Below are 56678 nucleotides of genomic sequence, written 5' to 3'. Positions count from 1 at the left end.
TGGACCACATATGATCTTATTCTGGACGACGCACCCCTAGAGGCCGTGGTGCAGGAGACCGAGATTGACAATCTTTACGTGGTCCCGGCGACCGTCGACCTTAGCTCAGCGGATATTGAGCTGATTTCGAACGAAAAACGCAGCTACCTGCTGCATGATGCGCTGCGCCAGACTGCGATTGATGCTTTTGATCTGGATTTCGTGCTGATCGACTGCCCGCCATCGCTGAACTTGCTGACCGTTAACGCTATGGTTGCGGCGCATTCGGTGCTTGTGCCGTTGCAAAGCGAATTCTTTGCCCTTGAAGGTCTGTCGCAGCTCATGCTGACCATTCGAGAGGTTCGTCAGACCGCGAATCCGGACCTCAGAATCGAAGGTGTTGTGTTGACCATGTATGACAACCGCAACAACTTGTCCCGTCAGGTTGAAAAGGATGCACGTGACAATTTGGGCGAGATGGTATTTAAAACCAAGATACCCCGGAATGTAAGGGTGAGCGAAGCGCCATCATATGCGCTGCCTGTGCTGCAATATGATTCCGGGTCTCTCGGTGCCATGGCTTATCGGCATCTGGCCCGAGAGATCATGCACAAGAACAACAAGGTCGCTGCCTAAACGACCGCGAGGAGGGCAACTATGAGCGTCAAGAAAAGCAAATCCCGAGGGCTGGGCCGTGGTTTGTCGGCCTTGATGGCCGATGTGACCCCCGAAGCGGATGGCCGGATCACAGCCGAGCCGCGCCGCCCGGACCTGAAGGTTCCGATTGAAAAGCTGCAGGCAAACCCGGATCAGCCGCGCCGACGATTTGCGCAAGAGCAGTTGGATGAGCTTGCGGCGTCGGTCAAGGAAAAGGGAATCATTCAGCCTTTGATCGTCCGCAGTATCGCGGGTGGGCAGTATGAAATCGTCGCGGGCGAACGTCGCTGGCGTGCGGCCCAAATGGCGCAACTACATGAAATTCCAGTGATTGTTCGTGAATTCGATGATACCGAAGTGCTTGAGGTTGCGATCATCGAGAATATTCAGCGCGCAGATCTGAATGCGGTGGAAGAGGCGGCCGGGTTCAAACAACTGATGGATCGTTTTGGCCATACGCAGGAAAAACTGGCCGAGGCTTTGGGTAAAAGCCGCAGCCACATTGCCAACCTGCTGCGTCTGCTGTCGTTGCCGATGGATGTACAGACGCTGGTGATCGAAGGCAAACTGTCAGCGGGTCATGCCCGCGCGTTGATCACCGCTGAAAACCCCTCGGACCTGGCAAAACAGGTGGTGCGATCCGGGCTGTCGGTGCGTGCGACCGAGGCGTTGGTCAAGAAACAGCAGGCAGGCCCGGACGCGCCCGCCCCGCGGTCCAGAAACCTGAATGCTGGGAAGGACGCCGACACCCGTGCACTTGAAAAGGACCTTTCGGCCATTCTGGCGATGAAGGTGACAATCAACCACAAGGCCGGTTCTGAGACGGGGCAGGTTGTGTTGACTTATGAGAATCTGGATCAGCTTGACGATCTTTGCGCCAAGCTCAGCCGTTAGGGCGGGTCCAGATAAAGGTCAATACGCCGCCCAGGGTTATGGCCTGGATGATCAGCACGTAGACGGGCACCGATATCACAACAGACAGGCCAAACACGGCGGCGATCGATAGGGTGGCCGCCCTTTTTGCAGCGGGACGAATTGCGCCCGAGCTTTGCCAATCCATGATCAGGGGCCCGAAGGTTCGGTGCCCAAGCAACCAATCATGCAGCCGCGAAGATGAGCGGGCAAAGAAGAACGCGGCGAGCAGTAGAAACGGGACAGTCGGCAGCAGCGGCAGGGCGATGCCGATCATCGCAAGTGCAACGCAGAGCAAACCCAGACCGGCCCAGAGATACTGCATCATCTACTCCAACAGATCCCGGATCACGGCGTTCAGCACCGCACGTCCGTCAGGGGTTGCGCGGAGCCGGTTTTCATCAACCGCAACCATCCCCAGATCGGCCAGCGCAGCAAGGCGATCTTCAGGCAGTACACAGCCTGCCAGTTTCTGATACCTGTCAATATCTAGTCCTTCCGATAGCCGGAGACACATCATAAGGTATTCAAAAGCCTGATCTTGCGGGCTGAGTTCGGTCCGCATGCTCTCACCCCGTCCGGCCTCGGCTGCTGACAGCCATTTGGCCGGTGACAGAAAGGTCTCGGTTGCGAATTTGCGTTCGTTCAGGGTGATCCGCCCATGCGCGCCGGGGCCAATACCGACATAGTCGCCGTAGCGCCAATAGATCAGATTATGCTGCGATTCCGTGCCGGGGCGGGCGTGGTTCGAGACCTCATAGGCGGGCAGGCCGTGTGCTTCGCAGATCTCTTGCGTGGCCAGATACATATCGGCGGCGTGATCGTCTTCGGGCAGGCCGCGCAGTTTGCCCACCGCATAGCGGTCGCCAAAGGCGGTGCCCTCTTCGATGGTCAGTTGGTAGAGCGACAGGTGATCGACGGCCATCGACAGCGCTTCGGTCAGCTCAGCCCGCCAATCCTCCAGCGTCTGGTGCTGGCGGGCATAGATCAGATCAAAGCTGACGCGATCGAAGCAGGTCCGCGCGATGTCAAAGGCGGCGCGGGCCTCGGCGACGGTGTGGATACGGCCCAATCGGCGCAGGTCATCATCGTTCAGTGCCTGAACGCCCATCGAAATACGGTTCACACCCGCATCACGATAGGCGGCGAAGCGCCCGGCCTCGACCGAACCAGGGTTTGCTTCGAGCGTAATTTCCATATCGTTGGCGGGACGCCAGAGTGCGCGCGCTTCGTCAATCGCGGCAGCAATGGTTTCCGGGTCCATCAACGAGGGGGTGCCACCGCCGAAAAAGATCGTGTTCAGCACCCGGTCAGGTGTTTCGGTCGCAGAGCGGCGCAGCTCACTCAGATACGCTTCAAGCCATTGTTTTTGATTAATATTACGGGAAACATGGCTGTTGAAATCGCAATAGGGGCACTTGGCCTCGCAAAAGGGCCAATGCACATACAGGCCAAAGCCTCCGTTGCGCCAATCATCCGCCAAAGCAGCCTTTCACGAACATCTCCACCGCGCGGCCGCGATGGCTGATCTTGTTCTTTTCCCAGCGGTCCATCTCGGCAAAGGTAATGTCGTGGCCATCGGGGACAAACATTGGGTCATAGCCGAAACCATCTTTGCCACGGATCGGCCATGTCAGATGACCTGGGGCCACACCCTCGAACACTTCGTCATGGCCGTCGGGCCAGGCCAGAACCAGCGTGCAACGGAATTGCGCGGTGCGGGGATGGGGGGCGTTCTTCGCCTCTAGCGCATCATGCGCGCGGGTCATCGCCATCAGGAAATCACGGCCATTGCCGGTTTCGGCCCAGTCGGCGGTATAGACGCCGGGTGCGCCGTCCAGCGCGTCGATGGTGATCCCGGAATCGTCCGACAGGGCAGGCAGGCCGGTCGCCTTGGCTGCAGCATGGGCCTTGATCCGGGCATTGCCGACAAAGGTATCCTCGGTTTCCTCAGGCTCGGGCAGGTTCATCTCATCTGCGCCAACGACGGTCACGCCGAAGGGTTCCAGCAGGTGCGCGACCTCTTCCAGTTTGCCCTTGTTGTGGGTGGCGACCAGCAGCCGGTCGCCCTCAAACTTGCGGGTCATGCGGTGGCCGCTTTCTGTGCGGCGGCCAGTTCGCTAACGCCTTTCTCAGCCAGGTCCATCAGTTGATCCATCTGCGCACGGCTGAAGACCGAGCCTTCGGCGCTCATCTGTACTTCGATCAGCTTGCCCGAGCCGGTCATGATGAAGTTGCCATCAACACCGGCCTCGCTGTCTTCTGGGTAGTCGAGGTCCAGCACGGGCTGACCCGCGTAGATGCCGCAAGACACAGCCGCCACCGGATCAACCAGCGGATCGCTGATTACATCACCGGCTTTCATAAGTTTGTTCACCGCCAGACGCAGCGCGACCCAACCACCGGTGATCGACGCGCAGCGGGTGCCGCCGTCGGCCTGAATGACATCGCAATCGACGGTGATCTGACGCTCGCCCAAGGCAACCCGATCCACGCCCGCGCGCAGGGCACGACCGATCAGGCGTTGGATCTCCACGGTACGACCACCTTGTTTGCCGCTGGCAGCCTCGCGCCGCATCCGCGTGTTGGTTGCGCGGGGCAGCATGCCGTATTCGGCAGTGACCCAACCCAAGCCCGAACCCTTGATGAAGGGCGGCACGCGGTCTTCGATCGTGGCGGTACACAGCACATGGGTGTCGCCCATCTTGATCAGGCAGGACCCTTCGGCATGTTTGGTGAAGCCTGTCTCGATGGAAACAGCGCGCATTTCGTCTAGATTACGTCCTGAGGGTCGCATGGGCATTCCTTTATCTGTTGGGTTTGGGATACCGCCCTGCAGCGTTACGATGCAACCCCGATTGACCTTTCATTTGCCTGCGATTTAATGACAATCCAGCAGGGGGCCGCTGATGAGCGAAGCGAGCAAAATTCTGAATGAGATGAACGACCGGTCGCGCGAGGTGTTCCGGCTGATCGTTGAAAGCTATCTTGAAAGCGGTGAGCCCGTCGGCAGCCGCACATTGACACGCACGCTGTCGGAAAAAGTCAGTGCAGCCACGGTGCGCAATGTGATGCAGGATCTGGAATTTCTGGGTCTTCTGGACAGTCCGCATGTCAGCGCCGGACGGATTCCGACCCAGCAGGGGTTGCGGATGTTCGTGGATGGATTGCTGGAGGTTGGCGATCTGGGCGCAGCTGATCGGCAGAAGCTTGATGAGACATTAGGCTCTAACGCAGGCGATGTTGGTGGAATGCTAGACCGTGTGGGGTCGGCCTTGTCGCATGTGACGCAAGGGGCGTCGCTGGTTTTGACGCCCAAACATGAGGCCGAGATCAAGCATATCGAGTTTGTCTCGTTGGGCCATGACCGGGCTTTGGTGGTTTTGGTGTTTTCGGACGGGCACGTGGAAAACCGGCTGTTCACACCCCCGCCCGGACAGACCCCCAGTTCGATGCGGGAGGCTGCGAATTTTCTGAACGCACTGATCGAGGGGCAGACGCTGAGCGAGGTACGGCGTCAGATGTTGTCGCAGATTGATGCGCGAAAACAGGAAATCGACAATCTGGCCCGCGAGATGGTGGAAAGCGGAATCGCAGCCTGGGAGGGCAGTGGTAGCGACTCGGAGCGCTTGATCGTGCGCGGGCGGGCGAATCTGCTGGGCGATCCGGGTCAGGCCGAAGAGCTGGACCGAATCCGGACGCTGTTTGATGATCTGGAACGTAAACGTGATATCGCGGAATTCCTGGAATTGACCGAAGATGGCGAGGGTGTGCGCATTTTTATCGGCTCTGAGAACAAACTTTTCTCACTTTCGGGTTCCTCTTTGGTGGTGTCTCCATATATGAACGCTGATCGAAAGATAATCGGTGCGGTCGGGGTCATTGGACCCACGCGTTTGAACTATGGACGGATCGTGCCGATCGTGGATTATACGGCGCAACTGGTCGGCAAGTTGATATCCGACCGGAGCTAGAGGGTAAGAGATGGCAGAGCCCAAGAACGAAGATTTTCTGGACGACATCATGTCCGCCGAGGCGGAAGAATTTGCCGAAGATTTTGCTGAGATCAGCGAAGAGGCGCTTGAAGTCGATCAACTGCGCGCTGAGCGTGATGATTACAAAGACAAATTCATGCGCGCGCTGGCGGATGCCGAGAACGCACGTAAGCGCGGCGACAAGGCGCGTCGGGATGCGGAACAATATGGCGGGTCGAAGCTGGCGCGCGATATGCTGCCGGTTTACGACAACATGAAACGCGCGCTTGAGGCCGCAACCGATGAGCAGAAAGAGGTTGCTGCTGGTCTGCTGGAAGGTGTCGAGTTGACCATGCGGGCGCTGAAAGACGTGTTCCAGAAGCATGGGATTGAGGTGATTACGCCCGAAGTTGGCGATCGGTTCGATCCGAATGTGCATGAGGCGATGTTTGAGGCACCGGTGCCGGGGACACGCGCAGGGGATATTATTCAGGTCTCTGCGGAAGGGTTCATGCTGCACGACCGGTTGCTGCGTCCGGCGCAGGTTGGGGTGTCGTCCACGCCTGCGAGTTGATTGGCCTCTGCGAGGTCAAGCCTTCGGCGAGAGTATTTTTGAAAAGATGAAGAGGCGGTCAGGGTTTGGCCGCCTCTTTCAGTTTGTAGATCAGGTCGAGCGCTTCGCGGGGGCTGAGTTCGTCGGGGAGGATGTCGTTCAACATATCCGTGACGGGCGAGGCCTTGGGCGTGGGTGGAGGTGGTGGCGCGGCTGAGAACAGGGGCAAGTCGTCGATCAGAGCTTTTTGCTTGCCGCCTTCACGTTCGGTTTTTTCCAGTTGTTCAAGGACGGTGCGGGCGCGGTCGACCACCGCTGTGGGTAGGCCGGCAAGTTGCGCGACCTGAACGCCGTAGGATCGGTCGGCGGCACCTTTGTGGACTTCGTGCAGGAAAATGACCTCACCTTCCCATTCTTTGACGGCGACGGTGGCGTTGTCGACGCCTTCGAGTTTTCCGGCCAAGGCGGTGAGTTCGTGGTAGTGCGTGGCGAACAGAGCACGGCATTGGTTGGCTGCGTGCAGGTGCTCCAGCGTGGCCCAGGCGATGGAGAGACCGTCATAGGTGGCGGTGCCGCGGCCGATTTCATCCAGGATCACCAGCGCGCGGTCGTCCGCTTGGTTGAGGATAGCGGCGGTTTCGACCATTTCAACCATGAAGGTTGAGCGGCCTCTGGCAAGGTCGTCAGAGGCTCCGACCCGACTGAAAAGCTGGCTGATGACGCCGATATGGGCCTGTTCTGCCGGAACGTAGCTGCCCATTTGGGCCAGCAGAGCAATCAGCGCATTTTGGCGCAGGAAAGTGGATTTACCAGCCATGTTGGGACCGGTCAGCAGCCAGATGGCGGCTCCGTCTTCGGCGCTCAGCTCACAATCATTGGCGATGAACGCGTCGCCGCTTTGTTGGCGCAGGGCGTGTTCGACCACGGGATGACGACCCGCTTGGATGTCGAAGGCGCGGGAGGTGTTGACTTGAGGGCGGCACCAGTTTTCGCCGCGTGCCAGATCGGCCAATGCAGTGGTCAGATCCAGTTCGGCCAGCCCTCGGGCGGCCTGGTTCAAACGGGCGGCTTGGGTCAGTATTTCGCCAGAAAGTCTTTGATAGAGTCTTTTTTCAATGTCCAGAGCCAGATTTCCCGCGTTTAGAATGCGGGTTTCGATCTCGGACAATTCGACGGTGGTGAACCGCACTTGGTTGGCGGTGGTCTGGCGGTGTATATAGGTTTCCGAGAATGGCGGGTTCAGCATCTTCTCCGCATGCGTCGCCGTGGTTTCGATGAAATACCCCAGCACGTTGTTGTGCTTGATTTTCAACGAGGTGATGCCGGTGTGCTCTGCGTATTTCTGCTGGAACCCGGCGATGACAGATCGGCCTTCGTCACGCAGGGTGCGGGCTTCGTCCAGTTCGGCGTCGAAGCCGGGCGCGATGAATCCTCCGTCGCGTGCTAGCAGAGGTGGTTCCGCCACAAGCGCTTCGTCTAGCAGGGTCAGTAGGTCATCAAAGCCGACAAGGTTCTTAACTGCGGTTGCCAGCAATCCCGGCAAGTCATGAGTGTCGCACAACTCGGCAATGATTGCAGCTTGCGCCAGCCCGTTGCGGATGGCGGCCAGATCGCGGGGGCCGCCGCGTTCCAGAGACAGGCGCGACAGGGCGCGGTCCAGATCAGGGGTTTTGCGCAAGGCTTCGCGTAGATCCGATGCGATCAGGCCGTCCTCAACCGCGAAACTGACCGCGTCCAGCCGAGCGTGGATCACGTCCAGATTGCGCGATGGGCTGGACAGGCGTTGTTCCAGCAGCCGCGCACCGCCCGGCGTCACGGTCCGATCCACCACGGACAGAAGTGAGCCTGCACGTCCACCCGACAAGGATCGCGTCAGTTCCAGGTTGCGGCGCGTGGCGGCGTCGATCTGCACCACGCGGTCTTCGGATTCCTTCAAAGGCGTTTGCAGCAGGGGCAGTTTGCCCTTTTGTGTGATCTCCAGATAGTCGATCAGTGCGCCCATCGCCGAAACCTCGGCGCGGGTGAACGCGCCGAAGGCGTCCAGTGCGCCCACGTTGAATAGCGCGCAGATACGTTTTTCCGCCGCGGTGCTGTCGAAACTGGCGCGGGCTATTGGGGTCAGTGAGATACCCAGATCGCGCGCCGCTTCCTGCAGGTCCTGCTCAGATCCATCGGCCACGATCAGTTCGGACGGGGCCAGCCGCGCGAGTTCCGGGCTGAGCCGCGCGCCGGTCAGTGGCATGACGTGAAACGCACCCGTCGAGATATCGGCCCAGGCCAGTGCGGCCTCGTCCCGAACTGGCGAGTAGGTGGCCAGAAAGTTGTGACGGCGGGCTTCCAGCAGGGCGTCTTCGGTGAGTGTGCCGGGCGTCACCAGACGGACGACATCTCGCCGAACCACTGATTTAGAGCCTCTTTTCTTCGCCTCAGCCGGGCTTTCCATCTGTTCACACACGGCGACGCGAAACCCTTTTCGGATCAGGGTCAGCAAATAGCCTTCGGCGGCGTGAACAGGAACGCCGCACATGGGAATGTCCGAGCCATTGTGCTTGCCACGCTTGGTCAGGGCGATGTCCAGCGCCTCGGCGGCATTCACCGCATCCTCAAAAAACATCTCGTAGAAATCGCCCATGCGGTAGAACAGCAGGGCGTCGGCATGGGCCTCTTTGATTTCGAGATATTGCGCCATCATTGGCGTGACTGTGGACAAGGCTGTTCCCTTCTGGCGTGCTCCGGGCGACCTTACAAACCCGGCTCGTGCGACGAAAGGCGAAATCTATTGCCGTTGAGGCCCGCGCGCGCCTGCGTTATGACGCATCAGCCCTGAAGTCATGGAAACGACCCTTAAAATGCCCAAAACGAAGATTACAAAAGAAGAGGCGCTGGCCTTTCACCTGGACCCGACCCCCGGCAAGTGGGAGGTGCAGGCCACCGTTCCCATGACCACCCAGCGCGATCTGTCGCTGGCCTATAGCCCCGGCGTCGCTGTTCCATGTGAAGCCATCGCCGAAGCGCCCGAGACAGCCTATGACTATACCAACAAGGGCAATTTGGTCGCCGTGATTTCGAACGGAACTGCTGTTCTGGGCCTCGGCAACCTGGGCGCGCTGGGCGGGAAGCCGGTGATGGAGGGTAAGGCGGTTCTGTTCAAGCGCTTCGCCGATGTGAACTCGATCGATATCGAGTTGGACACGGAAGACCCGGATGAGTTTTGCCGCGCTGTTCGTCTGATGGGGCCGACCTTTGGTGGCATCAACCTTGAGGATATCAAAGCGCCTGAGTGTTTCATCATCGAACAGCGCCTGAAGGAAGAGATGGATATCCCGGTCTTTCACGATGACCAGCACGGGACTGCGGTGATCTGTGCGGCGGGGCTGCTGAACGCGCTGCATATCTCGGGCAAGAAGATCGAGGATGTGAAGATCGTTTTAAACGGCGCGGGCGCGGCGGGGATTGCCTGTATCGAACTGCTCAAGTCGATGGGTGCGCGGCATGAAAATTGCATCGTCTGTGACACCAAAGGTGTGATCTATCAGGGCCGGACCGAGGGGATGAACCAGTGGAAATCAGCCCATGCGATTTCGACGGAATTGCGCACGCTTGAGGAGGCGATGAAAGGCGCGGACGTGTTCCTTGGCGTGTCGGTGAAAGGCGCGGTGACGCAAGATATGGTCGCCAGCATGGCCGATAATCCGGTGATCTTTGCGATGGCAAATCCTGATCCCGAGATCACTCCGGAAGAGGCGCATGAGGTCCGCGTGGACGCAATTGTTGCCACCGGGCGTAGCGATTATCCCAATCAGGTCAATAACGTGCTGGGTTTCCCATACCTGTTCCGCGGTGCTTTGGACATCCATGCGCGGGCCATCAATGACGAGATGAAGATCGCCTGCGCCCATGCGTTGGCCAATCTCGCGCGCGAGGATGTGCCTGATGAGGTCGCCATGGCCTATGGCAAATCGCTGACCTTTGGCCGTGATTACATCATCCCCACCCCGTTTGATCCGCGCCTGATCCACCGCATCCCGCCCGCCGTTGCCAAGGCCGGGATGGATACCGGCGCGGCGCGGCGTCCGATCATCGATATGGACGCTTATGAGCTAAGCCTGAAATCCCGTATGGACCCGACGGCGAGCATCCTGCGTGGCCTGAACGCCCGAGCGCGTCAGGCTCAAAGCCGGATGATCTTTGCCGAGGGCGACGACCCGCGCGTGTTGCGTGCGGCGGTGACCTATCAGCGCTCGGGCTTTGGCAAGGCGCTGGTGGTTGGCCGTGCCGATGAGGTCAAGCAAAAGCTGGAAGAGGCCGGCCTGGGCGATGCTGTGCGCGAGTTGGAGGTGGTGAACGCCGCCAATACCACCCATCTGGATGCCTATAAGGACTTTCTGTACCAGCGCCTGCAGCGCAAAGGCTTTGACCGTAAGGACATCCACCGTCTGGCCGCGCGCGACCGGCATGTGTTCTCATCCCTGATGCTGGCACATGGCCATGGCGATGGTCTGGTAACCGGGGCCACGCGCAAATCGGCGCACGTGCTGGACCGGATCAACCATGTGTTTGACGCCGATGCCGCAAATGGAGCGGCAGGCGTGACCGCGCTGCTGCATAAAGGTCGGATTGTTCTGATCGGTGATACGCTGGTGCATGAATGGCCGGATGAAAACGATCTGGCCAATATCGCCGAACGCTCGGCCGCCGTGGCCCGCCATATGGGTCTGGAGCCCCGCGTGGCCTTTGTCAGCTTTTCGACCTTCGGGTATCCGGTCTCAGAACGGGCCGAGAAAATGCACCGTGCCCCTGCGGTTCTGGATCAGCGTGGCGTGAATTTCGAATATGAAGGCGAGATGACAGTGGACGTTGCCCTGAACGTCGATCAGCAGGCCGGTTACCCGTTTCAGCGGCTCACCGGACCGGCCAATATCCTGATCGTTCCGGCGCGGCATTCGGCTTCTATTTCCACCAAACTGATGCAGGAGATGGGCGGAGCCACCGTGATCGGGCCGATCCTGTCCGGGATCGACAAGCCGATTCAGATCTGCTCGACCGTTTCGACGGCGAATGACATCCTGAACATGGCCATTCTGGCCTCTTGCGATATTGGATAGGCCATGACGATCTGGAACCTGGGCTCGATCAATGCGGATATGGTCTATGCCCTGCCGCATCTACCGAAGGCTGGCGAAACCCTTGCGGCAGGTAGGCTTGACCGGTTTCTGGGCGGCAAGGGGGCCAATATGTCTGTCGCCGCGGCCCGTGCGGGGGCGCGGGTGGCGCATATCGGGGCCGTCGGGCCGGATGGGCGCTGGGCGCGTGACCGTCTGACCGAATATGGGATCGATACCCGCTGTATTGCTGAGGTCGACACGCCCACTGGTCACGCGATCATTGCGGTGGATGCCGAAGGCGAAAACCTGATCATCCTCTACCCCGGGGCCAACCACGCGCTGGAGGTTCAGCAGCTGCAACAGGCCTTGGGCGAGGCCATCACCGGGGACGTTCTGGTGATGCAGAACGAAACCAACGCGCAGGTCGAGGCCGCACGTCTGGGCCGCGACCTTGGCCTGACCGTTTGCTACGCCGCGGCCCCGTTTCAGGCGGATGCAGTTCAGGCTGTCCTGCCGTTTCTCGATTTCCTGATCCTCAACGAGATCGAGGCCGAGCAGCTGCAGGCCGCATCAAGCCTCGCGCCCTCGGACCTGCCGGTCGAGCATGTGATTGTGACGTTGGGGGCGAAGGGCGCACGGTACTACCAGCGCGGTCATGATCCGCTGGATTTCGCCGCCCACAAAGTTGACGCCGTCGACACCACGGGCGCAGGGGATACGTTCACCGGATATGTGCTGGCAGGGATGGACCGGGGGATGCCGATGGGGCAGGCGATCGCTCAAGCGATGCGTGCCGCGGCCCTTATGGTCACGCGGCACGGTACAGCAGATGTTATTCCGGATTTGAAAGAGGTGCGCGCGGCGCAGCTCGATTAAGATCCGACGAATGGTGCGTCGCTGCCCCACAGTTGCTTGACGCGGGCGTCGCGGCCGCAAGCGTTGCGGTAGGCCTTATAGGCGTTCTTCTGACGCTTGGGTCCAAAGCGGGTAAGAACCAGCTTGTCCCCCTTGTAGTAGTCCTGATGGTATTCCTCTGCCGGATAGAACGCGCCTTCCTGCAATATCGGCGTCACAACAGTTTGTCCCAAAGCCCGCTGAGCATCGGCTTTGGCCTGTTGGGCAAGCGCCTTTTCGCCAGCGTTAGAGACGAATATTGCCGTGCGATAGCTGTTCCCGCGGTCGCAAAACTGGCCGCCCGCGTCGGTGGGGTCGACAGAACGGAAGAACATATTCAACAGCGTTTCACGTGACACGCGGGCTGGGTCGAAGGTGATTTGAACCGCCTCGTAATGACCGGTGCCACCTTTGGACACCTGATCATAGGTCGGGTTCGCCGCTTTACCGCCGGTAAAGCCCGAAATGGCCTCGATCACGCCGGGAACGGATTCAAAATCTGATTCGACGCACCAGAAACACCCTCCTGCAACCGTCAGCGTCTCGGTTCCCGCCGCAGGCGCAGGCAGAGCGCGGAGCATGGCCGTCAGCAGGATCAGTGCAAACAACAATGAGGGTTTGAAGTATTCAAGGTAAACGGTCCGGGTCATGGCAGGTCTCCTTCCGAGACCAAGCTGCCCTCAGTTTCGCGCGCTTGCAATGCACTGACATGGTTTGTCACGGGCTGGTGAGACGAGTTTATCCGTGATCACCCGTTACCCCAGCAACTGCCCCAGCTTCATCGCCACACCCATATTGCCCGAGATTTTCAGCTTACCGAGCGCCACGCCGGTCATCGGATTCAGCTTTCTGGTCAGAAGTTTGGTCAGATTCTCGCGCGAGATGCGGATGGTGCAATCGGTATCGCGATCCTGCGTCGAGGCGGTGTTATCGGCCAGAACGATCACGCCATCCTCACCGCAGTCGAATTTCAACGACCCGTCAAAGCCCTTCCCATTCAGACCTTTCTGAATTCCGTCGGCGATATCCTGCAGCATAGCCCGTCCTTTCCTGAGTTGACGTATGCGTAGAGAAAAATCGCCACGTCGGGCAAGCCTGACCCAACGGGAAGCGCGCAAAGAAAAACCCCGGTGCCCATTGGGGCACCGGGGCTGGTCTTCGGATTGAAAGCTCTTACTTGCCCAGCCGCTTGTCGCGCGCTGCCAGCAGTTTCAGGCGCAGCGCATTCAGTTGGATGAAGCCTGCCGCGTCTTTCTGGTCATAGGCACCGGCGTCTTCCTCGAAGGTCACATGCGCCTCGGAATACAGCGAGTGATCCGACCAACGACCAACGGTCGAAGCCAGACCTTTGTACAGTTTCACGCGGACGGTGCCGGTGACGTGTTCCTGCGAGCGGTCGATGGCGGCCTGCAACATCTCGCGTTCGGGCGAGTACCAGAAGCCGTTATAAATCAGCTCGGCATATTGCGGCATCAGCTGATCTTTCAGGTGCATCGCGCCACGGTCCATGGTGATGGACTCGATACCGCGGTGTGCTTCCAGCAGGATTGTGCCGCCCGGGGTTTCGTAGATGCCGCGCGATTTCATACCGACAAAGCGACCTTCGACCAGATCGAGACGGCCAATGCCGTGCTTGCCGCCATATTCGTTCAGCTTGGTCAGGATGGTGGCCGGGCTCATCGCCTCGCCATTGATGCTGACCGCGTCGCCTTTTTCAAAGCCGATCTCGATGAACTCGGGCTCATTCGGCGCGTCCTCGGGGTGGACGGTGCGCTGGTAGACATAGTCGGGCGCCATATCGGCGGGGTCTTCCAGAACCTTACCCTCGGACGAGGTGTGCAGCAGGTTGGCATCGACCGAGAACGGCGCCTCACCACGTTTGTCCTTGGCAATCGGGATCTGGTTCTGTTCGGCGAACTCCAGCAGCTTGGTGCGGCTGGTCAGGTCCCATTCGCGCCACGGAGCAATGACCTTGATATCGGGGTTCAGCGCGTAAGCCGCCAGTTCGAACCGCACCTGATCGTTGCCCTTGCCGGTCGCGCCGTGGGCCACGGCATCCGCACCGGTGGCTTCGGCAATCTCAACCAGGCGTTTCGAGATCAGCGGGCGCGCGATCGAAGTCCCCAGCAGGTACAGCCCCTCATACTGCGCATTTGCACGGAACATGGGGAAGACGAAATCGCGGACGAATTCCTCGCGGATGTCCTCGATATAGATGTTCTCGGGCTTGATCCCCAGCAGCTCGGCCTTTTGGCGGGCGGGCTCCAGTTCCTCACCCTGACCCAGATCGGCGGTGAAGGTCACGACCTCACACCCATACTCGGTCTGCAGCCATTTCAGGATGATCGAGGTATCAAGGCCACCGGAATAGGCCAGAACAACTTTCTTGGGCGCGGACATCTGACTTCCCCTTATACGTAAGACGCTTGGCCCCTAGCGGGTTTTGAAACCGGGGGCAAGTTATCTGCGTTGACGCTGGGCGGGAATTAGGGTGAAACGGGCGGATAGAGAACAAGGATTGGTTGAGAGAGCGGTTTTCAGGATGTTGGGGCTCGAGATATTTGTGCATTCGATCAAGATGGTGTTGAGAAACCTCAAACCGGCGCTTCAGATTTCACTGGTACCCGCACTGGTCGCGGGCGTATTGGCTATTGCGTTGTTTCTGATCTTCGACGTGCCGCTGGAAGAGTTCGACAGCGCAACCGGCGATCCCGATGAATCGGCCCTGATGTCGATTCTGGGTTTTGTCTTCAGCCTGATGATCGTCGTGTTCGGAACCATCCTCTGGATTGTCGTCTCGTGGCACCGATTTGTTTTGCTTGAGGAATATCCAACCGGCTTCTTGCCAAAGTTCAGATTTGACCGGGTGCTTGCCTATTTCGGGCGTCTTTTGATGTTGTTAATCCTTGGTGCAATCGTGCTTGTGCCGGTCTCTTTTGTTGTGGGGGTCGCTGTGCAGGCCTCGGTCGCGGCAGGTGTGGCGGTCTGGCTTGTGGTTATCGCGTTGATGACGGTTGGGTTCTATCGCCTGTCGCCGATCCTGCCGGGTGCCGCGATTGGCCGGTCGATCGCGATCTCCGAGGCGTGGAATGCGACGGCAGGGTTCTCGGGCGCTCTCCTGGTACTTGTGGTGCTTTCGGTGTTGTTTCAGGTGTTGTTGCAAAGTCTGTCGTCACTGTTGCTGCTGGTTCCGGTCATTGGCGTATTGGTTGTCGTGTTCGCGGGTATGTTGATCGTGCCTTTGATCAACGTGAGCATCCTGACCACACTCTACGGCGTCTTCATCGAAAAACGCGAACTCTCCTGACGGCCCGTACACATATGTATTCCTTGCCCTATCGCTCAGGATAGGCCACTGACGCGTCCATGACCGATTTCATGACCCGCGCCCGCGCCGCCGAACAGGCGATGCGCTCTGTCTTCCCAGTGACGCCGTTGCAGCGCAATGCCCATTTGTCCGAGCGGTATGGGGCAGATATCTGGCTCAAGCGCGAAGACCTCAGCCCGGTGCGGTCGTATAAAATCCGTGGCGCGTTCAATGCGATGCGCAAGCAGCAAGGTCAGGATCTGTTTGTTTGCGCCAGCGCCGGCAACCACGCGCAAGGCGTGGCCTATATGTGCAAACACCTCAACGTGCGCGGCGTGATTTTTATGCCGGTGACGACGCCGCAGCAGAAAATCCAAAAAACCCGCATCTTTGGTGGCGACAATGTCGAAATCCACCTGACCGGTGACTACTTCGACGACACCTTGGCCGCCGCGCAAGCCTGGTGCGCACAGCAGGGCGGGCATTTCCTGTCACCCTTCGACGATGAGGACGTGATTGAAGGCCAGGCCTCGCTGGCGGTTGAAATTGAAGAGCAACTGGGCGGCCTTCCGGACCACGTTCTGCTGCCCGTCGGTGGCGGCGGCATGTCGGCAGGTGTAGCAAGCTGGTTCGGCGACCGCAGCCATTGCGTGTTTGTAGAACCGGCGGGCGGGGCGTGCCTGCGTGCTGCGCTGGCGGCGGGTCATCCGGTGGCGTTGGACCACGTGGATACTTTTGTTGACGGTGCAGCGGTAGGTCGGATCGGCGAGAAACCTTTTGCGCTGTTGAAGTCGCGCCACTTGTCTGATGTGCTCACGCTCTCCGAGGATCGTATTTGCACCACGATGATTGAGATGCTGAATGTCGAAGGCATCGTGCTGGAACCGGCTGGTGCTTTGGCAATCGAGGCGCTGGGCGATATCCAGAGTTTCATACGGGGTAAAACCGTGGTGTGCGTGACGTCCGGAGGGAACTTTGACTTTGAACGTTTGCCCGAGGTCAAAGAACGGGCACAGCGCTATTCTGGCGTGAAAAAGTACTTCATCCTGCGCCTGCCGCAACGCCCCGGAGCTTTGAAGGAGTTTCTGAACATCCTCGGCCCCGAGGACGATATCGCCCGGTTCGAATACATGAAGAAATCGGCGCGCAATTTCGGCTCGGTCCTGATTGGGATCGAAACGCGCCGACCTGAGAACTTCATGCGCCTGTTTGCCCATCTGGACGAGGCCGGGTTCACCTATACCGACATCACCGAAGACGAGACGCTGGCGCAGTTCGTGATCTAACGCAGATTTTGCGGTAACCCGTCCTGAAATGCGGTCTTCGATTCATCGTATGCGGCGAAAATTGCGGCCAAATCGACCCGGCTGCTGTCACCTGCAGCGGCCCGCCGCTCACCATCCTGACAGAGCTTGGAAAAGCTGTCGAAACCAAGACTGAGCGCGCTGCCTTTCAGGAAATGCAGGTTCTGCTCCATCTCGGCGCGTTTGGTGTCTGCACGTAGCTTTGTGATCACCTCCTGCACCTCTTCCAGAAAAATCTCGACCACCTCATCGAACTCATCTGCGCCAACCTCGTCGCGCAATTGCCGAACTCTGGACCACTGAATCATGCCACCCTCTTGCGGTTGGGTCTTGGATAACGCGTAAGCGGTAAAAAAGCGGTTAAGGCGCATTCCGTTGATCTTTCACGAGATGTTAAGTCCGACCCCTTAGCGTCACGCCAATTGGTATGTTGAACGAACGCAGGGACTCTATGGTGCCGGACGTCAGTCAGTCAGACAGCCGGGTCGAGCTGGACTTTGGCGCGATCCGAAAGGTTCTGGTGGTGGATGACAGCCGATTGCAGCGCCGGATTCTGGTCGCTTCGCTTAAGAAATGGGGATTTGAGGTGCTTGAGGCCGAAACAGGCGAGGCCGCGATAGGACTGTGCCGCGATGAACTTCCCGATCTGGTGCTCAGCGATTGGGTAATGCCAGGGATGAGCGGGCTGGATTTTTGCCGCGCGTTCCGCGGTCTGGCGACCGAGCAGTACAGCTATTTCATCCTTCTGACTTCAAAAAGCGAAAAGCAGGAGGTCGCCAAAGGGCTGGATGCAGGTGCAGATGATTTTCTGATAAAGCCGCTTGAGGCCGATGAGCTGCGCGCGCGTATTTCAGCGGGAGCACGTATTCTGGATATGCAGCGTGAGCTGTCCGAGAAGAACCGCCTGATTGAAAACGCGCTGAACGAACTCAAGCTGGCTCATGACGCTATCGACAAGGATCTGATTCAGGCGCGCAAGATACAGGAATCGCTGGTGCCCGAGCTGACCGGGCAGTTCGGAGCATCCCGCGTCAGTCTTTTGTTGAAACCTTGCGGCCATATCGGTGGTGATCTGGTTGGGATGTTCTCGCCGGGTGTGAACAGGCTGGGCTTTTACAGTATCGATGTCTCGGGCCATGGGATCACCTCGGCCATGATGACCGCTCGGCTGGGCGGGTATCTGTCTAGCAAACACTTCGATCAGAACGTCGCGATGGAGCGGCGGTTCAACAAGTTCTTTGCGCTCTTGCCGCCGGAAGAGGTCGCGGAGGTGTTGAATTCACGTTTGATTGCCGACGCCGGAGTCGAAGAGTACTTCACGATGGTCTACGCCATTGTTGACCTGCGCAACGGTCACGTGAAGATGGTGCAGGCCGGGCATCCACATCCTCTGCTGTTGCGCGCTGATGGCCAGGCAGAGTTTCTGGGCGACGGGGGTTTGCCTATTGGTTTGTTACCAGATGTCAGCTTTCAGCAGACCGAAACCTACATGCAACCCGGTGACAAGTTGCTGCTTTATTCAGACGGGTTCACTGAATGCAGACTCAGGGATGGAAGTTTTCTGGACGAGCATGGCTTGCAGAAAATGACCGCCGAATGCCTGACCGAGAATGTCGGCTCGGAATTTCTGGACGATATGTTCTGGCGGCTGACGCAGGTCATGTCCTCCGAATATGGGCTTGAGGATGACGTCTCGGCCGTGTTCTTCGAGTATAACGGGCCCTAAAGCCCCAGCAGGTGGCGCTGGGCGAAATGGGCGTCGCCTTCGTTGCCCAGCAAATGAACGGCGTCTGCTGTTTCCATCCACAAGGCCTCGTGAAACGGTTCGGTCGGGGGGCCGATGCGGCGCACGGGGCGGGCGCGGTAGATCAGGCAGATTTTCTCGGCCCACAGATCGTATTCGGGCATATAGGTGAACCGGCGGAACGCGCCGACGCGACGGGGATCGGCGATCAGCCAGCCGGTTTCCTCAAACACCTCGCGGTGTAGAGCGATGATCGGGGATTCGCCCGGATCGATGCCGCCGCCGGGCAGTTGCAGATCGGGGCCGGGTTCCAGCTGACAGGTCAGCAGCAGGCGGTTGCCCTGTGGCAGCAGGGAATAGACGCCCACGCGCCGCGTATATCTGCGCCCGGCTTCGGGGCTTTCACCGAACCGTCTGATCATGTATGGCCCCTTTCAACACAATTTGTTCGACCTATATGGTGGCGGTATGCCAACCTGTGGCGTGTAAGGAAACCCTCATGTCTCTTGGAACCAAAATCGCGTGGGACGATACCGTCCTGCCCTTTCAACTTGATGTACCCGACATGCGTGGCCGCGTGGCCCGGCTGGACGGTGTGTTGGGCGGCATCCTGAAACAGCACGACTATCCGCAAGTGGTCGAGGCGCTGGTGGCCGAGATGGCCTTGCTGACCGCATTGATCGGGCAGACGGTCTCGCTGCGCTGGAAACTGTCCCTGCAGGTGCAGTCCAAAGGTGCGGTGCGGATGATCGCAACCGATTACTACGCGCCGCAGGTCGAGGGTGAACCAGCGCAGATCCGCGCCTATGCCAGCTTTGACCGAGACCGGCTGACTGACGCCGCGCCGTTCGATCAGGTGGGCGAAGGCTATTTCGCCATCATGATTGATCAGGGCGAGGGCACACAGCCCTATCAGGGCATCACTCCGCTGGCCGGAGGTTCGCTGAGCGCCTGCGCCGAGGCTTACTTTGCGCAGTCCGAACAGCTGCCCACCCGGTTCTCGCTGAGCTTTGGCAAATCGACTGAACCGGGCGTTGGTGAGCATTGGCGCGCGGGCGGAATTATGTTGCAGCATATGCCCAAGGCCTCGCCCTTCGCCGCGTCCGGTGAAGGCAGCGGAGAGATTCTGACTGCCGCCGATCTGGTGGGCGGGGAAGAGGGTGAGAACTGGGGCCGTGTCAACATCCTGCTGGACACGGTGGACGATCTGGAACTGATCGGCCCGTCGATTGCGCCGACCGACCTGCTGGTGCGATTATTCCACGAGGAACAGCCCCGCGTCTATGACGCCCAGCAGGTGCAGTTCGGTTGTACCTGTTCCGAAGATCGCGTGCGTCAAAGCCTGTCGATCTATTCGGCGCAGGACATCGAGAAGATGACGACCGACGAAGGCACAGTCACCGCCGATTGCCAGTTTTGCGGCGCACATTACGTGCTGGACCCGACCACCGTCGGGTTCGAGGCCGAAGGTCCGGATGGCGCGTGATCTGATCAGTGATCTGGCGGCGGCGCTGGGCCGGGACGGCACGGGGTCCAGCGATTTTGACCTGAACCCCGACACAGTGTTACCTGCGGGGCGCAAACTGCGCCCTGCAGGTGTATTAGTGCCTGTTTCGTTGGCCTATAACGTGCCCCGATTGATCCTGACAAAGCGGTCATCGGCGCTGAAACATCATCCCGGTCAGATCGCTTTTCCCGGCGGCAAACAGGATGACGGCGACATGGATGTCACCGCCACCGCATTGCGCGAGGCGCAGGAAGAGATTGGTTTGCCGACCGACCTTCCGCGCATTCTGGGTCACCTGCCGACGCATGAAACGGTCACGTCGTTCTCGGTCACGCCCGTGGTCGCTGTGCTAGAAACCGGCTTTGACACCGTCCCTGAACCCGGCGAGGTGGACGAGGTTTTTTCGGTCCCGCTTGCGCATGTACTCAACCCCGAGAATTATGTCGTCGAGTCGCGCCGTTGGCGCGGCCAAAGACGGTATTACTATGCTGTGCCCTATGGTCCCTATTACATCTGGGGCGCGACGGCGCGGATGCTGCGCGGGTTGGCAGCACGGATGAGCGAATGATGCAGATCACCGAAGACTGGATTTCTGACCCCGCAACGCAGGCGGTGTGTGCCGCATTGACCAAAGGCGGCGCGCAGGCGTTGTTTGTGGGGGGCTGTGTGCGCAACGCGCTGTTGGATGCGCCGGTCTCGGATATCGACATTGCCACCGATGCGCGGCCCGAACGGGTGATGGAGTTGGCGCAGCAGGTCGGGTTGAAACCGATCCCCACGGGGATCGATCATGGCACGATCACGGTCGTCAGTGGTGGCATCCCGCACGAGGTCACCACTTTTCGCCGCGATGTCGAAACCGATGGTCGCCGCGCGGTCGTGGCCTTCTCGGATAGGGTGGGAGAAGACGCTGCGCGCCGCGACTTCACCATGAACGCGCTTTATGCCCGTCCCGATGGCACGATCCTCGACCCGCTGGACGGTTTGCCAGACCTGCAGGCGCGGCGGGTGCGGTTTATCGGCGACGCGCAGGATCGTATCCGCGAGGATTATCTGCGGTCGCTGCGCTATTTCCGGTTTCATGCGTGGTACGGCGATGCCGAGGCCGGGTTCGATCCTGATGCACTGGCCGCGATTGCGGCAAATCTTGACGGTTTAGAGACACTTTCCCGCGAACGCGTCGGGGCCGAGATGTTGAAATTGCTGGCCGCGCCCGACCCCGCACCCTCGGTTGCCGCCATGCGCAGCACCGGTGTGCTGGCGCGGCTGCTACCAGGTGCAGATGACCGGGCGCTGGCCGTTCTGATCCAGCTGGAACAGGATGCCCATGCCGCACCCGAGGCGATTCGTCGCCTGGCCGCGATCGCGCCGCCGGAGGCCGCGACAACCCTGCGCCTCAGCCGCGCACAACTGCAGCGTTTGACCCGAATGCGGGACGAGGCCATGGCAACCACCAGTGTCGCGGAACTCGGCTATCGCTATGGGTCCGAAGGCGGCTTGCACGAAACACTGCTGCGGTGTGCGTTTCTGGAACAGCCATGGTCAAACGACCTTGCCGCCGCTCTGGAACAAGGGGCTGCGGCCAGTTTTCCGATCAAGGCTGCTGATCTGATCCCCGCCTTCTCGGGTCCCGCGCTGGGCGCAAAACTGGCCGAGCTTGAGGCGCGCTGGATCGCTTCGGGCTTTACGCTCAATCGCGAAGACTTGCTGGCGGACTAAAGCGAAGTCTCAAAAGGGGATGACAAACCCGATTTGATTTGGCAGGGTGCGCAGGACTCATATGGAGGGAGGACTGCGAATGTATTACGGGATCTGGTTCGGCTAAAGCCCGGAACACTTAGACCCGTAGGGGTGGTGTTCTGGCGCCATCTTTCTTCGCATGACCTGCTATTTGCTCAATCGGAGCACTCTCCATGTTTCGCTATTTCGAAAACCTCATTGATCCTTTTGTTGCCTATGAACAGGTGGACAGACCGCCCACGCGGCTCTGGCCTTTTATGCTGGGCTATTCGCAACCTTTCAAACGTGTCTTTGTGCTGGCGGCATTGATGTCCGTGATCGTCGCGGCCGTCGAGGTCGGGCTGATCTTCTATATGGGCCGCGTTGTCGATCTGTTGGGCAGCTCACCGGCTGAGTTCTGGCAGACGCACGGGACCGAGTTGATTGTGGTTGCTGCGCTGATCCTGTTCATTCGTCCGATCCTGCAGCTGGTCGATGTCTTGCTGTTGAACAACACGATTCTGCCGAACTTTGGTACGCTGATCCGCTGGCGGGCCCATAAGCATGTCCTGCGTCAGTCGGTAGGCTGGTTCGAGAACGACTTTGCAGGGCGCATCGCCAACCGGGTCGTGCAAACGCCGCCCGCTGCAGGTGAAGTGGTGTTTCAGGTTTTTGACGCGATCTCGTTCTCGATCGCCTACATGATCGGTGCGGCCATATTGCTGATGGCGGCTGATCCGCGTCTGTTGCTGCCATTGCTGATCTGGCTGGTCTTTTACGGTGCGCTCGTGCGCTGGACCGTCAAACGGGTTGGTCCGGCGTCACAGGCTGCGTCGGATGCACGCTCGACCGTGACGGGGCGGGTGGTGGATAGCTATACCAACATCCACTCGATCAAGATGTTCGCCCATGACACGCAAGAACTGGACTATGCGCGTGAAGCGATTGCAGAGACCCGCCGCACGTTCCAGATCGAGATGCGGATTTTCACCATCATGGACGCAGCGCTTGTTGCATTGAACGGGGTCCTGATTGTGGGCGTCGTCGGTTGGGCCATCCTGCTGTGGGCGCAGGGCAGCGCCTCGGTTGGGGTGGTGGCTGCAGCCACCGCACTGACGCTGCGGCTGAATGCTATGACCGGTTGGATCATGTGGGCGCTGACCAGCTTTTTTCGGGAACTGGGCATCGTTGCCGAGGGTATGCAAACCATTGCGCAACCCATCGATCTTCTGGATGAACCCGATGCAAAAGCCTTGCAGCTGGGCAGCGGTCAAATCGAAATCCGCGACCTGTCGCACCACTATGGGCGCGAGACCGGCGGGCTGGATCATGTCAGTCTGACGATTCAGCCCGGCGAAAAGATCGGCCTGATCGGGCGGTCCGGTGCGGGAAAATCGACCCTGGTAAAGCTGCTTCTGCGGTTCTACGACGTCGAACAGGGCGCGATTCTGATCGATGGCCAGGACATCTCGAAGGTCACGCAGGACAGTCTGCGCAGCCATATCGGGATGGTGCAGCAGGATAGTGCGCTACTGCATCGATCGGTCCGTGCAAACATTCTGTACGGCCGCCCTGATGCGTCCGAGAACCAGATGATCGCCGCTGCCAAACAGGCCGAAGCGCATGAGTTCATACTTGATTTGCAAGACCCAGAGGGGCGCACTGGTTATGATGCTCATGTGGGCGAACGTGGTGTGAAGCTGTCCGGCGGTCAGCGTCAGCGTGTGACGCTAGCGCGTGTGATCCTGAAAGACGCGCCGATTTTGCTGTTGGACGAGGCGACATCCGCGCTAGATTCCGAGGTCGAAGCTTCGATACAGGAAACGCTCTACGGTATGATGCAGGGGAAAACCGTGATCGCCATTGCCCACCGGCTTAGCACCATCGCGCAGATGGACCGTATTCTGGTCATGGATGGCGGCCGCATCGTGGAAGAGGGCGCGCATGCCGACCTGTTGGCGCAGGGCGGGCTTTACGCCCAGTTCTGGGCGCGGCAATCTGGCGGCTTCCTGAACCCGGAGGCCGCTGAATGAGGATCGCGGATCTCATACAACCGTTCAACGCCACCCGGACGCCCCCGCCGCAAACGCTGGGGGCGTTTATCCGTTGGGCATTGTCTGGGGCGTGGCCGATGTTGTTTGTCGCCGCCCTGTTCTCGGCGACCGCAGGCGCGATGGAGGCTGGGACGGCGTGGATTCTGGGCCGCGTCATCGATGTAGCAACAACCGGCGGGCCAGACGCCTTCCTAACCGGTAGCAATCTGTGGATGATCTTGGGGGCAGTGGCGTTTTTCATGCTACTGCGCCCCGTCTTTTTTGGCCTGTCGGCATTTTCGAACAATTACGTTGTGATGCCCAATATACCGCCGCTGGTTCTGGCCAAACTGAACCATTGGACGCTGGGCCAGTCGGTCACTTATTTCGATGATGACTTTGCAGGCCGGATTGCGCAGAAGCAGGTCCAGACCGCAACGGCGCTGACCTCGGTCGTTTCGGAAACGATCAGTGCGATTGTATTTGCGTTGGCCTCACTAGTGGGTTCTTTGCTTTTGTTAGGGTCTATTCATCCGCTGGTGATGTTGCCTTTTGTGTTGTGGTTGATCGTCTACTTCCTGCTGGTGCGCTGGTATCTGCCGCGTATCCGCAAACGCTCGGGCGCGCGGGCGGGCGCGCGGGCGATGGTGTCCGGGCAGATTGTGGATACGATCACCAATATCAAGACGGTCAAGCTGTTTGCCCATGCCAGGCACGAGGATGAAGCGGCGCGCAACTCGATGATTGACCTGCGCGAGCGGTCGTTGGACTTTGGTCGGCTGTCTGCCAGCTTCCGGCTTATTCTGATGACCTTGGCGGGCGTGTTGCCGGTGATGCTGATCGGGGCCACGCTGTGGCTATGGCAGGCTGGCACTGCAACCACCGGGGACATCGTCGCGGCGGGTGCCGTTTCGGTTCGCATCTCGCAAATGACAGGCTGGGTCAGCTTCACGCTGATGGGGCTTTATGCCAATGTCGGCGAGATCGAGAATGGTATGCACACGCTGACCAAGCGTGACCGGGTCGAAGATGTGCCAAATGCGCCCGATCTGAATGTCACGGAAGGAGAGATTGCGTTTGATCATGTAAGTTTCGCCTATGGTCGCGATATCGGCGGGGTGTCCGATCTTCATTTCACCGCCGCGCGGGGCGAGAAGTTGGGCATTGTCGGTGCGTCCGGGGCCGGTAAATCCACCTTGGTTTCGCTTTTACTCAGGCTCTATGACGGGGAAAAAGGTGCCATTCGTATCGATGGTCAGGATGTGTCTGAAGTAACGCAAGACAGCCTGCGCCGTCAGATCGGGATGGTCACGCAGGAAACCGCGATGTTCAACCGTTCCGCGCGTGAGAACATTCTTTATGGCCGCCTGGGCGCCACTGAGGCCGAAATGATCGACGCCGCAACCAAGGCCGAAGCGCATGACTTCATCCTTGGCCTTGAAGACGCGCAGGGGCGCAAGGGATATGACGCACATCTGGGCGAACGCGGGGTTAAACTGAGTGGTGGGCAGCGGCAGAGGATCGCTCTGGCCCGCGCCATTCTGAAGGATGCGCCGATTCTGGTGTTGGATGAGGCCACATCGGCGCTGGATTCCGAGGTCGAGGCGTCGATTCAGGCCGCGTTGCATCGAGTGATGCAGGGCAAGACTGTTCTGGCCATTGCGCACCGTCTGTCGACGCTGAGCGAGATGGACCGGATCATTGTTCTGGATCACGGCCATATTGTCGAAAGCGGCACGCACGAGGCGTTGCTCGAGCGCGGCGGGCTTTACGCCCGGTTCTGGCACCGCCAATCGGGCGGGTTCATTCAGGCTGAGGCTGCAGAATAAGGGGTTTTGTCGCGCCCAAAGCCCGGTTATCACGCGCGCATGACACAGCAATACACCATAACCCGCCTTGGTCATCAGGGTGACGGGATAGCGGATGGGCCGATCTATGCCCCCAGAACCTTGCCGGGTGAAGTGGTCAGCGGCGCGTTACAAGGCCAGGTTCTAAGCGATATCCGGGTCGAGGCACCCTCGGACCAGCGGGTGAAGCCGCCCTGTCGCCACTACAAGTCCTGCGGCGGGTGTCAGTTGCAGCACGCGGCGGATGATTTTGTGGCAGGCTGGAAGATTGAGGTGGTGCGCAAAGCGCTGGCCGCGCAGGGGCTCGATGCCCCGATGCGGCCCATTCATACCTCACCCGAACGCACACGCCGCCGTGCCACCATCGCCGTGCGCCGCACTAAAAAGGGGACGTTGGCGGGTTTTCACGGTCGCGCCTCGGACACGATCACCGAGATTCCCGACTGTCACTTGCTGCACGCTGAGTTGATCGCGGCCATTCCGGTCGCCGAAGCGATGGCCGTTCTGGGTGGCAGCCGCAAAGCCGTGCTGGCCGTCACACTGACCCTGTCCGAGGGCGGTCTGGACGTGGCGGTGAAAGGCGGCAAGCCGTTGGATGGACCACTGGAGCTGGCGCTGGCGCAAGCGACCGAGCATCACGGCCTTGCGCGCCTCAGCTGGGAGGGCGAGGTCATTGCCATGCGCACCGCACCCACACAGCGCTTTGGCGCCGCTGATGTTGTCCCACCGCCGGGCGCTTTCTTGCAAGCCACCAAGGACGGAGAACAGGCTCTAACACAGGCGGTTTCCGAGGCTACACTGGGGGCCAAGCGGGTTGCAGATCTGTTTGCGGGCTGCGGCACCTTCTCTTTACCCCTTGCGCGCACCGCCGAGGTTCATGCCGTCGAAGGTGAGGCAGAGATGACGGGGGCGCTGGATCAGGGCTGGCGCAAGACCCAAGGCCTCAAACACGTCACGACTGAGACACGCGACCTGTTCCGCAGGCCCCTCATGCCAGACGAACTCAAGAAATTCGACGCCATTGTGCTTGATCCGCCGCGCGCGGGGGCCGAGGCGCAAGTGACCGAACTGGCACGGGCGCAGCGCCCGGTGATCGCCTACGTTTCGTGCAACCCGGTCACCTTTGCCCGCGACGCAAAGACGCTGGTTAACGCCGGATACACCCTTGAATGGGTACAGGTGGTTGACCAATTTCGATGGTCGTCACACACCGAACTTGCCGCCCGGTTCACTCTGAACCCATAAATCTGAGACAAGGACCACTCGCATGGGGATTGCCCAACGCCTGCTGCCTATCATCGAAGCCCCGGCTTTCGGGAAATTCATCACCGGTGTGATCCTTTTCAATGCGGTGCTGCTGGGGATGGAGACGTCGCCCACGCTGATGGAGATTGCAGGGCCTCTGATCGTCACGCTCGACAAGCTGTGTCTTGCCATTTTCGTGGCCGAGATCGCCATGAAGCTGATCGCGACGGGGCGCAGGTTCTTTACCAGCGGCTGGAACATCTTTGATTTCATCATCGTGGGCATCGCGCTTGTGCCCAGTGCCGGGGCGCTTTCGGTACTGCGCGCGCTGCGAATCCTGCGGGTTCTGCGTGTCATCTCGGTCGCGCCCCGCCTGCGGCGCGTGGTTGAGGGGTTCATTTCAGCCCTGCCCGGCATGGCCAGCGTGTTCCTTTTGATGGCGATCTTGTTCTATATCGGGGCGGTGATCTCGACCAAGCTGTTCTCGAGCAGTTTTCCCGACTGGTTCGGTGATCTGGGCCTGTCGGCCTATACGCTGTTTCAGATCATGACGCTGGAAAGCTGGTCCATGGGCATCGTCCGTCCCGTGATGGAGGTTTATCCCTATGCGTGGCTGTTCTTTGTCCCGTTCATCATGGTGACCACCTTCGCGGTCGTGAACCTTCTGGTCGGTCTTATCGTGAACTCGATGCAGGATGCGCATCACGCCGAGGATGAGGTTAAGACCGACGCCTATCGCGACGAGGTGCTTGAGCGGCTGGAATCCATCGAACGCCGCCTGAGCGACCAGGCGCAAAGCAAAAAGTGATTTCTGTTACCCGCAGTTTTGACGTAATAATTGCAAAAAAAGAGCAGTAGGCAGTGAAACTCATGGATCGTCGAGTATTTGGACTGGGGGCGATGGCAACGCTGAGCCTTTCGGCATGCGCCTCAGCCAGCCCAAGATTTCTGGCATATGACGGGCCCGAGGTGACTTCGTTGGTCATCAATAAGGGTGCGCGCAAGCTTTATCTTCTGCACAACGAGCAGATTCTGAAAGAATATGAAGTCGATCTGGGGTTTGCGCCAACCGGCACCAAGACCAAGAAGGGCGATGGGCGCACGCCAGAGGGCACTTATCTCATCGACCGCCGCAATCCCCGCAGCCGGTATCACCTGTCGTTGGGAATCTCGTATCCGAATTCAGCCGATCGGGCGCAGGCCGAGGCTGCAGGGGTGGATCCGGGCGGCGATATCTTCATCCACGGCCAGCCAAATCTGCGGTCGGAATTGCGACGCGCCAGAAAAACGCCGGATTGGACGGCAGGCTGCATCGCGGTCTCTAACGAAGAGATCGAAGAGATTTATGCGATGGTGAATGAAGGTACGGTTATCACCTTGCGCCCCTGATCACAGCGGCGCCCAGTTTTTGAAACCGAACATCACATAGTCACGCTGGTAGGCCTCGGACGCCAGCGTTTCCAGTTCTGCGTCGTAGATCTGTTCCAGTGAAAAAGGCGTTTCAGCCTGCGCGTGTTTTGGCGCGGGCGGGTTCGGATGGCCCAGTTTGGCCGCGATCACTGGCAGCGCCTCTGACATCTCGTCTTCGCGCAAGATCAGATCTGGCATGGCAAAGCTGGCCATGCCCTCAAGCGTTTGTGCCTGACCGCACCATTCGCCATCGACACGCACGACGGTTTGACCGGCCAGTATTCGTTGCAGCAGTACCAGAAAGGCGGCGAACGCTGTGCGATGCTGGTCCAGGGTGTAGGTGTCGGGATCAAGTGTTTCAGGGATCGGCAGTTCATACCTTCGGCGCATCATGTTGCGGATTTTCCGATAGGTTCCGGGCCGGGTGCCCAGGATGCGGGCACAGAAAACCTCGTGCGCGCGTGACAGCGGGTGTCGCAGAATGGTGAATTTACGATGACCGGGGTGGTTCTGCATCCAGGCGCGGATTTGCTTTTGGTTGCGTCCGGTCAGCAGATCCTCGACCGCTACACCATCCAGGTCTGCCATCCACTGTATCGTCTCAGCCTCGGGCCCGCCACGCACCGGCAGATACAGCAAAGGCGTTTGCGCCGCCGCCACATACCGCGAGACGGCAGGCCCACGGCGCGGCTCAAAATTTGGGATGTGGTGCAGGTTAAAGCGATCCTGATGCGCCAGCGCCTGTGTCATTTCCTCTGGGTTGGTCACCTTGGACAGGGCAGGTGCAGGGTTTTGACGTCTCAGATGTTCGTCAAGCGTGTCGCGCCGGGTGTCGACCCCCAGCCAGGCGACGAGGCCGTTGAGAACCTCAAGATCATTGAGGTCCTCGTAATCGATATAAAAGGGCGTCTGACCGGTTTTCTGAAGATGATTCAAAACGGTTTGCTGGAAGGCCTGCCTTTGTTCCAGCTGTTGGGCGAATTCATCGGCTTCGAAGGTCACCTGAGCATCGCGCCTTTGCTTGATATTCACCAGCTTCCACTGTTTTGTCGCGCGGGCGATTTTCCATGACAGGTAGCTGTCCAGCGCATTGCGCGTCAGGATGATCTTGGCACAGCGCGGGTCATCCAGCGTCGTCTCAAGCCCGCGCGGGTCATGGTCGCTGAAAAAGCGAAACCCGTTGATTGATCCCGGCGCATTGCGGATTGCGTCGATCAGGCCGTTCGGATTCGCGTCGCGATCTTCCAGAGTAAAGCCCAGCAAATGATCCAGCTTCGGCAGGCCGACAAAGTACGGATTGAAAGCCTCACCGTGACAGGTGATCCCGTCGAATGCGTTCAAATGCTGTTCCAGAAGGTTCGAGCCGGTGCGCATATCGGCCAGCACGATGAAAGTGTCGAAGGCGCGAGTCATTCCGGGTTACTGCACCAGATAAGGTTTCTTGAAGGCTTTGGGCTGGTTTCCAAATACATCATCGACCGGGAAATCCCCCATCAGATAAGGGTGCATTCCCTGATTCTTAAGGTTTTGCAAGAATTTGCCGAACCCGGTCAGATCAACCATCGTCGGGGCCTCGGTCAGGTGATTGGGTTGCGGTGCGCCCATGGTTTCCAGAATGGTTTGCAGCGGATCCATCGGCGATTCAACAAACTCTGCCATGGTCCAGATTCGAATACGCGCTTTGGCGCGGGCCGTATCCAGCAGTTTAAGTTGTTTGGTTTCCACCTGTTGCAAGCGCGCGGCCTCGGACCTGATATCGGCGAAGTTCATGTTGGAGCGAAACAGCGGCAATGCCCATGCACCGGTGACAATCGAAATCTGGGCGTTCTTATCGCGCACAAGGAAATCGTTGATCTTTTGCGTGTCAGAGGGGCAGAGCTGGAAGCACTGCCGTTCGCCCCGCGTGTTCCAGATCAGGTTCGACAAAAACGCCTGCGGATTATAATCGCGCAGGTTTGCGCAATCGCTGAGGCTGCCGTTGATCATGGCCTCTTGGTTTGCGAACTGCGCATGACCGGGGTGGAACAGGCGGCCATGTACCCGCGCGCCTGTGGTCTCGGCCAGCCATGACTCGAAATCTTCGAATACCTCGGTGAAGCCCTGAAACACCGAGTAAGGGAACGCGGTCAGGTTCAGCCCTGTGCTGTTACGGGGGAACCTGCTTTGCATATAAAGCCCGTCACGGCCGCGCACCCGACGCTCGACTGCCTTCGAGAACAGCCGATCGATCTTGCCCGGATTGGGTTCGGCCGGGGCGATGGCGCTGCTCTGGTCGGTCAGAAAGGTCTGATACAATCGGTCTGCCTTGGGCCAGACCTTGCGGGCCACAAAGCAGTCGGACCGGCGCAGCAACTGCAGATGATCGTCATAGAACATATGCGGCCGACCCTGATAGTCGAACTTGGACAAGGTCAGTGACCGGCTTTCGATATGCGTAGAATAAAGCCGTGCCAGGGTCTGAAAATAGCTTTCGTCAGGTATCCAGACGCGCCGGAAATAGCGGTCGTACTCATTGCGTTTCGGATCCTGCAGGATCGCCGAAAGGGTCTGGCGGGTCAGGCACCACCATTGGCTGCCCATATGCGGTACCAGCCCGTCGGGTATGGTCCGGCGCAGGCCCAGCGAACGCTGCAGGCGCACATATGCATCAAACAATCTGCGCTGTGTGCGCCACGAAAAGGGAAAGCGCAGTGTAAATCTCTCAAGATCCAGACCACCCATCGTCCAGTTCACATCGCGTGTCGTGGCGCTTTCGATGAAATCCACACGCGGTCGGTCGGCCAGATAGTCGATCAGCTCTGCCACCGGGCGCAACGGCAAACAGGCGCCTGACGACAGATAGACATGACGTACATCCGGGAACCGCTCAAGCATGAGTGCAGCGGCAGATTGCGAGGCCGCAACGATCCCCCAACTGCCCCACTCACAGATGTGACGATCCGAGAACAGGATCAAGGGGTTTCCTGCGCAGGCCGCAACAAGATCTGAATAGGCTTCTGCGCCGACTTTGCGATCCACGTGGATGACGATAGGGCAACCAGAGGCCGTCCAGTGCCGGGCAACCTGTTCAACCCGATCCAGCGCCGTGTGGACCAGCATAACGATGCCCAGGCTGCTCATGCCCAGTTTCCCTTTGACATCAGGCCCAAAATCTCAAGCTGTCGCCAGTTGATGTATTTTTCCGACCACGTGTTCCAGAATACCGGCTGGTCCTCCAGTTGCGCGGCATAGGCCTTGTATTCGCCAGAGCCGCGATAGTGTTGGCCGCGCCGCACCTCTTCGCGCGCCTTGTCGCCGAGCGTGTTGATCAGCTTCGCATGCAGCAGCGCGCCACTGGTTTTCTCTCCGCCTTTCTCCTCATAGACTTGGTTCAGCCCGCGCGGCAGCAGCGCGTGGGTCGAACTGACATAGGCATAGCGGCGGTGCCATTTCACCAGCGGGATCTTGTTTAACGCCGGTGCTTTTTTGGGGGCATCCTGAAAAAACACCCGCGCCCGCGCTCCGCCTTGTATCCAGAGGTTCCCATAGGTCGGGTTGCGGGTGATCATGTAGTTCCCGGAGTCAAACCAGGGCGCCAGCTCGAACGGGTTTTGCCCTTCTTGATAGGGCGCATCTTCGATCACGCCTTCGGGATACATGTCGATCAGCATGGTCCCGAAACTGCGCACGCCGGTATCGTCCAGCCAGTCAGTCAATGCGCCGATCGGGCGCGTGTCGCAGAATGGATAGATCAGGAATTCATCCGGATCGACCGTCAGGACCCAATGACCATGCCCGTAGGTGCGCATCAGGTAGTTCGACCAATCGACGCCATAGGTTGACCCTTTGTAACTGGCGTCTGTCCACCAGAGCGACACATCCGGTTGGTCTTGCAGAAACTCTGACGTGCCATCATCGCTGTTGTTGTCAACGAACAGGAAATGACTCACGCCAAGCTTACGGTAGTAGTCCAGAAAATAGGGAAGGCGAATTTTCTCGTTCCGCACGACGCTCATCAACAGAACGTCATCAGGGCGGATTTGCGCGGTTTGGTTGTGAACAGCCCGGAGCTCGCGCCGTTTGCGCAGGCATCGCAAAAGGCGGCGCTTGCGCCGTAGTCTCATGCGATAGGAATCCAAAAGGCTCACGCGGCTGCCCAACCTTTTTGATATGCGCGTCTGCCCGGGGCCGCCTGTGGCCTGAGTGGTGCCGGACTATTACCGTTTTATGACATTTTCGCACCTTGTCAGGCAACGGGTTTAAATCCGGTTTACCTCCCCTCTGTGGCTGGGAAACCGCCCGCGTTCATCAAGCCCAGGTCCTGTAGCTGCCGCCATCCCTGCAGTTGTGCCGATTGCGCGATCCACAGATCAGGGCCGTTGATAATGCCGTCATAGTAAAGGCCGAACTGATCGGGGTCGTGGAAATGCTGCCGCCGCAGTTTCTCGGATCGGGATTTTTGGATGATCTCGGGCAGGAACTTGGTGTGTAGCAGAACGCCCGAGGGGGCCTGACCCTGTGGCCCGTCGTAGCCGTAGTTCAGCCTTGGCGGCAGGGCGGAATGGCACGAATTGACGTACGCATAACGTCGCGACCAACGCACCAGCGGGATTTTGTTCAGCGTTGGGGATTTTTGTGGCTGATCGGCAAAGAACGCCCGTTCGCGCACCCCGCCCTGCACCCAAAGATTGCCCATCGGGCTTTGGCGCTGGGCGCGATACGGGGCGGGGTCGAAGCCGGTCAGGGTTTCGGTCGGATCGGTTTGGGGGTCGTAGTGTTGCGCGCCCAAAGGGCCCTTGGGGTAGAGGTCCAGCATCAATGCGCCAAACACCTCTTGTCCTCGTGCGTCCAGCCATTTGGTCAGATCGCGCAGGGTATGCGTGTCGTGATGGGCGTAGATCAGCAGTTCATCGGCGTCCACCATCAACGTCCAATGCCCGTGGCCATATCGCATCTGCAGCCATGTGAGCCAGTCCAGCCCGAACCGCGCTGCGCGATAGCTGGCATCGGTCTGCCACAGGGACACGTCCGACTGGTCCAGCAGATACGGCACGGACCCGTCGTCGCTGCCATTGTCCACCATCAGAAAGTGATCGACGCCCAGCGCGCGGTAATGGCGGAAGAACCACGGCAGCCGGTTGATTTCATTGCGCAGGGTGGTGAAGGCCAGAATGTCGCCCGGCCTGATCCGCGGGGTGCGATCCGACAGCGCGGTCAGTTGATGTCGGCTGCGAAAAGACCGCCACAGCAGACGCCGACGCTTGAGGCGCAGCCTGTAGCGTTGCAACCAACCGAGGCTCAGAGCCTGCGCACTCACGCCCGCCGCTTACCCGTGTGGCCGCTCATTCCAGCCCCATCGCGGCCATCATCTCTTCGATCTTGGCGACGTCCTGCGGGTTGTTCAGCTCCCAGAACTGGCGCCCTTTGGCTTCGACCTCGACGCACAGAACCTTGCGGCCGTTTTCCATGAACCGCAGCTGTTCCAAGCCTTCCAGCGTCTCCAGCGGTCCGCCGTCCCAGCCGGGATAGGCCGCCAGCGCATCGGGGCGATAGGCATAGACGCCGACATGGTGGAACACCGGGGTCGGGTCGGTGCTGGCATAGGTCTCGGCAGTGTACGGGATCACCTCTTTTGAGAAGTAGAGCGCGCTGTGATCGTTCCCGAACACCGCAGTTGTGCCACCGACGCGCCCATGTTTGCGGTCGTTCAGCAATCCGTTCAGCGCATCGCCATCGCAGCGCAGGACCGGCGTAGCCACGCCAGCGTCGGGCGCGGCACGCAAACCGTTGATCAGGTCTTCGACGAACCAATGCGGCGTCAGCGGCGCATCGCCCTGCAGGTTGACCACGATGTCATATTCACTGCCCAACGCCGCATGCGCCTCGGCGCAGCGTTCGGTGCCGTTGCGGCAGGTGTCCGAGGTCATCACCACCTCGGCCCCGAACCCTTCCGAGACCTCACGAATGCGATCATCATCGGTGGCTACAACCACCCGGTCCACGCCCGAGACGGAAATTGCCGCGCGCCAGGATCGTTCGATCAGCGTCATGCTGGTGCCATTGGCACCGGTCAGCGGCACCAGAGGTTTGCCCGGATACCGGGTCGAGGCATAACGGGCGGGGATGGCGATCAGAACAGACATCAGGCTTCCTTCAGGTCGACGCCCGGAGCATAGGCGATGAAAAACGGATTGGCATAGCCGTCTTTGCCGTAGGTCAGCGGCGTATGGTCGTCAAAACGCACCACTTTGCCGCCTGCACCGGCCAATACGGCGTGGCCGGCGGCGGTATCCCACTCCATCGTGCGGCCCACACGGGGGTAAAGGTCGGCCTCACCGGTCGCCACCAGACAGAACTTCAGAGACGACCCGGCGCTTTTGCTGTCGCGCACCTGATACTTGTTGATGTAATCCTCGGTCGCCTGATCGCGGTGCGATTTCGAGGCGACGATCATCAACGCCGAGTTGTCAGGGTTAGAGACTGAAATTGGCGTGACCGCACCCGGCTGATCCTTGTCCAGCGCGCCGGTTTCCTCGACCGTCTGCCCGTCTGCCTGAGTGTAGAACATGCGGCCACGCGCAGGTGCGTACACAACACCGCGCGTCGGTACGCCGTTCTCGACCAACGCTATGTTCACCGTGAAATCACCGCGCCGGTTGATGAATTCCTTGGTGCCGTCCAGAGGATCGACGATCAGAAACGTATCGCCTTTTTCCGTATGCGAGGCCGCCTGTTCCTCGGTCACCAGCAGGATATCGGGGAAGGCGTCGCGCAGCCCGGCTGAGATCAGAGCGTCTGCTGCCTCATCCGCCTCGGTCACGGGGCTGGAATCAGATTTGACTTTGACGTCGAAATCATCCGCCGCATAGATCTGCATGATCTTGTCCCCGGCCTGCAGGGCCAGCCGCCGGATGACGGGAATAAGGGCGTCGTAGGTCACAAGAAAGCTCCGTTCGCGTGTTTATTGATCCGAATTGCTGCCGGACTTATGATGCGGCGGATACGGAACAGCAAGAATTTCGTGCCACAGTCGCAGGTAAGGCAGCAGAAAAGAGCGATCGAGTGTTCAAGTACCAACGAAATCAGTCCTTGCTGGGCGGGGCCTTTACCTCGGCCGAGCTGATTTTTCATGCGGTGGTGCGCAACATCCGTAACCAGCATTCCAATGCGGTTCTCGCGATTGTCGTCAACATTTTGCAAGTCGTTGTGGTCGTAACCGCGTTTTACTTCATTCTCTCCTTCATGGGCGCGCGGGTCGCCAAGATCCGTGGAGAGTTCATTTTATACCTGCTTTCAGGCGTGTTCCTATTCATAACGCATATCAAATCCGTCGGGTCCATTTTTGGTGTCGGAGACGGCAATAACCCGATGACCCTGCATTCGCCGATGACCATGATGGTGATGCTGGCGGCGGCGGCTTTCGGGACATTCTACACGCAGCTGGTATCCATTTTGGTGATCCTGTTTGTTTACAGCGTCACCGTTTCTCCGCTTGAGATTCAAGAGCCCGGCGGGGCTTTTGCGATGCTGGTTTTGGCATGGTTTACGGGATGCGCGGTGGGGTTGGTTTTTCTGTCCCTCAAGCCTTGGTTTCCAAGGACGACCGGCATTCTCAGCACAATCTATCGGCGCATGAACATGGTGTTTTCAGGAAAGATGTTCGTTGCGAACGCGCTGGGTGGCTTTATGTTGACCATGTTCGCGTGGAACCCGCTATTTCACATCATTGACCAGTGTCGGGGCTTTGTGTTCCGCAACTATTTCCCTCGCAACACCAACTGGGAATATGCGCTTTGGGTCGGCATTGTTCTGACCATGATCGGCTTGCTGGCTGAGTTCTACACGCGCAAACAGGTCTCAAAAAGCTGGGATGCGCGTCGCTAGGTGGCGACCCGCAGCGTCAGATTGATCCGCCCGCCCTTGGGCAGCAGTCGTGACGAGCCGAACCGGATGCGATCCACCCCGTGATAGGTCAGGCGTGCGGGGCCGCCCATGATCACCACATCGCCAGAACTCAGCCAGACCGACTCGGTCTTGCCGCCGCGGGTGGTGTTGCCGATGCGGAACAGCGCGTCATCACCCAACGAGATCGACAGGACCGGCCACGAGAAATCAGCCTCGTCCTTATCCTGATGCAGGCCCATTTTCGTGCCTTCGCCGTAATAGTTGATCAGGCAGCAATCGGGCTGACGATCCGCGCCCGTCAGCTCTTGCCAGATCGTAAGTATCTCATCGGGGATTGCGGGCCATGTCATGCCTTTTGGATGGGTGTCCTGATACCGATACCCGGCGCGATCCGTGACCCAGCCCAACGCCCCGGCCGAGGTCATGCGAACCGACATTTCCTTACCTGACGGCGTGATGGGCCGATAAAGCGGTGCGGCTTTCAGAATCGGCCGCAGCAGATCAACCAAGCCCGCCTGAGCCGCCGCATCCAAATAGCCCTTGCGGATGTCAAATCCCCGCAAAACCAGTCGCGCCATTCAAGAATCCCCAAACCTTGCCAAAACCTTGCCAAAAAAGGCCACAGAATCCCGAAAACCTGCGTTTCTGAACGCTTGCAGGCCCCAGATTGCGCCCTTATATACGCCTCGACGCGCGATGGTGTAGTGCTGTCGCGCACCTAAATCGGGGGCAGGATGCCGCAACGGGTCCGACCCTCGGGACATCGCCTTAAGTTGAAAGGGATTAAACTATGGGAAAAGTAATCGGGATTGACCTCGGGACCACAAACTCGTGTGTGGCCATCATGGACGGCTCGCAGCCGAAGGTCATCGAAAACGCCGAAGGGGCGCGGACCACGCCCTCGATCGTTGCCTTCACCGAAGATGAGCGACTGGTCGGTCAACCTGCAAAACGCCAGGCGGTCACCAACCCCGACAACACGATCTTTGGCGTCAAGCGCCTGATCGGCCGTCGTGTGGATGATGCAGAAGTCGAAAAAGACAAGAAAATGGTGCCGTACGCCATCGTCGATGGCGGCAATGGCGACGCGTGGGTGGAAGCCCGCGGTGAAAAGTACTCCCCAAGCCAGATCTCGGCCTTCACTCTGGGCAAGATGAAGGAAACCGCAGAAAGCTATCTGGGTGAGGAAGTCACGCAGGCGGTTATCACCGTTCCGGCATATTTCAACGACGCTCAGCGTCAGGCCACCAAAGACGCCGGTAAAATCGCCGGTCTGGAAGTGCTGCGGATCATCAACGAACCGACAGCGGCGGCTCTGGCCTATGGTCTGGACAAGGAAGAAACCCAAACCATCGCGGTTTATGACCTTGGTGGCGGTACCTTCGACGTGACCATTCTGGAAATCGACGACGGGTTGTTCGAGGTCAAATCGACCAATGGTGACACCTTCCTGGGTGGTGAAGACTTTGACATGCGCATCGTCAACTACCTGGCGGATGAGTTCAAAAAGGAACACGGTGTCGATCTGTCTGCTGACAAGATGGCCCTGCAGCGTCTGAAAGAAGCTGCAGAGAAAGCCAAGATCGAACTCAGCTCGACCTCGCAGACCGAAATCAACCAGCCGTTCATCTCGATGGGGTCGAACGGTCAGCCGCTGCACATGGTCATGAAACTGACCCGTGCCAAGCTGGAATCGCTGGTTGGCGACCTGATCAAGAAGTCGATGAAGCCCTGTCAGGCGGCTTTGAAAGACGCCGGTCTGTCGGCTGGCGACGTGGATGAGGTTGTTCTGGTCGGTGGTATGACCCGGATGCCGAAAGTGATCGAAGAGGTCACCAAGTTCTTCGGTAAAGAGCCGCACAAGGGTGTGAACCCGGACGAAGTCGTTGCCATGGGCGCCGCCATTCAGGCTGGTGTTCTGCAGGGCGACGTTAAGGATGTGGTTCTGCTGGACGTGACCCCGCTGTCGCTGGGCATCGAGACGCTGGGTGGCGTGTTCACCCGTCTGATCGACCGCAACACCACGATCCCGACCAAGAAGTCTCAGGTCTTCTCGACCGCCGAGGACAACCAGAACGCCGTGACCATCCGCTGTTTCCAGGGTGAACGCGAAATGGCTGCGGACAACAAGATCCTGGGTCAGTTCAATCTGGAAGAGATCCCGCCCGCACCGCGCGGCATGCCTCAGATCGAGGTGACCTTCGACATCGACGCCAACGGCATTGTCTCGGTTTCGGCCAAGGACAAAGGCACCGGCAAAGAGCAGAAGATCACCATTCAGGCCTCGGGCGGTCTGTCGGACGAAGATATCGACAAGATGGTCAAGGATGCCGAGGAAAACGCCGAGGCAGACAAGGCCCGCAAAGAGCTGGTCGAAGCCAAAAACCAGGCCGAAAGCCTTGTTCACGCGACCGAGAAATCGATCGAGGAACATGGCGACAAGGTCGACCCATCGACCGTCGAAGCGATCGAACTGGCCGTTGCCGCGCTCAAGGATGAGCTGGAAACGGACAATGCCGACAAGATCAAGGCAGGCATTCAGAACGTGACCGAAGCGGCGATGAAGCTGGGCGAAGCCATCTACAAAGCGCAAGCGGAAGAGGCCGAGGATGAGCCTGCCGCTGCCGATTCTGCGCCGGGTGAGGATGACATCGTCGACGCCGAGTTCGAAGATCTGGACGGCGACAAACGTAACTAACGGGTAACCGGGCCAATATGGGCCGGTCCGGTTGCCGGGCCGGCCCAATTACGTTGAGGCAGAAGGAAGAACTGATGTCCAAACGCGACTATTACGAAGTGCTCGGCGTGTCCAAAGGCGCTTCTGCGGATGAGATCAAAAAGGGTTTCCGCCGGAAGGCCAAGGAACTGCATCCCGATCGCAACAAGGACAACCCGGACGCTGAGGCACAGTTCAAAGAAGCCAACGAGGCTTATGACGTCCTGCGCGATGCCGACAAGAAAGCAGCCTATGACCGATTTGGCCACGCTGCCTTTGAAAACGGTATGGGCGGCGGCGGAGGCCGTCCGGGTGGCGGATTCGGTCAGGGCGATTTCTCCAGCGCTTTCTCGGATGTTTTTGACGACCTGTTCGGCGACTTCATGGGCGGCCAGCGCGGAGGTGGTGGCGGACGCCGTGCCGCACGTGGTTCGGACCTGCGCTATAATCTGCGTGTGTCTCTGGAAGAGGCCTATGCGGGCCTGCAGAAAACCATCAATGTGCCAACTGCGGTGGCCTGCTCTTCCTGCGAGGGAACCGGCGCCGAAGGCGGCGTTGAACCGACGGCTTGTCCGACCTGTTCCGGCATGGGCAAAGTCCGCGCCCAACAGGGATTCTTCACCGTCGAACGCACCTGCCCGACCTGTTCCGGTCTGGGTCAGATCATCAAGAACCCTTGTAAATCCTGTCAGGGTGCAGGCCGGGTCGAAAAAGAGCGTGCCCTCTCCGTCAACATCCCCGCAGGTGTTGAAACCGGCACCCGCATCCGTCTTGCCGGCGAAGGTGAGGCCGGAATGCGCGGCGGTCCGCCGGGTGATCTCTATATCTTCGTGGAAGTGTCCGAGCACAAACTGTTCGAACGCGACAGCGTAAACCTCTATTGCCGGGTCCCGGTCAGCATGGCCAAGGCCGCACTTGGCGGTTCGATCGAAGTGCCCACAATTGATGGCGGCCGCGGCCGCGTGCAGATCCCCGCAGGCAGCCAGTCCGGCCGCCAGATGCGCCTGCGCGGCAAGGGCATGCCCGCCCTGCGCGGTGGTGGTATCGGGGATATGTTCATCGAGTTGGCGGTGGAAACTCCGGTCAACCTCACCAGCCGCCAGAAAGAACTGCTGCGCGAGTTTGATGATCTTGGTGAGGATAACCATCCGGAATCAAAAAGCTTCTTTTCGTCGGTAAAATCGTTCTGGGACGGAATGAAAGGTTCAGCGGGTTAATTGGGGGCTCTGCCCCCGCCGCGGCAAGCCGCGACTCCCCCGGGATATTTAGAGCCAGATGAAGCAGGGGATCCGCACTTCATCTGGCCAAAAATATCCCGGAGCGCGAGGCAGAGCCTCGCAAAAATCCCTTGATTCTTTGTGCTGCGCCTGAGATGTTCCGCATCAACCGTTGGGGTGCCCTTCTATAGGGGCTGAGAGGTGCAGCTGCATCAACCCATCGAACCTGATCCGGGCAATTCCGGCGGAGGGAACGGTCTTAACACGTCAGACGTTTTCCACGCCCGCGTTGCCCTAAAGCTGATGGAGCAAGCGGATGACGCCCATTGCGTTGACAATCGCCGGGTCGGACAGCGGCGGCGGAGCCGGAATTCAAGCCGATTTGAAGGCAATGTCGGCTCTGGGTGTTTATGGGGCCAGTGTCATTACTGCCGTGACCGCGCAAAATACGCAGGCCGTGACAGCAGTGCATGGTATCCCGCTAGGCGTGATCACCGCCCAGATTGATGCAGTTCTTGGTGATCTGGACGTGCGCGCCGTCAAGATCGGCATGCTAGCGACGCCTGAGATCATTCACGCCGTCGCGGGTGCGATCTTGGAATTCGAGGGGCCCATTGTGCTGGACCCGGTGATGATCGCGAAATCAGGGGACGCGCTGCTGGCCGATGAAGCAGTGCAGACTCTGCGCGAGGTCCTGCTGCCCCGTGCAACCGTGCTGACCCCGAACCTCCCCGAGGCGGCGCGCCTGCTGGATCAACCTTCTGCCGAGACGCCGGACGATATGATTGCGCAAGGCCTAGCGTTGTGTGGGCTGGGGGCGACATCCGTTCTGATGAAAGGCGGGCATGGGGCCGGGGACGTCTGCCATGATCTTTTGATAGATGGCTCGGGCGTGGTGGGTGAGTTCCGGGCACCGCGGCAGGACACAAAGAACACCCACGGGACGGGTTGCACCTTGTCCTCGTCGGTTGCGGCGGGGTTAGCCCAAGGTCTCCCCCTGACCGACGCGGTCGCGCAGGCGCATCACTATCTGCAAGGCGCGATTTCCGCGGCGGACGATCTGAGGATTGGGCAGGGGCACGGCCCTGTGCATCACTTCCATCGGATTTGGCCCGCGTGACCGTCTGGTCCGTCATAGGCGCGGGTGTTGCCGGATTGGCCGTCGCCAGCGAGTTCGTCTCGCGCGGGGCGGCGGTGCAGGTGTTCGATCCCGGTGGTCCTCCGGGCCCGCACGGATGTTCGTGGTGGGCCGGGGGTATGTTAGCTCCGTGGTGTGAATTTGAGAACGCGGAAGAGCCAGTGTTGCGGTTGGGTCAGCAGGCCATCGGTTGGTGGTCGACGCGTACCAAGCTCGATCGCAAGGGTACGTTGGTTGTAGCCAATGTGCGGGATCTACCCGACCTACGCCGTTTTGCTCGAAGGACTCATGGCTTTCAGGATGTAGATCGCGCAAAAATATCTGAGTTAGAGCCTGATCTGCACGGCTTCGGCAAAGGTCTTCACTTCACCGACGAAGCGCATCTGGACCCGCGCCAGGCATTGCAGGACCTGTATCGCGACCTGACAGACAAGGGCGCCACGTTTCACCGGAAACTCGCCCCCGCCCGACTGGATCATGCCATCGATTGCCGAGGCCTGCATGCCCGTGAGGTGCTGCATGATTTGCGCGGCGTGAAGGGTGAGATGCTGGTGATCCGCTGCCCGGATGTGACCCTGACTCGGCCCGTGCGGCTGCTGCACCCTCGGATGCCGCTCTATATCGTGCCGCGGGGGGATGGCATCTATATGCTCGGTGCCACGATGATCGAAGCCGAAGATAGCAGCCGGATCACCGCGCGCTCGATGCTGGAACTGCTCAGCGCGGCCTATGCGCTGAACCCCGCGTTTGGCGAGGCCGAGGTGCTGGAGATTGGCGTCGATCTGCGCCCGGCTTTCCCGGACAACCTGCCGCGTATCCGGCGGCTTGGGCGGACGATCTATGCCAACGGGCTGTACCGTCACGGGTACCTGCTGGCCCCTGCGCTGGCGCAGGGCGTGGCTGATCTGGCGCTTGAGAACAAATATTCGGAGATGGTCGATGAAGATCGTGCTTAACGGTGAAGCGCGCGAGGTACGGGCCGGGACGCTGGCAGAGTTGCTGGAGGAATGCGGCTTTTCGGGCCGCGTTGCGACGGCGGTGAACGAAAGCTTTGTGCCCTCAAGCCTGCGCATCGCCCATCAACTGGCCGATGGTGATCGCGTCGAAGTGGTCGCACCGATGCAAGGGGGCTGACGGATGAAACGGTTTTACGGCACCGAACTGCCCAACCCGCTGATGCTGGGCACCGCGCAATATCCCAGCCCTGCGATTCTGGAACAGGCGTTCCGCGACAGCGGCGCGGGGGTGGCCACGGTGTCTCTGCGGCGTGAATCCGGGGCTGGGCAGACCTTTTGGCAGATGATTCAGGACCTTGGCGTGTTGATCCTGCCCAACACCGCCGGGTGCCATACGGTGAAAGAGGCGGTGACCACCGCGCAGATGGCGCGCGAGGTGTTCGGCACCAACTGGATCAAGCTGGAACTGATCGGTCATACCGACAGCCTGCAACCGGATGTGTTCCAACTGGTCGAGGCCGCGCGCATCCTGACCGAGGACGGGTTTCAGGTCTTCCCCTATACCACCGACGATCTGATCGTGGGCGAGCGTCTGCTGGCCGCCGGGTGTGAGGTGCTGATGCCCTGGGGGGCGCCGATTGGCTCGGGGCGGGGGCTGAACAACGAATATGCCCTGCGCGCGATGCGGGCGGAGTTTACCGATGTGCCGCTGGTGATCGACGCAGGTATCGGCCTGCCCAGCCATGCCGCGCACGCGATGGAGCTGGGCTATGACGCCGTGCTGCTGAACACCGCCGTCGCCCGCGCCGGAGATCCCGCGATGATGGCCCGCGCCATGATGCGCGCGATCGAGGCCGGGCAACTGGCCCACCGCGCCGACCCGATCGAGGCGCGCGATATGGCCGAACCTTCGACTCCTGTAATCGGAAAGGCCTTTCTGTCATGACGCTGGATCGTTTCTATCCGATCTTCGATCACTCGGACTGGTTGCGCCGGATGCTGCCTTTGGGTGTCAAGCTGGTGCAGTTGCGCGTCAAGGATCAGCCCGAGGATGTGGTGCGCAATCAGATCGCCACCGCGCGCGATCTGTGCCGAGATCACGGCGCGGTGCTGGTGGTGAATGATTATTGGCAGGCAGCGATTGATCTGGGCTGCGACTGGATTCACTTGGGGCAAGAGGATCTGGATGACGCCGATCTGAACGCCATCCGCAAGGCGGGCCTCAAGCTGGGCGTCTCCACCCATGACGATGATGAGCTTGAGCGGGTGCTGGCCATGGACCCGGATTATGTCGCTCTGGGTCCGGTCTATCCGACCATCCTGAAAAAGATGAAATGGCATCAGCAGGGCCTACCGCGTGTCACCGAATGGAAGGCGCGCGTGGGTGATATCCCTCTGGTTGGCATCGGCGGGATGAGCGTAGAACGCGCGCCGGGTGTGCTTGAGGCGGGGGCGGATATTGTTTCGGTCGTCACGGATATTACCCTGAACGACGACCCCGAGGCGCGGGTGCGCCAATGGATCGAGGTCACCAGATGAGCCGCTACGCTCGCCAGACTCTCCTGCCTGAGGTTGGGGCCGAGGGGCAAGCGCGCCTATCCTCGGCCCGGGTCCTGGTGCTGGGGGCCGGAGGGCTAGCTGCGCCGGTTTTACCTCTGTTGGCCGGGGCTGGCGTCGGGCGGATCACGATTGTGGATGGCGACGCAGTCGACCTGTCGAACCTGCATCGCCAGACCTTGTTTACCGAGGCGGATTACGGGCGACCCAAAGCCGAAATCGCTGCGGATCGGTGCCGCGCTTTGAATGGCGAGATTGCTGTCACTGGCCAAAAACAGGCTCTAACAAGCGAGAATGCAGCCACCTTAGTGGCGCAGGCAGATATGATCCTCGATTGCGCCGATAGCTATGCCGCCAGCTATATCCTGTCGGATACCTGTCTGGCGCAGGGCAAACCGCTGATCAGCGCCTCGGTGCTGGGCCTGTCGGGTTATGTCGGTGGCTTCTGTGGCGGTGCGCCATCGTTGCGGGCGTTGTTCCCCGATGCGCCCGACAGCGGTGCTAGTTGCGCGACCGCTGGCGTTCTGGGACCGGTGGTTGGAACCATTGGCGCGATGCAGGCGCAGATGGTACTGAACTTGATTTTGGGCATTGATCCGTCACCTCTGGGGCAGATGGTCCAATATGATGGCCGCACCTTACGCAGCAGCGGGTTCCGCTTTGATGATGCCCCCGAGCCGAGCAGCTGTTTCCGCTTTCTCTCGGCCAGTCAACTGACGGCTGAGGACCAGATTGTCGAACTGCGCGCCCTCGACGAAGCACCGACCCCTGTGCACCCCAGCGCCGCGCGGGTCTCACCCGACAGATTGCATGAAATAGAGCCTAACAAAGGCAAAAGACTGGCCCTGTGTTGCGCAACCGGCCTGCGTGCATGGCGCGCAGCCGAACAGATTCAACCGGATTGGCCGGGCGAGATTGTCCTCGTCGCGGCCTCAACCTCGTGAGAAAAGGAAACGCGAGACATGAAGAAACTGATCGCTGCAATCGCCCTGCTGGCTGCCCCGGCCGCTTGGGCTGAGGACAAGATGACCGTCTTGCTTGACTGGTTCATCAACCCCGACCACGGCCCCATCATCGTGGCGCAGGAAAACGGCTATTTCGCCGAGCAGGGGCTTGAGGTCGAGATCGTGCCCCCCGCCGATCCCTCTGCTCCGCCGCGTCTGGTGGCCGCTGGTCAGGCCGATCTGGCCGTGTCCTATCAGCCGCAATTGCACCTGCAAATCCACGAAGGCCTGCCGCTGAAACGCGTCGGCACGCTGGTCGCGACTCCGCTGAACTGTCTGCTGGTGCTGCAGGACGGCCCGATCAAATCGCCCGCAGACCTCAAGGGCAAGAAGATCGGCTTTTCCGTCGCAGGCGTGGAAGAGGCCGTTCTGGGCACCGTTCTGGGCAAATACGGCGTGACGCTGGACGAGGTCGAGATGATCAACGTGAACTTCTCGCTCTCGCCCTCGCTGATGTCCGGTCAGGTGGATGCGGTGATCGGTGCCTACCGGAACTTTGAGCTGAACCAGATGGATATCGAAGGCGTCCCCGGCACCTGTTTCTATATCGAGGAAGAAGGCGTGCCGCCCTATGATGAGCTGATCTACGTCGCCAACCCCGAGACGATGGATGTCGACAAGGTCGCCCGCTTCCTAGCCGCGACCGAGAAGGCCACGCAGTATATCGTCAACAACCCGGAAAAAAGCTGGGAGATTTTCGCCGCGACCTCGACCGAGCTGCAGGACGAACTGAACGCCCGCGCCTGGGTCGACACGCTGCCGCGCTTTGCTCTGCGTCCGGCGGGTCTCGAGGCCGGTCGCTATGCGCGGTTCGAGCAATTCCTGAAAGACAGCGGTATGATCGACAGCATCAATCCGGTCAGCGACATCGCCATCGACGTGACCGCGCAATGAGCGGGTATGGCAAAGCCTTCACCCTGATGCGGGATGCCGCGCAGGGCCCGTGGCGGGACTATACCCGCCACGCGTTTGTCGAGGGCCTGAAGGACGGAACGCTGCCGCGCGCGGCGTTCCTGCATTACTTGCGGCAGGATTATGTGTTCCTGATCCACTTTTCCCGCGCCTGGGCGCTGGCGGTGGTGAAATCGGAAACGCATTCGGAAATGCTGACCGCCGTGGGCACCGTGAACGCACTGGTTGCCGAGGAAATGCAGCTGCATATCGGCATTTGCGAGGCGGCTGGGATCTCGCAAGAGGACCTGTTTGCAACCCCCGAACGGGCGGAGAATCTGGCCTATACGCGGTTCGTGTTGGAGGCCGGATACAGCGGCGATCTGCTCGACCTGCTGGCGGCGCTTGCGCCCTGCGTGATGGGCTATGGCGAGATCGGCGCGCGGTTGGCATCCGAAGCGACTTCGGACACCTATCGCGACTGGATCAACACCTATGCCGGTGAGGACTACCAAGGCGCGTGTCAGGCGGTCGGAGAATTGCTTGATCAGGCTCTAACGCGGCGCATCGGGACGGATTTCGACGCTTCTCCGCGCTGGGATCGCCTGTGCCAAACCTTCCGCACCGCCACCGAGCTTGAGGTCAATTTCTGGCAAATGGGCCTGACCCCATGACCCCAGCGCCCGATCTGACCATCAGCGGCACGGCCACTATCGACGGCGCGACCTTGTTCGCGCCGTTGACCCTGACCCTCGGGTCCGGGGCGTGGACCTGCCTGCTGGGCGGATCGGGCGTTGGTAAAACCACCGTTCTGCGACTGATTGCGGGGCTGGAAACCGGGGCCGAATTCAGTGGCCAGATCACCGCGAGCGATGGAAAGCCAGTACCCGAGCGCGTGGCGTATATGGCGCAGGACGATCTGTTGTTGCCTTGGGCGACAGTCGCACAAAACGTCTCGTTAGGTGCGCGCTTGCGAGGTGAAACCGTTGATTTGGACCGCCGGGATCGGCTGATCGAGCGGATGCGCCTGCAGGACCACCTGACCAAGAAACCGGCTGAGCTTTCGGGCGGCCAACGTCAACGCGTGGCCCTCGCCCGCACGCTGATGGAGGATCGTCCAATCGTTCTGCTGGATGAGCCCTTTTCAGCCCTCGACGCCCGCACCCGTGCCGACATGCAGGATCTGGCGGCTGAGGTATTGCAGGGTCGCACCGTCCTGCTGGTCACCCATGACCCGGCCGAGGCCGCGCGTCTGGGCCAGTCCATCATGGTGATGACGCAGCACGGCTTGACGCCCTGTGATCCGCCCGCAGCCCCCGCGCCGCGCCATGTGGACGATCTTGAGACGCTGGAAACACAAGGCGCGCTGCTCAAGCTGCTGCGGGAAGCGGCATGAAAGTCCTCTCGGCCCTTGCAGCAACCGTCTTTGCTCTGGCCGTCTGGCAGGCGATTGTCAGCCTGACCGGGTTGCCGAAATTCATCCTGCCCGGCCCCGCGCTGGTGGCCGAGACATGGTGGCAGAACCGCTGGCTGATCGCCGAGCACACATGGATTACAGCGGTTGAGGTGGTCATCGGTCTGGCCGTCGGAACCGTGTTGGGCGTGGTGACAGCGCTGCAATTGGCCAACTCGCGGGCCGCGCGGGTTTTGGTGCAGCCGATGCTGGTGTTCACGCAGGCGCTGCCGGTCTTTGCGCTGGCGCCGCTGCTGACGCTGTGGCTGGGCTATGGGCTTTGGTCCAAGGTCGCGATGGCGGTTCTGATCATCTATTTCCCGATCACCTCGTCCTTTTTCGACGGGCTGATGCGGACCCCTGCGGGCTATCTGGACCTTGCCCGCACGATGCAGGCGAGCCCGCGCAGCGTACTGTGGCATATCCGCATTCCCGCCGCCTTGCCCTCGCTGGCATCGGGGATGCGGCTGGCAGCGGTTTATGCGCCGATTGGGGCGGTGATTGGGGAATGGGTGGGCTCGTCGCAGGGGTTGGGCTATCTGATGCTGCTGGCCAATGGCCGCGCCAAGACCGATTTGATGTTTGCGGCGATGCTGACGCTGGGCGTGTTTTCGATTGTGCTGCATATGATCATCCGCCGCGCCACCGCGCGCATGGCGGGTGAGACACGTTAACCACTTGGAAACTGATTCTGCGTCAGGGTAGGTCCATGACACAGGACGCCTTTGCCGAAGCCCCCATGCTGTTCGATACGGACGAAGCGCCCGCGCAGCCGCTGCCCGTTGGTCGGTTACCCTCCTACATCAAAGACCACCGCAAGCGGCTGCGCGAACGGTTCATGTCCGGGGGCGCAACGGCGATGCCGGATTACGAGCTGTTGGAATTGGTCCTGTTCCGTTCCATCCCCCGGCAAGACGTGAAACCGCTGGCGCGGGCGCTGATGGACACGTTCGGCGATTTCAACCGCGTCCTGACCGCGCCCGAAGAACGGCTGCGCCAGATCAAAGGCGTGGGCGATACGGTGATCACCGATTTGAAAATCCTTGAAGCTTGCGCCCATCGCATGGCCCGCGCGCGGGTGATGCAGCGGCATGTGATCTCTGGCTGGGACGCGCTGGTGGACTATTGCCACACGACAATGGCCCATCGTGAGACCGAGCAGTTCCGGGTGTTCTATCTGGATCGCAAGAACGTGCTGATCGCGGATGAGGAACAAGCCAAGGGCACCGTGGATCACGTCCCGGTCTATCCGCGCGAGGTGGCGAAACGGGCGTTGGAGCTAAACGCCTCGGCGCTGATCCTGGTGCACAACCACCCGTCGGGTGACCCGACGCCGTCACAATCGGATATCGACATGACCAACCGGATTCAGGATGCCTGCTCGGCGCTGGGGCTGACTCTGCACGACCACCTGATCATTGGTAAATCGACCGAGCTGAGCTTTCGCTCGCACGGATATCTCTAACGGTTATTGCACCCAGACCTCGACCCGGCGATTGATCTTGCGGCCCCATTCGGTGTCATCGCAGGCCATAGGCATGGCCTCACCGAATCCCTCGGCAGTGATCACGATGCTGTCCGGGATGCTGGTTTCGACTGCGGCCAGAACCGAATTGCGAACGGTCTGTGCGCGGCGCAGTGCGATCCGGGTGTTGGCATCGGCACCACCCACCCCGTCGCTGAATCCGATAAAGCTTAACTTGCGCAAATCCAGCGCGCCGCTTTCCAACGCTTGCGCCAGTTGTACGATGTTCGACCGCGACTGAGCGTCCGGACGGGATGATCCGGGCTCAAACCGAAACGAGAGCGATAGTCGCGTCATCGGTCGCAAAGTTTCGATCATGTCTTGCAGCGCGTCGAGGCCGACCTCGGCGCCGCCGGTCGCAATCGCATTGGCCAGCCGGTCGCCTTGCAGACCAAGGCGGATCCTCTCGGGCGATTGGTCGACAAACCCCGCTTGTCGGATCACGCTCTGGGCGGCCGGGCTTTGTGTATACGCCAGAAACTGGCGTGCTATCCGGGGCAGGCGACGTTGCGGTAAATAGATGAACAATGGTGCGGTCAGAGGGTAATCCTCGGTCTTTACCGACTGACGGGTCGCGATGATCGCATGGCCGCACCCGCCAGCCAGTGGAAGACTGCGCGCGGCACCGGTTTCAGCAAGGCTGGTGATGCCAATGGCGAATGGGTCGCTGGAAACTGCGCGGACCAGATCGCTGGCGCGTGCATGGCGGCGGATGTTTTCGGCCAGAACCGCGCTTGCCGGCTTCATCAGGAGATCGTCAACCGCCTGCGCCAGACCCGAACCCGGCCCGGTCAAATTCAGGGCGATCGGAGCGTCGGGGCCACCCAGTTCATTCCAGTTGAGGATCTCACCAGCAAAGACCTTTGCCAGATCAGAGGCGGCGATCTGGCGCACCGGATTATCCGCGGCAACAACGGGCACCATCGCGTCCAGGGCCAGAACCCGGGATCTGCGCGGGTGGGTCAGGTCGCCCAAACCCGCCTCGGATGCCATTTCCTGCTCGGCTGCACGAATTTCGCGCTGGGCCAGCACGATGTCGGCTGTGTTCCGGGCGAGGTCAGAAAACCCCTGACCCGTATCGTTGGCGCGCAGGATCAATCGGGCCAACGGGGCCTTTCGATCTGACTGGTGCAGGGCGTACGAGGTATCGTCTGGTTGATCGACCGTCAGACCCTGTTCTGCGGCAAAACCCCGAACCAGCGCAGGTATCAGAGTTTCGGCCATGACAGAGGCGCCGGACAGTCGGATCTCGGCCACAAAATCGGTCAGGTTCGGGCAGGCGGGTCCGTCACAGGATACGCCCGAACCGTCCACCGTCAGCTCTCCGAATTGCGTATCGACGCGATAGAACTCGCCGTCATAGCCCAGCAGAGTGCCAACAACCTCGACCTTGCCGTCATGTGAGGTCAGGGTGATATCCTGTGCAAAGACCTTGGTGGCGAGAGTCAGCGCAACAAGCGCGGTCAATGCCGCACGTAAAAATGTCATGAGGAAGTGTCGACCTGCCTGCTGTTTATTTTGCAGCGATTGTCAGGTCTGAGAACAGATTATTCAACACCAGAAAATCACCGGTTGCGTCACAAGTCGGCATCTCGAGTGTCAGATCGCGCGAACGCAGGCGTTGATCCGAGCGCCACTCAAGCGCCTGGACGTGAAGACCGGTGTTGCAGTTGTACTCGGTCACTTCGGCTTCGATTGACAATGCAATCGATCCGCTCTGTGTCGCGGCGTTTGCGGGAAACGAGTAGACCTCGATGTTGCGCGCATCGGCCGAGTCGCCCTGACCAAGATGGACAACAGATCCCGTGCCGATGCTGTCGCTGCCGGACCACACATGGCCTGCCTCGCCATAGCTGGCACCGAATTCCAGCGCGTGCAACTGCAGGTCGGTCTGACCCTGCCATTGCAGGGCGATCCGGTTGTAGTTTCTGATTTCCGGCACATGGGTTGTGGCGACCGTTCCATTCTGATCCGCCATGGAAATCAGGAAGATAGCGTATTCGGCCAGAGCCGGCACAGTCAAATCCAGCCGTCCCAAAGCGTCTGTTCGGGTCGAAAAGACCAGACCGCTGTGGTGGATCTCGATCATTTGATCCATATGGCAAGGCGCTTTTACGCTGAGCCTTGCCTTGGCACCCGGTACAGCCATGGCGCGCGCGCTCAGGTCGCAATTTGACGGAAACCGGGGCTGCGCGCGCAAGGTCGGCGACGCATCCGGCGATGTATTTCTCGCGGTTTCAGTGGGAGAGGACGATGTCAATACGACGGCTTCGAGCCCCGGCAGGCCCGCCGATTGCGCCGCAACAGATGCCACACGTTCCGAACCCGCATCAGGCACGGATTGCTGTGCAGAGCCGCTCTGCATCAGGTAACCAATCGCAAGGGCGCAGGCAACGGTCCCGCCCGTGGTTACGTAATTCTTAATTACAAACAAGACACCCTCCCCAGTTGAAGGAGCGAGTCGTAAATTGGCCGCCAATCGCGGCCAATTTGTGGCCGCGAGACGGACTCATTGTGAAAGGGTTAACGATTACGTTAGGTCAGTCTGCCGTGGCAGTGTTTGAATTTCTTGCCGGATCCGCAGGGGCAGGTGTCATTGCGTGACGGATTTCCCCACGTGGATGGATCGTCCTCAACAAAACCCGGACGCCGGTCGCCTGATGCTTCGGCCTCGGCCACCGCCTCGGCCTGACCGGCAGCTTCATCAACCAACTGTTGCGCCTGCGCTTGCTGGGCCTGCATCTGAGCCAGCATCTCTTTCTGTTCTTCTTCGGTCAGCGGTCGAACACGCGACAATTGCTGCGTTACGGTTTCGCGCAGGCTGTCAAGCATACCCTCGAACAGTTGGAAGCTTTCGCTTTTGTATTCGTTCAGCGGGTCACGCTGGGCATAACCACGAAAACCTACGACCGAGCGCAGATGCTCTAGCGTCAGCAGGTGTTCGCGCCATTTACCATCGATGGTCTGCAGCAGCACCTGCTTTTCGATGTTGCGCATGTTCTCAGGACCGAAGGCGACCGCCTTCTGCGCCATCATCTCGTCAGCGGCCTTGATCAGACGTTCTCGGATTTGTTCGTCATCCACGCCTTCTTCGGCGGCCCAGTCCTGAACCGGGGCATCGATGGTCAGCTTGTCTTTCACCGCCTCATGCAGGCCGTCGGTATCCCATTGATCTGCATAGGATTTTGGCGGCATGTATTCGTCGATCAGATCATCGATCACCTGTTCGCGCATGTCCGAAACCACTTCGGACAGATCGTCCGAAGACATGATCTCGCGCCGCTGGCTGAACACCACTTTGCGCTGGTCATTCATGACGTCATCGAATTTAAGAACGTTTTTGCGCATGTCGAAGTTACGGCCTTCGACTTTGGATTGCGCACGCTCCAGCGATTTGTTGACCCAGGGGTGGATGATCGCCTCACCCTCTTTCATGCCCAGCGTGGTCAGTACTTTGTCCAGCCGCTCTGAGCCGAAGATGCGCATCAGGTCATCTTCGAGGCTAAGGTAGAACACGGTGCGGCCCGGGTCGCCCTGACGGCCTGAACGGCCCCGCAGCTGGTTGTCGATGCGGCGACTTTCGTGGCGTTCTGAGGCCATGACGTAAAGGCCACCGGCCTCAAGGACCTTGATCTTTTCTTCTGCGTGCTTTGCCTCTTCCGCGGCGCGCAGCGCGGCGGGGTCGGCGTCGGGGTTGTCGGCGATGGCTTGCAGCACCTTCATCTCGACATTGCCGCCCAACTGGATGTCGGTGCCCCTGCCCGCCATGTTGGTGGCGATGGTTACTGCGCCCAGACGCCCCGCATCGGCCACGATCTGCGCCTCTTGCTCGTGCTGGCGGGCGTTCAGGACGTTGTGTTCAATGCCTTCCTTGGTCAGCATCTGGCTGAGCAGTTCGGATTTCTCGATCGACGTCGTGCCCAGAAGGACCGGTTGGCCTTTGCTCTGCGCTTCCTTGGTTTCCTTGATCATTGCGCCGTATTTCTCGACGGCGGTGCGATAGACCTGATCGTCCTCGTCCAGACGGGCAATCGGCTTGTTGGTTGGAACCTCGACCACGCCCAGCCCGTAGATTTCCTGAAATTCTTCGGCCTCGGTCAGCGCGGTCCCGGTCATGCCGCCCAGCTTGTCATAGAGGCGGAAGTAGTTCTGGAAGGTCACGCTGGCCAGCGTGACGTTTTCGGGCTGGATCTGAACGCCTTCCTTCGCCTCGATGGCCTGATGCAGGCCCTCCGACAGGCGGCGACCGGGCATCATCCGGCCGGTGAATTCATCGATCAGAACCACATTGCCATCGCGCACGATGTAATCCTTGTCGCGCTGAAACAGCTTGTGCGCGCGCAGGCCCTGATTGACATGATGCACCACGGTGGTGCTCTCGGGGTCATACAGGGAATGACCCTCGGGGATCAGCCCTGCTGCCAGCAATTGCTGTTCCAGAAACTCGTTGCCTTCGTCGGTGAAGGTCACGTTTCGCGATTTCTCATCAAGCGTGAAATGGTCATCGCTGAGTGACGGGATCAAACCGTCAATGGCGGTATACAGGTCCGATCGATCCTGTGCCGGGCCCGAGATGATCAGCGGCGTCCGCGCCTCATCAATCAGGATCGAGTCCACCTCGTCCACGATCGCGAAATTGTGGTGCTTTTGATAGACCTGCTCCAGATCGGCCTTCATGTTGTCGCGCAGGTAATCGAACCCAAGCTCGTTATTGGTGGCATAGGTGATGTCGCAGGAATAGGCGGCCATCTTCTCGGCATCGGGCTGACCCGACCAGATCACGCCGGTGGTCATGCCCACAGCGGCAAACACTTTGCCCATCCACTCCGAGTCGCGCTTGGCCAGGTATTCGTTCACCGTGACCACATGCACGCCCTTGCCGGTCAGCGCGTTCAGATAGGCCGGGAAAGTGGCGACCAGCGTCTTGCCCTCACCGGTTTTCATCTCCGAGATATTGCCCTGATGCAGGAACGCGCCGCCCATCAGCTGCACGTCAAAGGCGCGCAGTCCCAGCGCGCGCTTGGCGCCTTCGCGCACGTTGGCAAAAGCCTCGGGCAGCAGGTCATCCAGCGCCTCGCCATCCAGCGCGCGTTTGCGCAGCTCGGCGGTCTTTTCGATCAGACCCTCATCGGACAGTTTCTCGAACTCGGGTTCCAGCGCGTTGATCTTGTCGATCAGGGGGCGGGTCGCCTTGATCTTGCGGTCGTTCGGTGTTCCGAACACCTTTTTGGCGAGCGTTCCGAGTCCCAGCATGTTCACTCCAGCGGATCTGTTCTTATCGTGGTTGCGACAGGCTTGCCCACCTTGCGCGCAACCCATAGATACGGGGGGTGAAAGGCGGCCCTGTCCAAGGCTTCAAGGCGATGTAAGCGGCAGGTTCCACAGTGTCAACGCTGCGCCCTGTCGCGGCAAAGAAATAGGATGAATCCATGCCCAAAGGCCTCACTTTTCTGCCATCGCTGGCCCTGACCGCCGTGATGGCCCTGCCGCTGGCCGCCCAGACCGCGCCCGATGCATCGACCGTCGTGGCCCGCGTGAACGGGGATGAGATCACATTGGGTCACGTCATCGCGACCGCATCCGCCCTGCCCGCGCAGTATCAAGAGCTGGAAGATGAGGTGCTGTATGACTTCATCCTCGAACAGCTGGTCCAGCAGCACCTGCTGAGTCAGGAGCAGGACGAACTGAACCCCCTGAACGCGCTGCGGCTGGAAAACGAAACCCGATCCCTGCGCGCGGTGCAAACGGTCGAGGCGATCACCGCCGCCACCGTCACCGAAGAGGCCATTCAGGCCGCCTATAACGCCCAGTTCGCCGATTTCGAAGGCGAGGATGAATTCAACGCCAGCCACATCCTTGTCGAGACCGAGGAAGAGGCCAACGCCATCAAGGCACAACTGGATGACGGCGCCGATTTCGCCGAACTGGCAAAAGAGAAATCCACCGGCCCCTCGGGTCCCAATGGCGGCGCGCTGGGCTGGTTCGGCACCGGCCAGATGGTGCCCGAATTCGAAGGCGCGGTGATCGCATTGGAAAAGGGTCAGGTCTCGGATCCGGTGCAAACGCAGTTTGGCTGGCACGTCGTCACGTTGAACGACAAGCGCAAGTCGCAGGCCCCCGCGCTTGAGGCTGTGCGGGGCGATCTGTCCCAGACCATCCGGCAAGAGGCGATTCAGGCCAAGATTGACGAACTGACCCAAAGCGCACAGATCGAACGCCCCGCGCTGGAAGGGGCTGGCCCCGAAATCCTGCGCCAGATCGAACTGATTCAGGAGTAATCCCCGTGGCCACGATCACAAAGGTTTCCCCGCTGGCCCCGGCGGGCTTTCCCGAACTGCCCGCCATCGACGGCGTACGTTTCGCCACCGTCGAAGCGGGCGTGCGGTATCAGGGCCGCACCGACGTGATGCTGGCCGTCCTTGACCCCGGCACTTCGGTCGCCGGGGTGTTCACCCGCTCGGCCACCCGCGCGGCCCCGGTGCTGGATTGCCAGGACAAAATCGGCGGACCCAGCGACGGGCCTGCGGCAATCCTTGTGAACTCGGGCAATGCCAACGCCTTTACGGGCCACTATGGCCAAACTTCGGTGGCCGAGGTTACGCAGGCCGTCGCCACAGCCACCGGCGTGCCGGTCGAGCGTGTCTTTACCTCATCGACCGGCGTGATCGGCGAACCACTGCCGCACGACCGTATCGTGACCCAGCTTGAGGCGCTGAAATCAGGCCTCAGCCGCCACGCCATCGAAGACGCCGCGCGCGCCATCATGACCACGGATACCTTCCCCAAAGGGGCCTCGGCACAGGTACAGATTGACGGCAAAACAGTCTCTATTGCAGGGATTGCCAAGGGCTCGGGCATGATCGCGCCAGATATGGCGACGATGCTGGTTTACATCTTCACCGATGCGCAAGTCGAACAATCGGCGCTGCAGTCGATGCTGAGCGCCCAGACCGACCGCACCTTCAACTGCATCACCGTGGACAGCGATACCTCGACGTCAGACACGCTGCTGCTCTGTGCCACCGGGGCGTCGGGCGTCGATGCCACCGGCAACGCCGCCTTTGCCGACGCTTTGGAAACGGTGATGCTAGACCTCGCGCAGCAGGTGGTGCGCGACGGTGAAGGGGCCACGAAATTCGTAGAAATTCGTGTGACCGGAGCCGCCACGGATGCCGACGCCAAAACCCACGGGCTGGCCATCGCCAACTCGCCTCTGGTCAAAACCGCCATCGCGGGCGAAGACCCCAACTGGGGCCGCATCGTCATGGCCATCGGCAAATCCGGAGCCGCCGCCGATCGCGACCTGCTAAGCATCTCTTTCGGGGACATCCTTGTCGCCGAAAAAGGCTGGGTTAGTCCCGAATACAAGGAAGAAGATGCCGCCGCCTATATGAAGGGTCAGGATCTGGTAATCGCGGTTGATCTGGGCTTGGGCGAGGGCAAATCCACCGTCTGGACCTGCGACCTGACCCACGGCTATATCGAGATCAACGCGGATTATCGCTCGTGAAAACAGTCCTCGTCTCCGCCGTCGCCCTGATCGACATCGAGGGGCGCGTCCTGCTGGCCCAACGCCCCGAGGGCAAATCCATGGCCGGTCTCTGGGAATTCCCCGGCGGCAAAATCGAGCCCGGCGAAACCCCCGAAGCCGCCCTGATCCGCGAATTGCACGAGGAACTGGGCATCGACACCTGGGCCTCGTGCCTCGCGCCCCTGACCTTCGCCAGCCACAGCTATGACGATTTCCACCTGCTGATGCCGCTGTTCGCCTGCCGCAAGTGGGAGGGCATCCCGCAGTCAAAAGAAGGTCAGGCCCTGAAATGGGTGCGCGCGAACAACCTGCGCAACTATCCAATGCCCGCGGCGGATGTTCCGTTGATTCCAATTTTGCGGGACTGGTTGTAGGGCGGAGCGCCCAAAAAAATCGGATGGATATAGTTTGGCAGGGTCAATTCCAGTTGCTTAAGAGAATTACAATTGTTTCAGGTCTCGTGCTCGTCGCTCTGTTCGGTTATTTGCCTTTCGAACTCGCGGCGTGCGACAAGATGATGAAAGAACATGGATCGGTCTTCATCTGCCTGCCGCTCACCTTTGTTGCTATCCCAGTGTTGGCCACAGTCTTTCTCGCGTCGCTTGTCGTCCTCGTG

Annotated in this window: 54 protein-coding genes and 1 riboswitch (1 of these 55 cut by a window edge); of the genes, 34 read left to right on the top strand and 20 right to left on the bottom strand. The window is 59.9% G+C overall.

The features are described 5' to 3' along the window. Nucleotides 1-615 carry the 3' portion of a ParA family protein gene (locus tag ACR0KM_RS13590; protein WP_480823816.1) on the top strand. Its footprint begins 189 nt before the window's first position, so 615 of the gene's 804 nt are visible here — the last part of the coding sequence; its start codon lies off the left edge, out of view; the stop codon is at nt 613-615. Between the two features lie 21 nt (nt 616-636). After that, nucleotides 637-1530, top strand: a complete 894-nt coding sequence (locus tag ACR0KM_RS13585; protein WP_480859032.1) for a ParB/RepB/Spo0J family partition protein — start codon at nt 637-639, stop codon at nt 1528-1530. Here the strand turns inward: ACR0KM_RS13585 and ACR0KM_RS13580 are convergent. The 4 genes from ACR0KM_RS13580 to rph are packed head-to-tail and all read right to left on the bottom strand — an operon-like array spanning nt 1520 to nt 4345. Beyond that, nucleotides 1520-1873 (bottom strand): YbaN family protein, encoded by a 354-nt coding sequence (locus tag ACR0KM_RS13580; RefSeq protein ID WP_480823820.1) that lies wholly within the window; start codon nt 1871-1873, stop codon nt 1520-1522. The genes ACR0KM_RS13585 and ACR0KM_RS13580 overlap by 11 nt on opposite strands. 3 nt (nt 1874-1876) lie before the next feature. Continuing rightward, on the bottom strand, nt 1877-3031 hold the full coding sequence (gene hemW, locus ACR0KM_RS13575) for a radical SAM family heme chaperone HemW (RefSeq protein ID WP_480859035.1): 1155 nt from the start codon (nt 3029-3031) through the stop codon (nt 1877-1879). Continuing rightward, on the bottom strand, nt 3021-3635 hold the full coding sequence (gene rdgB / locus ACR0KM_RS13570; protein WP_480859037.1) for an RdgB/HAM1 family non-canonical purine NTP pyrophosphatase: 615 nt from the start codon (nt 3633-3635) through the stop codon (nt 3021-3023). Before rdgB ends, hemW begins: the two co-directional genes overlap by 11 nt. Continuing rightward, the gene (gene rph, locus ACR0KM_RS13565) at nt 3632-4345 is read right to left on the bottom strand and encodes a ribonuclease PH (RefSeq protein ID WP_180885575.1); all 714 of its coding nucleotides are present in this window, start codon (nt 4343-4345) and stop codon (nt 3632-3634) included. The genes rdgB and rph overlap by 4 nt, the downstream gene beginning before the upstream one ends. Before the next feature lie 112 nt (nt 4346-4457). On the opposite strand from rph, the gene hrcA reads away from it, so the two are divergent. Next, a complete protein-coding gene (hrcA, locus tag ACR0KM_RS13560; protein ID WP_480823826.1) occupies nt 4458-5522 on the top strand; it encodes a heat-inducible transcriptional repressor HrcA in 1065 nt (354 codons plus the stop codon). A gap of 10 nt (nt 5523-5532) precedes the next feature. Beyond that, nucleotides 5533-6096 carry a nucleotide exchange factor GrpE gene (locus ACR0KM_RS13555; RefSeq protein ID WP_480823828.1) on the top strand — a complete coding sequence of 188 codons (564 nt, stop codon included), beginning with the start codon at nt 5533-5535 and terminating at the stop codon, nt 6094-6096. A gap of 58 nt (nt 6097-6154) precedes the next feature. On the opposite strand, the gene mutS is transcribed toward ACR0KM_RS13555, so the two are convergent. Then, complete coding sequence (gene mutS, locus ACR0KM_RS13550; RefSeq protein WP_480859269.1) at nt 6155-8767, bottom strand: DNA mismatch repair protein MutS; 2613 nt, start codon at nt 8765-8767, stop codon at nt 6155-6157. A 157-nt stretch (nt 8768-8924) separates the two neighbouring features. On the opposite strand from mutS, the gene ACR0KM_RS13545 reads away from it, so the two are divergent. Continuing rightward, nucleotides 8925-11180 (top strand): NADP-dependent malic enzyme, encoded by a 2256-nt coding sequence (locus ACR0KM_RS13545; protein WP_480823830.1) that lies wholly within the window; start codon nt 8925-8927, stop codon nt 11178-11180. Nucleotides 11181-11183: 3 nt separating this feature from the next. Next, a complete protein-coding gene (locus ACR0KM_RS13540; RefSeq protein ID WP_480859039.1) occupies nt 11184-12056 on the top strand; it encodes a ribokinase in 873 nt (290 codons plus the stop codon). Here ACR0KM_RS13540 and msrA read toward each other — a convergent pair. The 3 genes from msrA to ACR0KM_RS13525 all read right to left on the bottom strand — a co-directional run bounded on the left by msrA (nt 12053) and on the right by ACR0KM_RS13525 (nt 14474). Further along, on the bottom strand, nt 12053-12724 hold the full coding sequence (msrA, locus tag ACR0KM_RS13535; RefSeq protein ID WP_480823834.1) for a peptide-methionine (S)-S-oxide reductase MsrA: 672 nt from the start codon (nt 12722-12724) through the stop codon (nt 12053-12055). The genes ACR0KM_RS13540 and msrA overlap by 4 nt on opposite strands. A 105-nt stretch (nt 12725-12829) precedes the next feature. Beyond that, on the bottom strand, nt 12830-13111 hold the full coding sequence (locus ACR0KM_RS13530) for an SCP2 sterol-binding domain-containing protein (RefSeq protein WP_480859040.1): 282 nt from the start codon (nt 13109-13111) through the stop codon (nt 12830-12832). A 136-nt stretch (nt 13112-13247) separates the two neighbouring features. Then, a complete protein-coding gene (locus ACR0KM_RS13525) occupies nt 13248-14474 on the bottom strand; it encodes an argininosuccinate synthase (protein WP_480823839.1) in 1227 nt (408 codons plus the stop codon). Nucleotides 14475-14616: 142 nt separating this feature from the next. On the opposite strand from ACR0KM_RS13525, the gene ACR0KM_RS13520 reads away from it, so the two are divergent. After that, nucleotides 14617-15381, top strand: a complete 765-nt coding sequence (locus ACR0KM_RS13520; protein WP_480859042.1) for a hypothetical protein — start codon at nt 14617-14619, stop codon at nt 15379-15381. A 59-nt stretch (nt 15382-15440) separates the two neighbouring features. Continuing rightward, nucleotides 15441-16667, top strand: coding sequence for a threonine ammonia-lyase IlvA (gene ilvA, locus ACR0KM_RS13515; RefSeq protein WP_480859044.1), 1227 nt, complete (start codon nt 15441-15443; stop codon nt 16665-16667). On the opposite strand, the gene ACR0KM_RS13510 is transcribed toward ilvA, so the two are convergent. Next, a complete protein-coding gene (locus ACR0KM_RS13510; protein WP_480859046.1) occupies nt 16664-16993 on the bottom strand; it encodes an Hpt domain-containing protein in 330 nt (109 codons plus the stop codon). The two genes, ilvA and ACR0KM_RS13510, sit on opposite strands and share 4 nt — an antisense overlap. Before the next feature lie 143 nt (nt 16994-17136). On the opposite strand from ACR0KM_RS13510, the gene ACR0KM_RS13505 reads away from it, so the two are divergent. After that, nucleotides 17137-18411, top strand: a complete 1275-nt coding sequence (locus tag ACR0KM_RS13505; protein WP_480859048.1) for a PP2C family protein-serine/threonine phosphatase — start codon at nt 17137-17139, stop codon at nt 18409-18411. On the opposite strand, the gene ACR0KM_RS13500 is transcribed toward ACR0KM_RS13505, so the two are convergent. Further along, nucleotides 18408-18851, bottom strand: coding sequence for an NUDIX hydrolase (locus tag ACR0KM_RS13500; RefSeq protein ID WP_480859049.1), 444 nt, complete (start codon nt 18849-18851; stop codon nt 18408-18410). The genes ACR0KM_RS13505 and ACR0KM_RS13500 overlap by 4 nt on opposite strands. A 77-nt stretch (nt 18852-18928) precedes the next feature. On the opposite strand from ACR0KM_RS13500, the gene hslO reads away from it, so the two are divergent. From hslO to ACR0KM_RS13460, 8 genes are all read left to right on the top strand, one after another. Continuing rightward, nucleotides 18929-19915, top strand: a complete 987-nt coding sequence (hslO, locus tag ACR0KM_RS13495) for an Hsp33 family molecular chaperone HslO (protein ID WP_480859051.1) — start codon at nt 18929-18931, stop codon at nt 19913-19915. Next, nucleotides 19905-20504 carry a CoA pyrophosphatase gene (locus ACR0KM_RS13490; RefSeq protein WP_480859052.1) on the top strand — a complete coding sequence of 200 codons (600 nt, stop codon included), beginning with the start codon at nt 19905-19907 and terminating at the stop codon, nt 20502-20504. The genes hslO and ACR0KM_RS13490 overlap by 11 nt, the downstream gene beginning before the upstream one ends. Next, complete coding sequence (locus ACR0KM_RS13485) at nt 20501-21655, top strand: CCA tRNA nucleotidyltransferase (RefSeq protein ID WP_480859054.1); 1155 nt, start codon at nt 20501-20503, stop codon at nt 21653-21655. The genes ACR0KM_RS13490 and ACR0KM_RS13485 overlap by 4 nt, the downstream gene beginning before the upstream one ends. Before the next feature lie 194 nt (nt 21656-21849). Then, nucleotides 21850-23688, top strand: a complete 1839-nt coding sequence (locus tag ACR0KM_RS13480) for an ABC transporter ATP-binding protein (RefSeq protein WP_480859055.1) — start codon at nt 21850-21852, stop codon at nt 23686-23688. Beyond that, nucleotides 23685-25517 (top strand): ABC transporter ATP-binding protein, encoded by a 1833-nt coding sequence (locus tag ACR0KM_RS13475; RefSeq protein ID WP_480859057.1) that lies wholly within the window; start codon nt 23685-23687, stop codon nt 25515-25517. The genes ACR0KM_RS13480 and ACR0KM_RS13475 overlap by 4 nt, the downstream gene beginning before the upstream one ends. 39 nt (nt 25518-25556) lie before the next feature. Further along, nucleotides 25557-26780, top strand: a complete 1224-nt coding sequence (locus tag ACR0KM_RS13470) for a class I SAM-dependent RNA methyltransferase (RefSeq protein WP_480859058.1) — start codon at nt 25557-25559, stop codon at nt 26778-26780. A gap of 22 nt (nt 26781-26802) precedes the next feature. Further along, nucleotides 26803-27588 carry an ion transporter gene (locus ACR0KM_RS13465; protein WP_480859060.1) on the top strand — a complete coding sequence of 262 codons (786 nt, stop codon included), beginning with the start codon at nt 26803-26805 and terminating at the stop codon, nt 27586-27588. A gap of 62 nt (nt 27589-27650) precedes the next feature. Further along, on the top strand, nt 27651-28169 hold the full coding sequence (locus ACR0KM_RS13460; protein ID WP_480823863.1) for a L,D-transpeptidase family protein: 519 nt from the start codon (nt 27651-27653) through the stop codon (nt 28167-28169). On the opposite strand, the gene ACR0KM_RS13455 is transcribed toward ACR0KM_RS13460, so the two are convergent. The 6 genes from ACR0KM_RS13455 to cysQ all read right to left on the bottom strand — a co-directional run bounded on the left by ACR0KM_RS13455 (nt 28170) and on the right by cysQ (nt 35109). Next, the gene (locus ACR0KM_RS13455; protein WP_480859063.1) at nt 28170-29603 is read right to left on the bottom strand and encodes a nodulation protein NodH; all 1434 of its coding nucleotides are present in this window, start codon (nt 29601-29603) and stop codon (nt 28170-28172) included. It lies immediately after the preceding gene. A 6-nt stretch (nt 29604-29609) separates the two neighbouring features. Further along, complete coding sequence (locus tag ACR0KM_RS13450) at nt 29610-31310, bottom strand: DUF5927 domain-containing protein (protein ID WP_480859064.1); 1701 nt, start codon at nt 31308-31310, stop codon at nt 29610-29612. Continuing rightward, the gene (locus tag ACR0KM_RS13445; protein ID WP_480859271.1) at nt 31307-32293 is read right to left on the bottom strand and encodes a glycosyltransferase family 2 protein; all 987 of its coding nucleotides are present in this window, start codon (nt 32291-32293) and stop codon (nt 31307-31309) included. The genes ACR0KM_RS13450 and ACR0KM_RS13445 overlap by 4 nt, the downstream gene beginning before the upstream one ends. Before the next feature lie 146 nt (nt 32294-32439). Further along, complete coding sequence (locus tag ACR0KM_RS13440) at nt 32440-33486, bottom strand: glycosyltransferase family 2 protein (protein WP_480859066.1); 1047 nt, start codon at nt 33484-33486, stop codon at nt 32440-32442. 25 nt (nt 33487-33511) lie between these two features. Continuing rightward, on the bottom strand, nt 33512-34312 hold the full coding sequence (locus tag ACR0KM_RS13435; protein WP_480823872.1) for a 3-deoxy-manno-octulosonate cytidylyltransferase family protein: 801 nt from the start codon (nt 34310-34312) through the stop codon (nt 33512-33514). Next, a complete protein-coding gene (gene cysQ, locus ACR0KM_RS13430; RefSeq protein ID WP_480859069.1) occupies nt 34312-35109 on the bottom strand; it encodes a 3'(2'),5'-bisphosphate nucleotidase CysQ in 798 nt (265 codons plus the stop codon). Before cysQ ends, ACR0KM_RS13435 begins: the two co-directional genes overlap by 1 nt. Before the next feature lie 122 nt (nt 35110-35231). Here cysQ and ACR0KM_RS13425 point away from each other — a divergent pair, with 122 nt between their 5' ends. Beyond that, nucleotides 35232-36053: an ABC transporter permease gene (locus tag ACR0KM_RS13425; RefSeq protein ID WP_480823876.1), complete on the top strand. Its 822-nt coding sequence runs from the start codon at nt 35232-35234 to the stop codon at nt 36051-36053. On the opposite strand, the gene ACR0KM_RS13420 is transcribed toward ACR0KM_RS13425, so the two are convergent. Beyond that, nucleotides 36050-36652: an alpha-ketoglutarate-dependent dioxygenase AlkB family protein gene (locus ACR0KM_RS13420; RefSeq protein WP_480859070.1), complete on the bottom strand. Its 603-nt coding sequence runs from the start codon at nt 36650-36652 to the stop codon at nt 36050-36052. The two genes, ACR0KM_RS13425 and ACR0KM_RS13420, sit on opposite strands and share 4 nt — an antisense overlap. A 212-nt stretch (nt 36653-36864) precedes the next feature. Between ACR0KM_RS13420 and dnaK the strand changes: the two genes are divergently transcribed. From dnaK to radC, 13 genes are all read left to right on the top strand, one after another. Continuing rightward, nucleotides 36865-38772, top strand: coding sequence for a molecular chaperone DnaK (gene dnaK, locus ACR0KM_RS13415; RefSeq protein ID WP_480859072.1), 1908 nt, complete (start codon nt 36865-36867; stop codon nt 38770-38772). A 74-nt stretch (nt 38773-38846) separates the two neighbouring features. After that, nucleotides 38847-40007, top strand: a complete 1161-nt coding sequence (gene dnaJ / locus ACR0KM_RS13410; protein WP_480859074.1) for a molecular chaperone DnaJ — start codon at nt 38847-38849, stop codon at nt 40005-40007. A 163-nt stretch (nt 40008-40170) separates the two neighbouring features. Continuing rightward, nucleotides 40171-40277, top strand: a riboswitch (TPP riboswitch). Nucleotides 40278-40323: 46 nt separating this feature from the next. After that, nucleotides 40324-41127 carry a bifunctional hydroxymethylpyrimidine kinase/phosphomethylpyrimidine kinase gene (gene thiD / locus ACR0KM_RS13405; RefSeq protein ID WP_480859076.1) on the top strand — a complete coding sequence of 268 codons (804 nt, stop codon included), beginning with the start codon at nt 40324-40326 and terminating at the stop codon, nt 41125-41127. Then, the gene (locus tag ACR0KM_RS13400) at nt 41124-42101 is read left to right on the top strand and encodes an FAD-dependent oxidoreductase (RefSeq protein WP_480859077.1); all 978 of its coding nucleotides are present in this window, start codon (nt 41124-41126) and stop codon (nt 42099-42101) included. Before thiD ends, ACR0KM_RS13400 begins: the two co-directional genes overlap by 4 nt. After that, nucleotides 42085-42279: a sulfur carrier protein ThiS gene (thiS, locus tag ACR0KM_RS13395; RefSeq protein WP_480823888.1), complete on the top strand. Its 195-nt coding sequence runs from the start codon at nt 42085-42087 to the stop codon at nt 42277-42279. Before ACR0KM_RS13400 ends, thiS begins: the two co-directional genes overlap by 17 nt. Nucleotides 42280-42282: 3 nt before the next feature. Continuing rightward, nucleotides 42283-43047, top strand: coding sequence for a thiazole synthase (locus ACR0KM_RS13390; protein ID WP_480859079.1), 765 nt, complete (start codon nt 42283-42285; stop codon nt 43045-43047). Next, nucleotides 43044-43640, top strand: a complete 597-nt coding sequence (locus ACR0KM_RS13385; protein WP_480859081.1) for a thiamine phosphate synthase — start codon at nt 43044-43046, stop codon at nt 43638-43640. The genes ACR0KM_RS13390 and ACR0KM_RS13385 overlap by 4 nt, the downstream gene beginning before the upstream one ends. Continuing rightward, nucleotides 43637-44602: a HesA/MoeB/ThiF family protein gene (locus ACR0KM_RS13380; RefSeq protein ID WP_480859083.1), complete on the top strand. Its 966-nt coding sequence runs from the start codon at nt 43637-43639 to the stop codon at nt 44600-44602. The genes ACR0KM_RS13385 and ACR0KM_RS13380 overlap by 4 nt, the downstream gene beginning before the upstream one ends. An 18-nt stretch (nt 44603-44620) precedes the next feature. Beyond that, the gene (locus tag ACR0KM_RS13375; protein WP_480859085.1) at nt 44621-45556 is read left to right on the top strand and encodes an ABC transporter substrate-binding protein; all 936 of its coding nucleotides are present in this window, start codon (nt 44621-44623) and stop codon (nt 45554-45556) included. Then, nucleotides 45553-46227 carry a thiaminase II gene (gene tenA / locus ACR0KM_RS13370; protein ID WP_480859087.1) on the top strand — a complete coding sequence of 225 codons (675 nt, stop codon included), beginning with the start codon at nt 45553-45555 and terminating at the stop codon, nt 46225-46227. The genes ACR0KM_RS13375 and tenA overlap by 4 nt, the downstream gene beginning before the upstream one ends. Next, entirely contained in the window at nt 46224-46949 is a 726-nt protein-coding gene (locus tag ACR0KM_RS13365; protein WP_480859089.1) for an ABC transporter ATP-binding protein, read from the top strand. The genes tenA and ACR0KM_RS13365 overlap by 4 nt, the downstream gene beginning before the upstream one ends. Then, a complete protein-coding gene (locus ACR0KM_RS13360; protein ID WP_480823902.1) occupies nt 46946-47680 on the top strand; it encodes an ABC transporter permease in 735 nt (244 codons plus the stop codon). Before ACR0KM_RS13365 ends, ACR0KM_RS13360 begins: the two co-directional genes overlap by 4 nt. Before the next feature lie 35 nt (nt 47681-47715). Next, nucleotides 47716-48471 carry a RadC family protein gene (gene radC / locus ACR0KM_RS13355; RefSeq protein ID WP_480859091.1) on the top strand — a complete coding sequence of 252 codons (756 nt, stop codon included), beginning with the start codon at nt 47716-47718 and terminating at the stop codon, nt 48469-48471. Between the two features lie 3 nt (nt 48472-48474). On the opposite strand, the gene ACR0KM_RS13350 is transcribed toward radC, so the two are convergent. The 3 genes from ACR0KM_RS13350 to secA all read right to left on the bottom strand — a co-directional run bounded on the left by ACR0KM_RS13350 (nt 48475) and on the right by secA (nt 53784). Then, nucleotides 48475-50019: a phosphate ABC transporter substrate-binding/OmpA family protein gene (locus ACR0KM_RS13350; RefSeq protein ID WP_480859093.1), complete on the bottom strand. Its 1545-nt coding sequence runs from the start codon at nt 50017-50019 to the stop codon at nt 48475-48477. Nucleotides 50020-50044: 25 nt separating this feature from the next. Beyond that, on the bottom strand, nt 50045-50965 hold the full coding sequence (locus ACR0KM_RS13345) for a hypothetical protein (protein ID WP_480859095.1): 921 nt from the start codon (nt 50963-50965) through the stop codon (nt 50045-50047). A gap of 101 nt (nt 50966-51066) precedes the next feature. After that, nucleotides 51067-53784 carry a preprotein translocase subunit SecA gene (gene secA, locus ACR0KM_RS13340; RefSeq protein ID WP_480859097.1) on the bottom strand — a complete coding sequence of 906 codons (2718 nt, stop codon included), beginning with the start codon at nt 53782-53784 and terminating at the stop codon, nt 51067-51069. 176 nt (nt 53785-53960) lie between these two features. Here secA and ACR0KM_RS13335 point away from each other — a divergent pair, with 176 nt between their 5' ends. From ACR0KM_RS13335 to mutT, 3 genes are read left to right on the top strand one after another with little or no spacing between them, the layout of a single operon-like run. Next, nucleotides 53961-54809, top strand: a complete 849-nt coding sequence (locus ACR0KM_RS13335) for a peptidylprolyl isomerase (protein WP_480859099.1) — start codon at nt 53961-53963, stop codon at nt 54807-54809. 5 nt (nt 54810-54814) lie between these two features. Further along, nucleotides 54815-56041: a bifunctional glutamate N-acetyltransferase/amino-acid acetyltransferase ArgJ gene (gene argJ / locus ACR0KM_RS13330; RefSeq protein ID WP_480859101.1), complete on the top strand. Its 1227-nt coding sequence runs from the start codon at nt 54815-54817 to the stop codon at nt 56039-56041. Beyond that, nucleotides 56038-56436, top strand: a complete 399-nt coding sequence (gene mutT, locus ACR0KM_RS13325) for an 8-oxo-dGTP diphosphatase MutT (protein WP_480859103.1) — start codon at nt 56038-56040, stop codon at nt 56434-56436. The genes argJ and mutT overlap by 4 nt, the downstream gene beginning before the upstream one ends. Nucleotides 56437-56678 lie beyond the last annotated feature (242 nt).

This window comes from Ruegeria sp. G10 (assembly GCF_056533645.1).
The sequence above is the reverse complement of the archived record's forward strand: the minus strand, read 5'-3'. Positions and strand labels throughout refer to the sequence as shown.

What these genes read in the sequence shown, in the direction of transcription:
- ACR0KM_RS13585 (WP_480859032.1), top strand. Translation starts at nt 637, where the DNA reads ATGAGCGTCAAGAAAAGCAAATCCCGAGGGCTGGGCCGTGGTTTGTCG.
- ACR0KM_RS13580 (WP_480823820.1), bottom strand. Translation starts at nt 1,873, where the DNA reads ATGCAGTATCTCTGGGCCGGTCTGGGTTTGCTCTGCGTTGCACTTGCG.
- rdgB (WP_480859037.1), bottom strand. Translation starts at nt 3,635, where the DNA reads ATGACCCGCAAGTTTGAGGGCGACCGGCTGCTGGTCGCCACCCACAAC.
- rph (WP_180885575.1), bottom strand. Translation starts at nt 4,345, where the DNA reads ATGCGACCCTCAGGACGTAATCTAGACGAAATGCGCGCTGTTTCCATC.
- hrcA (WP_480823826.1), top strand. Translation starts at nt 4,458, where the DNA reads ATGAGCGAAGCGAGCAAAATTCTGAATGAGATGAACGACCGGTCGCGC.
- ACR0KM_RS13555 (WP_480823828.1), top strand. Translation starts at nt 5,533, where the DNA reads ATGGCAGAGCCCAAGAACGAAGATTTTCTGGACGACATCATGTCCGCC.
- mutS (WP_480859269.1), bottom strand. Translation starts at nt 8,767, where the DNA reads ATGATGGCGCAATATCTCGAAATCAAAGAGGCCCATGCCGACGCCCTG.
- ACR0KM_RS13545 (WP_480823830.1), top strand. Translation starts at nt 8,925, where the DNA reads ATGCCCAAAACGAAGATTACAAAAGAAGAGGCGCTGGCCTTTCACCTG.
- ACR0KM_RS13540 (WP_480859039.1), top strand. Translation starts at nt 11,184, where the DNA reads ATGACGATCTGGAACCTGGGCTCGATCAATGCGGATATGGTCTATGCC.
- msrA (WP_480823834.1), bottom strand. Translation starts at nt 12,724, where the DNA reads ATGACCCGGACCGTTTACCTTGAATACTTCAAACCCTCATTGTTGTTT.
- ACR0KM_RS13530 (WP_480859040.1), bottom strand. Translation starts at nt 13,111, where the DNA reads ATGCTGCAGGATATCGCCGACGGAATTCAGAAAGGTCTGAATGGGAAG.
- ACR0KM_RS13525 (WP_480823839.1), bottom strand. Translation starts at nt 14,474, where the DNA reads ATGTCCGCGCCCAAGAAAGTTGTTCTGGCCTATTCCGGTGGCCTTGAT.
- ACR0KM_RS13520 (WP_480859042.1), top strand. Translation starts at nt 14,617, where the DNA reads ATGTTGGGGCTCGAGATATTTGTGCATTCGATCAAGATGGTGTTGAGA.
- ilvA (WP_480859044.1), top strand. Translation starts at nt 15,441, where the DNA reads ATGACCGATTTCATGACCCGCGCCCGCGCCGCCGAACAGGCGATGCGC.
- ACR0KM_RS13510 (WP_480859046.1), bottom strand. Translation starts at nt 16,993, where the DNA reads ATGATTCAGTGGTCCAGAGTTCGGCAATTGCGCGACGAGGTTGGCGCA.
- ACR0KM_RS13505 (WP_480859048.1), top strand. Translation starts at nt 17,137, where the DNA reads ATGGTGCCGGACGTCAGTCAGTCAGACAGCCGGGTCGAGCTGGACTTT.
- ACR0KM_RS13500 (WP_480859049.1), bottom strand. Translation starts at nt 18,851, where the DNA reads ATGATCAGACGGTTCGGTGAAAGCCCCGAAGCCGGGCGCAGATATACG.
- hslO (WP_480859051.1), top strand. Translation starts at nt 18,929, where the DNA reads ATGTCTCTTGGAACCAAAATCGCGTGGGACGATACCGTCCTGCCCTTT.
- ACR0KM_RS13490 (WP_480859052.1), top strand. Translation starts at nt 19,905, where the DNA reads ATGGCGCGTGATCTGATCAGTGATCTGGCGGCGGCGCTGGGCCGGGAC.
- ACR0KM_RS13485 (WP_480859054.1), top strand. Translation starts at nt 20,501, where the DNA reads ATGATGCAGATCACCGAAGACTGGATTTCTGACCCCGCAACGCAGGCG.
- ACR0KM_RS13480 (WP_480859055.1), top strand. Translation starts at nt 21,850, where the DNA reads ATGTTTCGCTATTTCGAAAACCTCATTGATCCTTTTGTTGCCTATGAA.
- ACR0KM_RS13475 (WP_480859057.1), top strand. Translation starts at nt 23,685, where the DNA reads ATGAGGATCGCGGATCTCATACAACCGTTCAACGCCACCCGGACGCCC.
- ACR0KM_RS13470 (WP_480859058.1), top strand. Translation starts at nt 25,557, where the DNA reads ATGACACAGCAATACACCATAACCCGCCTTGGTCATCAGGGTGACGGG.
- ACR0KM_RS13465 (WP_480859060.1), top strand. Translation starts at nt 26,803, where the DNA reads ATGGGGATTGCCCAACGCCTGCTGCCTATCATCGAAGCCCCGGCTTTC.
- ACR0KM_RS13460 (WP_480823863.1), top strand. Translation starts at nt 27,651, where the DNA reads ATGGATCGTCGAGTATTTGGACTGGGGGCGATGGCAACGCTGAGCCTT.
- ACR0KM_RS13455 (WP_480859063.1), bottom strand. Translation starts at nt 29,603, where the DNA reads ATGACTCGCGCCTTCGACACTTTCATCGTGCTGGCCGATATGCGCACC.
- ACR0KM_RS13450 (WP_480859064.1), bottom strand. Translation starts at nt 31,310, where the DNA reads ATGAGCAGCCTGGGCATCGTTATGCTGGTCCACACGGCGCTGGATCGG.
- ACR0KM_RS13445 (WP_480859271.1), bottom strand. Translation starts at nt 32,293, where the DNA reads ATGAGACTACGGCGCAAGCGCCGCCTTTTGCGATGCCTGCGCAAACGG.
- ACR0KM_RS13435 (WP_480823872.1), bottom strand. Translation starts at nt 34,312, where the DNA reads ATGTCTGTTCTGATCGCCATCCCCGCCCGTTATGCCTCGACCCGGTAT.
- ACR0KM_RS13420 (WP_480859070.1), bottom strand. Translation starts at nt 36,652, where the DNA reads ATGGCGCGACTGGTTTTGCGGGGATTTGACATCCGCAAGGGCTATTTG.
- dnaK (WP_480859072.1), top strand. Translation starts at nt 36,865, where the DNA reads ATGGGAAAAGTAATCGGGATTGACCTCGGGACCACAAACTCGTGTGTG.
- dnaJ (WP_480859074.1), top strand. Translation starts at nt 38,847, where the DNA reads ATGTCCAAACGCGACTATTACGAAGTGCTCGGCGTGTCCAAAGGCGCT.
- thiD (WP_480859076.1), top strand. Translation starts at nt 40,324, where the DNA reads ATGACGCCCATTGCGTTGACAATCGCCGGGTCGGACAGCGGCGGCGGA.
- thiS (WP_480823888.1), top strand. Translation starts at nt 42,085, where the DNA reads ATGAAGATCGTGCTTAACGGTGAAGCGCGCGAGGTACGGGCCGGGACG.
- ACR0KM_RS13390 (WP_480859079.1), top strand. Translation starts at nt 42,283, where the DNA reads ATGAAACGGTTTTACGGCACCGAACTGCCCAACCCGCTGATGCTGGGC.
- ACR0KM_RS13385 (WP_480859081.1), top strand. Translation starts at nt 43,044, where the DNA reads ATGACGCTGGATCGTTTCTATCCGATCTTCGATCACTCGGACTGGTTG.
- ACR0KM_RS13380 (WP_480859083.1), top strand. Translation starts at nt 43,637, where the DNA reads ATGAGCCGCTACGCTCGCCAGACTCTCCTGCCTGAGGTTGGGGCCGAG.
- ACR0KM_RS13375 (WP_480859085.1), top strand. Translation starts at nt 44,621, where the DNA reads ATGAAGAAACTGATCGCTGCAATCGCCCTGCTGGCTGCCCCGGCCGCT.
- tenA (WP_480859087.1), top strand. Translation starts at nt 45,553, where the DNA reads ATGAGCGGGTATGGCAAAGCCTTCACCCTGATGCGGGATGCCGCGCAG.
- ACR0KM_RS13365 (WP_480859089.1), top strand. Translation starts at nt 46,224, where the DNA reads ATGACCCCAGCGCCCGATCTGACCATCAGCGGCACGGCCACTATCGAC.
- ACR0KM_RS13360 (WP_480823902.1), top strand. Translation starts at nt 46,946, where the DNA reads ATGAAAGTCCTCTCGGCCCTTGCAGCAACCGTCTTTGCTCTGGCCGTC.
- radC (WP_480859091.1), top strand. Translation starts at nt 47,716, where the DNA reads ATGACACAGGACGCCTTTGCCGAAGCCCCCATGCTGTTCGATACGGAC.
- ACR0KM_RS13350 (WP_480859093.1), bottom strand. Translation starts at nt 50,019, where the DNA reads ATGACATTTTTACGTGCGGCATTGACCGCGCTTGTTGCGCTGACTCTC.
- secA (WP_480859097.1), bottom strand. Translation starts at nt 53,784, where the DNA reads ATGCTGGGACTCGGAACGCTCGCCAAAAAGGTGTTCGGAACACCGAAC.
- ACR0KM_RS13335 (WP_480859099.1), top strand. Translation starts at nt 53,961, where the DNA reads ATGCCCAAAGGCCTCACTTTTCTGCCATCGCTGGCCCTGACCGCCGTG.